This is a genomic window from Kitasatospora sp. NPDC004240 (assembly GCF_053603215.1).
Genome location: NZ_JBSGFD010000046.1, coordinates 1 through 50,553 on the forward strand (window position 1 = coordinate 1; position 50,553 = coordinate 50,553).

The 50,553-nt window shown below is 74.8% G+C and carries 45 protein-coding genes, 1 pseudogene and 2 riboswitches; of the genes and pseudogenes, 23 read left to right on the forward strand and 23 right to left on the reverse strand.

From position 1 onward, the window contains the following. Together ACWEQL_RS14970 and ACWEQL_RS14975 are read left to right on the forward strand one after the other, a co-directional pair. Positions 1 to 758, forward strand: a 758-nt coding sequence (locus tag ACWEQL_RS14970; RefSeq protein WP_452150656.1) for a carboxyl transferase domain-containing protein, incomplete at its 5' end; no start/stop codon positions are given. Positions 759 to 825: 67 nt separating this feature from the next. Continuing rightward, the gene (locus ACWEQL_RS14975) at positions 826 to 1,476 is read left to right on the forward strand and encodes an HAD family hydrolase (RefSeq protein ID WP_452150657.1); all 651 of its coding nucleotides are present in this window, start codon (positions 826 to 828) and stop codon (positions 1,474 to 1,476) included. Positions 1,477 to 1,541: 65 nt separating this feature from the next. Here the strand turns inward: ACWEQL_RS14975 and ACWEQL_RS14980 are convergent, their stop codons facing one another. Together ACWEQL_RS14980 and ACWEQL_RS14985 are read right to left on the reverse strand one after the other, a co-directional pair. After that, complete coding sequence (locus ACWEQL_RS14980) at positions 1,542 to 2,960, reverse strand: HEAT repeat domain-containing protein (RefSeq protein ID WP_452150658.1); 1,419 nt, start codon at positions 2,958 to 2,960, stop codon at positions 1,542 to 1,544. Continuing rightward, positions 2,947 to 3,402: an HD domain-containing protein gene (locus ACWEQL_RS14985; protein ID WP_452150699.1), complete on the reverse strand. Its 456-nt coding sequence runs from the start codon at positions 3,400 to 3,402 to the stop codon at positions 2,947 to 2,949. Before ACWEQL_RS14985 ends, ACWEQL_RS14980 begins: the two co-directional genes overlap by 14 nt. A gap of 118 nt (positions 3,403 to 3,520) precedes the next feature. Between ACWEQL_RS14985 and ACWEQL_RS14990 the strand changes: the two genes are divergently transcribed. Next, the gene (locus ACWEQL_RS14990) at positions 3,521 to 4,585 is read left to right on the forward strand and encodes an AEC family transporter (protein WP_452150659.1); all 1,065 of its coding nucleotides are present in this window, start codon (positions 3,521 to 3,523) and stop codon (positions 4,583 to 4,585) included. 35 nt (positions 4,586 to 4,620) lie between these two features. Here the strand turns inward: ACWEQL_RS14990 and ACWEQL_RS14995 are convergent, their stop codons facing one another. Continuing rightward, positions 4,621 to 5,055, reverse strand: coding sequence for a MarR family transcriptional regulator (locus ACWEQL_RS14995; RefSeq protein ID WP_452150700.1), 435 nt, complete (start codon positions 5,053 to 5,055; stop codon positions 4,621 to 4,623). Between the two features lie 245 nt (positions 5,056 to 5,300). Here ACWEQL_RS14995 and ACWEQL_RS15000 point away from each other — a divergent pair, with 245 nt between their 5' ends. Then, positions 5,301 to 6,170: an alpha/beta fold hydrolase gene (locus ACWEQL_RS15000; protein ID WP_452150660.1), complete on the forward strand. Its 870-nt coding sequence runs from the start codon at positions 5,301 to 5,303 to the stop codon at positions 6,168 to 6,170. Between the two features lie 139 nt (positions 6,171 to 6,309). Here ACWEQL_RS15000 and ACWEQL_RS15005 read toward each other — a convergent pair whose 3' ends face one another. Then, positions 6,310 to 6,573 carry a dsRBD fold-containing protein gene (locus ACWEQL_RS15005; protein ID WP_452150661.1) on the reverse strand — a complete coding sequence of 88 codons (264 nt, stop codon included), beginning with the start codon at positions 6,571 to 6,573 and terminating at the stop codon, positions 6,310 to 6,312. A 385-nt stretch (positions 6,574 to 6,958) separates the two neighbouring features. Here ACWEQL_RS15005 and ACWEQL_RS15010 point away from each other — a divergent pair. Together ACWEQL_RS15010 and ACWEQL_RS15015 are read left to right on the forward strand one after the other, a co-directional pair. Next, positions 6,959 to 7,813: pseudogene (locus tag ACWEQL_RS15010) on the forward strand (DMT family transporter); the annotation flags it as partial. 449 nt (positions 7,814 to 8,262) lie between these two features. Then, positions 8,263 to 8,949 (forward strand): DUF6629 family protein, encoded by a 687-nt coding sequence (locus tag ACWEQL_RS15015; protein WP_452150662.1) that lies wholly within the window; start codon positions 8,263 to 8,265, stop codon positions 8,947 to 8,949. A gap of 16 nt (positions 8,950 to 8,965) precedes the next feature. Here the strand turns inward: ACWEQL_RS15015 and ACWEQL_RS15020 are convergent, their stop codons facing one another. From ACWEQL_RS15020 to ACWEQL_RS15030, 3 genes are all read right to left on the reverse strand, one after another. Continuing rightward, positions 8,966 to 10,354, reverse strand: coding sequence for an MFS transporter (locus tag ACWEQL_RS15020; protein WP_452150663.1), 1,389 nt, complete (start codon positions 10,352 to 10,354; stop codon positions 8,966 to 8,968). Further along, a complete protein-coding gene (locus tag ACWEQL_RS15025; protein ID WP_452150664.1) occupies positions 10,351 to 11,031 on the reverse strand; it encodes an ArsR/SmtB family transcription factor in 681 nt (226 codons plus the stop codon). Before ACWEQL_RS15025 ends, ACWEQL_RS15020 begins: the two co-directional genes overlap by 4 nt. 127 nt (positions 11,032 to 11,158) lie before the next feature. Beyond that, entirely contained in the window at positions 11,159 to 11,758 is a 600-nt protein-coding gene (locus tag ACWEQL_RS15030) for a hypothetical protein (RefSeq protein ID WP_452150665.1), read from the reverse strand. A 658-nt stretch (positions 11,759 to 12,416) separates the two neighbouring features. Here ACWEQL_RS15030 and polX point away from each other — a divergent pair. Next, positions 12,417 to 14,144 carry a DNA polymerase/3'-5' exonuclease PolX gene (gene polX, locus ACWEQL_RS15035; RefSeq protein WP_452150666.1) on the forward strand — a complete coding sequence of 576 codons (1,728 nt, stop codon included), beginning with the start codon at positions 12,417 to 12,419 and terminating at the stop codon, positions 14,142 to 14,144. Positions 14,145 to 14,574: 430 nt separating this feature from the next. Here polX and ACWEQL_RS15040 read toward each other — a convergent pair whose 3' ends face one another. Further along, a complete protein-coding gene (locus tag ACWEQL_RS15040; RefSeq protein WP_452150667.1) occupies positions 14,575 to 15,096 on the reverse strand; it encodes a hypothetical protein in 522 nt (173 codons plus the stop codon). Between the two features lie 143 nt (positions 15,097 to 15,239). On the opposite strand from ACWEQL_RS15040, the gene ACWEQL_RS15045 reads away from it, so the two are divergent. From ACWEQL_RS15045 to ACWEQL_RS15055, 3 genes are all read left to right on the forward strand, one after another. Further along, the gene (locus ACWEQL_RS15045) at positions 15,240 to 15,929 is read left to right on the forward strand and encodes a GNAT family N-acetyltransferase (RefSeq protein WP_452150668.1); all 690 of its coding nucleotides are present in this window, start codon (positions 15,240 to 15,242) and stop codon (positions 15,927 to 15,929) included. Further along, positions 15,926 to 16,696, forward strand: a complete 771-nt coding sequence (locus ACWEQL_RS15050) for a (2Fe-2S)-binding protein (RefSeq protein WP_452150669.1) — start codon at positions 15,926 to 15,928, stop codon at positions 16,694 to 16,696. The genes ACWEQL_RS15045 and ACWEQL_RS15050 overlap by 4 nt, the downstream gene beginning before the upstream one ends. Positions 16,697 to 16,790: 94 nt before the next feature. Further along, entirely contained in the window at positions 16,791 to 17,456 is a 666-nt protein-coding gene (locus ACWEQL_RS15055) for a hypothetical protein (RefSeq protein WP_452150670.1), read from the forward strand. An 18-nt stretch (positions 17,457 to 17,474) separates the two neighbouring features. On the opposite strand, the gene ACWEQL_RS15060 is transcribed toward ACWEQL_RS15055, so the two are convergent. From ACWEQL_RS15060 to ACWEQL_RS15080, 5 genes are all read right to left on the reverse strand, one after another. Then, a complete protein-coding gene (locus ACWEQL_RS15060) occupies positions 17,475 to 18,605 on the reverse strand; it encodes a hypothetical protein (RefSeq protein WP_452150671.1) in 1,131 nt (376 codons plus the stop codon). 135 nt (positions 18,606 to 18,740) lie between these two features. Then, on the reverse strand, positions 18,741 to 20,387 hold the full coding sequence (locus ACWEQL_RS15065; RefSeq protein WP_452150672.1) for an alpha-amylase family glycosyl hydrolase: 1,647 nt from the start codon (positions 20,385 to 20,387) through the stop codon (positions 18,741 to 18,743). A gap of 227 nt (positions 20,388 to 20,614) precedes the next feature. Then, a complete protein-coding gene (locus ACWEQL_RS15070; RefSeq protein ID WP_452150673.1) occupies positions 20,615 to 21,307 on the reverse strand; it encodes a bifunctional 4-hydroxy-2-oxoglutarate aldolase/2-dehydro-3-deoxy-phosphogluconate aldolase in 693 nt (230 codons plus the stop codon). 101 nt (positions 21,308 to 21,408) lie between these two features. After that, on the reverse strand, positions 21,409 to 23,133 hold the full coding sequence (locus tag ACWEQL_RS15075) for an N-acyl-D-amino-acid deacylase family protein (RefSeq protein WP_452150674.1): 1,725 nt from the start codon (positions 23,131 to 23,133) through the stop codon (positions 21,409 to 21,411). After that, on the reverse strand, positions 23,133 to 24,437 hold the full coding sequence (locus ACWEQL_RS15080) for an alanine racemase (protein WP_452150675.1): 1,305 nt from the start codon (positions 24,435 to 24,437) through the stop codon (positions 23,133 to 23,135). The genes ACWEQL_RS15075 and ACWEQL_RS15080 overlap by 1 nt, the downstream gene beginning before the upstream one ends. A 317-nt stretch (positions 24,438 to 24,754) precedes the next feature. On the opposite strand from ACWEQL_RS15080, the gene ACWEQL_RS15085 reads away from it, so the two are divergent. The 4 genes from ACWEQL_RS15085 to ACWEQL_RS15100 all read left to right on the forward strand — a co-directional run bounded on the left by ACWEQL_RS15085 (position 24,755) and on the right by ACWEQL_RS15100 (position 27,955). Then, positions 24,755 to 25,846 (forward strand): sugar kinase, encoded by a 1,092-nt coding sequence (locus tag ACWEQL_RS15085; RefSeq protein WP_452150676.1) that lies wholly within the window; start codon positions 24,755 to 24,757, stop codon positions 25,844 to 25,846. After that, positions 25,843 to 26,595, forward strand: coding sequence for an IclR family transcriptional regulator (locus ACWEQL_RS15090; protein WP_452150677.1), 753 nt, complete (start codon positions 25,843 to 25,845; stop codon positions 26,593 to 26,595). The genes ACWEQL_RS15085 and ACWEQL_RS15090 overlap by 4 nt, the downstream gene beginning before the upstream one ends. 104 nt (positions 26,596 to 26,699) lie before the next feature. Further along, the gene (locus ACWEQL_RS15095) at positions 26,700 to 27,107 is read left to right on the forward strand and encodes a RidA family protein (RefSeq protein ID WP_452150678.1); all 408 of its coding nucleotides are present in this window, start codon (positions 26,700 to 26,702) and stop codon (positions 27,105 to 27,107) included. A gap of 122 nt (positions 27,108 to 27,229) precedes the next feature. After that, complete coding sequence (locus ACWEQL_RS15100; RefSeq protein WP_452150679.1) at positions 27,230 to 27,955, forward strand: DUF2470 domain-containing protein; 726 nt, start codon at positions 27,230 to 27,232, stop codon at positions 27,953 to 27,955. Positions 27,956 to 28,247: 292 nt separating this feature from the next. Here the strand turns inward: ACWEQL_RS15100 and ACWEQL_RS15105 are convergent, their stop codons facing one another. Beyond that, on the reverse strand, positions 28,248 to 29,312 hold the full coding sequence (locus ACWEQL_RS15105; protein WP_452150680.1) for a M23 family metallopeptidase: 1,065 nt from the start codon (positions 29,310 to 29,312) through the stop codon (positions 28,248 to 28,250). Between the two features lie 3 nt (positions 29,313 to 29,315). Further along, a riboswitch (cyclic di-AMP (ydaO/yuaA leader) is annotated at positions 29,316 to 29,475 on the reverse strand. A 310-nt stretch (positions 29,476 to 29,785) separates the two neighbouring features. Here ACWEQL_RS15105 and ACWEQL_RS15110 point away from each other — a divergent pair. Further along, positions 29,786 to 31,324, forward strand: a complete 1,539-nt coding sequence (locus ACWEQL_RS15110; RefSeq protein WP_452150681.1) for an MFS transporter — start codon at positions 29,786 to 29,788, stop codon at positions 31,322 to 31,324. A 7-nt stretch (positions 31,325 to 31,331) separates the two neighbouring features. Here ACWEQL_RS15110 and purB read toward each other — a convergent pair whose 3' ends face one another. The 4 genes from purB to ACWEQL_RS15130 all read right to left on the reverse strand — a co-directional run bounded on the left by purB (position 31,332) and on the right by ACWEQL_RS15130 (position 34,604). Beyond that, a complete protein-coding gene (gene purB / locus ACWEQL_RS15115; RefSeq protein ID WP_452150682.1) occupies positions 31,332 to 32,762 on the reverse strand; it encodes an adenylosuccinate lyase in 1,431 nt (476 codons plus the stop codon). 101 nt (positions 32,763 to 32,863) lie between these two features. Then, positions 32,864 to 33,310: a MarR family winged helix-turn-helix transcriptional regulator gene (locus ACWEQL_RS15120; RefSeq protein ID WP_452150683.1), complete on the reverse strand. Its 447-nt coding sequence runs from the start codon at positions 33,308 to 33,310 to the stop codon at positions 32,864 to 32,866. Between the two features lie 116 nt (positions 33,311 to 33,426). Continuing rightward, positions 33,427 to 33,843 (reverse strand): DUF3037 domain-containing protein, encoded by a 417-nt coding sequence (locus tag ACWEQL_RS15125; RefSeq protein WP_452150684.1) that lies wholly within the window; start codon positions 33,841 to 33,843, stop codon positions 33,427 to 33,429. After that, positions 33,840 to 34,604 (reverse strand): HipA family kinase, encoded by a 765-nt coding sequence (locus tag ACWEQL_RS15130; RefSeq protein WP_452150685.1) that lies wholly within the window; start codon positions 34,602 to 34,604, stop codon positions 33,840 to 33,842. Before ACWEQL_RS15130 ends, ACWEQL_RS15125 begins: the two co-directional genes overlap by 4 nt. Before the next feature lie 232 nt (positions 34,605 to 34,836). Here ACWEQL_RS15130 and ACWEQL_RS15135 point away from each other — a divergent pair, with 232 nt between their 5' ends. After that, a complete protein-coding gene (locus tag ACWEQL_RS15135) occupies positions 34,837 to 36,195 on the forward strand; it encodes an NAD(P)/FAD-dependent oxidoreductase (RefSeq protein WP_452150686.1) in 1,359 nt (452 codons plus the stop codon). A 119-nt stretch (positions 36,196 to 36,314) separates the two neighbouring features. Here the strand turns inward: ACWEQL_RS15135 and ACWEQL_RS15140 are convergent, their stop codons facing one another. Beyond that, on the reverse strand, positions 36,315 to 37,508 hold the full coding sequence (locus tag ACWEQL_RS15140) for a GDSL-type esterase/lipase family protein (RefSeq protein WP_452150687.1): 1,194 nt from the start codon (positions 37,506 to 37,508) through the stop codon (positions 36,315 to 36,317). 156 nt (positions 37,509 to 37,664) lie between these two features. Further along, positions 37,665 to 39,002, reverse strand: coding sequence for an aminotransferase class I/II-fold pyridoxal phosphate-dependent enzyme (locus ACWEQL_RS15145; RefSeq protein WP_452150688.1), 1,338 nt, complete (start codon positions 39,000 to 39,002; stop codon positions 37,665 to 37,667). Between the two features lie 34 nt (positions 39,003 to 39,036). Here ACWEQL_RS15145 and ACWEQL_RS15150 point away from each other — a divergent pair, with 34 nt between their 5' ends. The 4 genes from ACWEQL_RS15150 to ACWEQL_RS15165 all read left to right on the forward strand — a co-directional run bounded on the left by ACWEQL_RS15150 (position 39,037) and on the right by ACWEQL_RS15165 (position 42,414). After that, a complete protein-coding gene (locus ACWEQL_RS15150) occupies positions 39,037 to 39,708 on the forward strand; it encodes a pyridoxamine 5'-phosphate oxidase family protein (protein ID WP_452150689.1) in 672 nt (223 codons plus the stop codon). A gap of 11 nt (positions 39,709 to 39,719) precedes the next feature. Beyond that, positions 39,720 to 40,340: an FMN-binding negative transcriptional regulator gene (locus ACWEQL_RS15155; RefSeq protein ID WP_452150690.1), complete on the forward strand. Its 621-nt coding sequence runs from the start codon at positions 39,720 to 39,722 to the stop codon at positions 40,338 to 40,340. A gap of 182 nt (positions 40,341 to 40,522) precedes the next feature. Continuing rightward, the gene (locus ACWEQL_RS15160) at positions 40,523 to 41,803 is read left to right on the forward strand and encodes an MFS transporter (RefSeq protein WP_452150691.1); all 1,281 of its coding nucleotides are present in this window, start codon (positions 40,523 to 40,525) and stop codon (positions 41,801 to 41,803) included. Positions 41,804 to 41,883: 80 nt separating this feature from the next. Then, positions 41,884 to 42,414: an HAD domain-containing protein gene (locus tag ACWEQL_RS15165; protein WP_452150692.1), complete on the forward strand. Its 531-nt coding sequence runs from the start codon at positions 41,884 to 41,886 to the stop codon at positions 42,412 to 42,414. On the opposite strand, the gene ACWEQL_RS15170 is transcribed toward ACWEQL_RS15165, so the two are convergent. Continuing rightward, positions 42,392 to 43,180 carry a CPBP family intramembrane glutamic endopeptidase gene (locus tag ACWEQL_RS15170; protein WP_452150693.1) on the reverse strand — a complete coding sequence of 263 codons (789 nt, stop codon included), beginning with the start codon at positions 43,178 to 43,180 and terminating at the stop codon, positions 42,392 to 42,394. The genes ACWEQL_RS15165 and ACWEQL_RS15170 overlap by 23 nt on opposite strands. Before the next feature lie 146 nt (positions 43,181 to 43,326). Continuing rightward, entirely contained in the window at positions 43,327 to 44,832 is a 1,506-nt protein-coding gene (locus ACWEQL_RS15175) for a glutamate--cysteine ligase (protein ID WP_452150694.1), read from the reverse strand. A gap of 372 nt (positions 44,833 to 45,204) precedes the next feature. On the opposite strand from ACWEQL_RS15175, the gene ACWEQL_RS15180 reads away from it, so the two are divergent. Then, a complete protein-coding gene (locus ACWEQL_RS15180) occupies positions 45,205 to 45,777 on the forward strand; it encodes a hypothetical protein (protein WP_452150695.1) in 573 nt (190 codons plus the stop codon). Positions 45,778 to 46,257: 480 nt separating this feature from the next. After that, a complete protein-coding gene (locus tag ACWEQL_RS15185; protein ID WP_452150696.1) occupies positions 46,258 to 46,449 on the forward strand; it encodes a DUF5999 family protein in 192 nt (63 codons plus the stop codon). 105 nt (positions 46,450 to 46,554) lie between these two features. Here ACWEQL_RS15185 and gcvP read toward each other — a convergent pair whose 3' ends face one another. After that, a complete protein-coding gene (gene gcvP, locus ACWEQL_RS15190; protein ID WP_452150697.1) occupies positions 46,555 to 49,455 on the reverse strand; it encodes an aminomethyl-transferring glycine dehydrogenase in 2,901 nt (966 codons plus the stop codon). Between the two features lie 237 nt (positions 49,456 to 49,692). Next, positions 49,693 to 49,796, reverse strand: a riboswitch (glycine riboswitch). Positions 49,797 to 50,041: 245 nt separating this feature from the next. Between gcvP and ACWEQL_RS15195 the strand changes: the two genes are divergently transcribed. Then, positions 50,042 to 50,479, forward strand: coding sequence for a PRC-barrel domain-containing protein (locus ACWEQL_RS15195; RefSeq protein ID WP_452150698.1), 438 nt, complete (start codon positions 50,042 to 50,044; stop codon positions 50,477 to 50,479). Positions 50,480 to 50,553: the final 74 nt, after the last annotated feature.

The window sequence follows — 50,553 nt, forward strand, 5'->3', positions numbered from 1 at the left end:
ACGCGGTGCGCCGCTCCCGGCGCCCCGAACGGCCGGGCGCCCGTGGGCTGCTGCGCCGCACCGCCGGGGAGCTGGTGCTGCTGGACGCGCCCGGCGGCCGCTCCGGGGCGCTGGTCCGGGCGCTCGCGGTGCTGAACGGGCGGTCCGTGCTGGTGGTCGGCCAGCAGCGCCGGGGCGAGGACGGGGAGCGGCCGTTCACCGCGGCCGACCTGCGCGCGGTGCGCCGTACCGCCCGGCTGGCCGAGCAGCTGGGCCTGCCGCTGGTCACCGTGGTCGACACGGCCGGCGCCGAACTCTCCGCGCAGGCCGAACTCGACGGTGTCGCCGTGGAGATCGCGCACTGCCTGGCCACGCTGCTCGCCCTGCGCACGCCCGTGCTGGCGGTGCTGCTGGGCCAGGGTTCCGGCGGCGGCGCGCTCGCCCTGCTGCCCGCCGACCGGGTGGTGGCCGCCGAGAACGCCTGGCTGGCACCGCTGCCGCCCGAGGGCGCCTCGGCCATCGTCCACCGCGACGGCGGGCACGCGGCCGAACTGGCCCGGGCCCAGGGCATCGGCGCGTACGACCTGGCGGCGGTCGGCCTGGTGGACACCGTGGTGCCCGAACTGCCGGACGCCGCCGAGGAACCGGAGGCGTTCTGCGAACGGCTCGGCCGCGCGGTCGGCGCCGCCCTCGGCGAGCTGGCCACGCAGCCGGAGGTCGACCGCCTCGCCGCCCGGGCCCGCCGGCACCGGCGGCTGGGGGACCTCGTCGAGGGGTGACGGCCGGGCAGTGCCCCGGCCGCCCGGGGTTATCCGGTACTGACACACCCTCACCTATCCTGCCGGGATGACCGAACCGATCGAACTCGTCATCTTCGACTGCGACGGCGTGCTCGTCGACAGCGAACGCATCGCCGTGCGCGTCAACGTCGCCCTCGGCGCCGAACTCGGCTGGCCGATCACGGCCGAGGAGGTCATCGACCGCTTCATCGGCCGCTCGATCACCGTCCTCTGCGCCGAGGTCGCCGAGCGGCTGGGCCCCGAGGCCGGCGAGCTCTGGGCGAAGCGGTTCGCCGAGCTGCACGCGGAGGCCGTCGACCGCGACCTGCTCCCGGTCGACGGCATCCCCGACGCCCTGGCCGCGCTCACCCTGCCCAGCTGCGTCGCCTCCAGCGGCGACCACGCCAAGATGCGCCACACCCTGGGCCGCACCGGCCTGTACGGACATTTCGAGGGCCGGATCTTCAGCGCCACCGAGGTCGCCCGCGGCAAGCCCGCCCCCGACCTCTTCCTGCACGCCGCCCGGCGGATGGGCGTCGACCCGGCCGCCTGCGTGGTGGTCGAGGACAGCCGCTACGGCGTCCAGGCGGCCCGGGCCGCCGGCATGCGCGCCCTCGGCTACGCCGGCGGGATCACCCCGGCCGAGTGGCTGACCGGCCCGGACACCGTGGTCTTCGAGGACATGCGCCGACTGCCGGAGCTCATCGCCGCGTTGTGAGCACGGGGCGCAGGCTCCGGACGGGGCGGGCTTCCACCGCCCCCGTCCGGAGCCCCGCCCTGACGTCAGGACACCGCGTCCTGGGCCGCCGTGAAGCGCTCGGCAGACCATCGGCAGATCACGTCGTAGCCCTCGAAGCACTCGAACGGCAGGTGCGTCGACTCCGAATCCGAGAGCAACCACCGCATCAACGGTGCGTCCGCGCGCGGGTCGTCGTACCGGCCGAGCCCGTGCGCGGCCGCCCGCGCGACGTCGGGATCGGGGTCGGCGAGGGCGGCGGCCAGGAGCTCCCGGATCTCCGGCGTCCCCGGGGTGACAGCGCCCAGCGCCCGCAGCGCGGACCGCCGGACCCGGGCGGTCCCGTCCGCGCACAGCTCGATGAGGGCCGCCACCGCCTGCTCGTCCCCGGCCCCGACCAGCTGGTTCAGCGCCCCGGCGACCTCGGCCCGGACCGCCGCCTCCGGATGCCGGTGGTGCCGCACGATCTCGGGCAGCGCCCGCCGGTCGAAGTGCTGTCCCAGCCCGTTGAGCAGCAACCCCAGGACCTCCGGCACCGGTTCGTCCCGTGACCGGGCCCGGATCAGGTCGACCGTCCGGCCGTGGAACTCATTGGCCCACTCCTCCGTACCGAGCCCGTAGCGCAGCAGCACCTCGGCCGCGAAGCGCCGGCGCCGCGGGTCGGGGGACACCGACTCCTCGGCGGCCCGGGCGAAGGTCTCCTCGTCCGCACGATCGGCGAGGACCATGACCGCGTACCCGTAGCCGACGTGCCCGGGGTCGCCGAAGTACTCGGGGTCACCGGCGTGCCCGGGGTCGCCGGCGTGCCCGGGGTCGCCGACGTGCCCGGGGTCGCCGGTGCGCCCGGGGTCCGGGCAGGCCAGTGCCCGGTGCAGCAGTTCCTCGTACGGCACCCGTACCGCGAAGACCTGCTCCAGCAGGGTGACGATCGGGCCGTGCCCGGTCTGGAACGCCAGACAGCCCGTGGGTCCGCACACCCTGATCGCCTCGACGCCCTCCAGCCCCTCCTCCCGGGCGGGGACCCGCTCGACGGTGACCGGATCGGCGCCCGCCGTGGCCGTGGCCTCACGGCCCAGCCGCCGCATGGCCTCGACCACCGGATCGTCGGCCTCGAACCACACGCGGGCCAGGTCCAGCGGGCCGCACCCGACGTCGTCGCGCAGCCACAACTGCGGCTGGGCGGCCAGCAGTCTGTTCACCGTGCCCAGCGCCCCGGCGTCGGCGGCCTGCATCAGAGCCGTCCGCCCGCCGGTGGAGGGCTTGTCGACACGAGCCCCGTTCGCCAGCAGGCACTCGACCATCGGGGTGTCCGCCCGGCCGGCGGCCAGGGCCAGCACCGTCATCCCGGCGGCGTCCGCCGTGTCCGGCGGGGCACCGGCCGTCAGCGCGGCCTCGGCCGCGGCCACATCGCCCTGGAGCACGGCGGCGAGCAGGGCCCGACGCCGGGCGGCGTCAGCCGTGCTCACCCGTCTCCTCCGGCAGGCCGAGGAGGGCGCGCATGTGGGCGTACTTGGCGCGGAGGCGGTCGGCGGTGGCCCGGTCCAGCACGGCCAGCCGGGCCGGGTCGGCGTTGTGGGCGAGGTCCGCCTGCTTGACCAGCAGGGCGCCGGGTGTGGCGAGGACGCGGGCCGCGTACCCCTCCGGCCCCTCCCTCGGACGTTTGGTCAGCGCGTCGACGATCGCCTTGGTGCTCTCGGGCAGTGCGGCTGCGGCCAGCCAGTCCCGGGTGAGCGCGTCGTCCTCGATCGCGTCGTGCAGCCACCCGGCCGCGATCTGGTCCTCGCCGCCGCCACGGGCCGCCACCCCGTGGGCCACGGCGGCCAGGTGCTCGGCGTAGGGGTGGCCGTTCTTGTCGGTCTGCCCCTCGTGGGCGCGGCGGGCGATCGACTCCACCTCGGCGAGGCTCAGGTATTCCACACGGCCATGGTAGGGCCCGGCGCCGACGAACCCGGGGCCCGGCCGGAGTGCGTGTTCGAACACCTGGTTGACTGCGCGGGTACGAATCGTCGTGGCCTCAGAGGAACCCATGCTGCTGTCCGGATTCGCCCCCATCTGGGCCCTGACCGGGGTCGGGTACCTGGTCGGGCGCAGCGGGCTGCTGGGACCGCACGGGGAGCGCGTGCTCGGGCGCTTCGTGTTCCACGTGGCGATGCCCGCCGCCCTGTTCACCATGGTCGCGCGCACCCCGCTGGATCGTTTCGCCAACGCCTCCGTGCTCGCCTTCGTCGCGGGTACGGCGGTCGCGATGAGCCTCGGGCTGTTCCTCCTCCGGCTGCTCTCCCGGCGACCGGGCGGCGCCACTACGGGCGGCGAGGGTGACGGCAAGGGCGCCGGCGGGGGTGGGAACGACAGCGAGGGTGAGGACGGCGGCGAGGACGGGGGCGCCCGTCGTCGTACCGGGGAGCGCGCGGTGGGCACGATGGCCGCCGGGTACGTCAACTCGGCCAACCTCGGGATCCCGGTGGCCGTGCAGGTGCTCGGCGACGTCTCGTTCGTCGCACCGGTGGTGCTGTTCCAGATCCTGCTGGTCACCCCGGCGGTGCTGACCGTGCTGGACTCCGGGCGCGGCCGGCCGGCACTGACGGCGGTCCTCACCCTGCCGCTGCGCAACCCGATCCTGCTGGCGACCGGGCTGGGCGCGGTGCTCTCCGCGACCGGGTGGCGCCTGCCCGCCGAACTCGCCCGCTCCTGCGAACTCCTCGGCGGCGCGGGCGTGCCGACCGCACTGGTCGCCCTCGGCATGTCCCTGTACGCCCGGCCGTCCGCGGAGGACGGCGGCGGGCCGGGGCGGCCGTCGGAGCGGCCCGCCGGCGCGGCCGGGCGGTTCGCCGAGGTCGGTGCGGTGGTGGCGGTGAAGACGGTGGTCCAGCCGCTCGCCGCCTGGGCGTTCGGCGCGTACGCGCTCGGGCTGGCACCGGCGCAACTCCTCACCGTGGTGCTGTTCTCCGCCCTGCCGACCGCCCAGAACGTGTACACCTACGCCCGCGAGTACGGCGTCGGCGCCGCGCTCGCCCGGAACGCGGTGCTCTGCTCCACCCTGGTGTCGATGGCCACGCTCTCCCTGGTCGGCCGACTGCCGGGCACGTCCTGACCTGCACCGACCGGCCCCCGACCGACCGGCGGGTCCTACGTCTCGCGCGCGGCGGACACCACCCCCGTCATCGCCTCCAGGAACCGCCGGGCCGTGGCCAGCTCCGCCGCGTCGAAGGCGCCCATCGCCGCCACGAGGTCCCCGATCAGCCCGCCGAAGAAGGACTGCCCGAGCTCCATCGCCCGTTCCTCCACCAGGAGCCGCACCTTCCGGCGGTCCCGGGAGTCGCGCTCGCGGCGGATCAGCCCGAGCCGCTCCATCCGGTCGATCAGGCCGGTGGTGCCGGCCGAGTTGAGCCGCAGCGCCTCGCCCAGGCGTCCGGGCGTCACCACCGTTCCGGCGCGCGCGGCGTCGAGGAGGTGGATCAGGGCGCGCAGGTCGGTCGGGTGCAGGCCTTGGCGCTCGGCGAACTCGGCGCCGAACAGATCCAGTTCGACCGTCAGCCCGCGCAGCAGGTGCACCAGGCCCAGCGGCTCCGTCCGGTCGTCGGCAGCGCCGGTCGCCCGGTCGGCCACGTGACCATCCACCCGGTCGTCCGCCCGGCCGGCCTTCGCTTCGTCGTCCACCCGGCTGTCCCCTTTCCTCTTCCTCGACGGCGGCGCCGCCCGGTAATGTCTCGCTCAGCGAGAGTATCGTTCAGCGAGAGGGAAAGCTCCCCGGCTCGCCGTCCGTCACGCGCCGCACCGCCCGCACGCCCACAACCGGAGCCGCCGCCATGCCCGTACGACCCGAGTCCACGACCGCCGCCCCGGCCTTCCTCGCCGCCTACGATGCCACGCTCGCCCGCTGGCCCGTCCCGTTCGAGACCGTCGACGTGCCCACCGAGCACGGCACCACCCGGGTCACCGTCTGCGGCCCCCTCGACGGGCGCCCGCTCGTCCTGCTGCACGGCGGCGGCGCCACCTCCACCGTCTGGCTCGCCACCGTCGGGGCGCTCGCCGCCACCCACCGCGTGCACGCCGTGGACCTGATCGGCGACCCCGGCCGCAGCGTCCACTCCGGCCGCCCGCTCGACGGCGTCGAGGGACTGACGGGCTGGCTGGACGCGGTCCTCGACCACCTCGGACTCGACGGGACCGACCTGTGCGGCCACTCGTACGGCGGGTGGATCGCCCTCGAGTACGCGCTGCGCCACCGCCGGCGCGTCCGCCGGCTCGCGCTGCTGGACCCCACCCAGTGCTTCGCCGGCTTCCGGCCCGGCTACCTGCTGCGCGCGCTGCCGCTCCTCCTGCCGCGCCGCACGGCCGACCGCGCCCGCTCCTACCTGCGCTGGGAGGCCGGCGGGACCGCCCTGGACGCGGGCTGGGCCGAGGTCTTCGCCCTCGGTCACGCCGGGTTCCCCGCCTCCCGCGTCGTCACGGGCCCGCGCCCGTCCGCCGAGCGCCTACGCGAACTGGCCGCCCCGACGCTGGTCGTGCTCGCCGAGCGGACCCGCACCCATGACCCCCGGCGGGTCGCCGAGGCCGCCGCCCGCGCACTCCCCCACGGCGAGGTGACCACCCTTCCGGGCACCTCGCACCACACGCTCCCGTTCGCCGCCCCGGAGCAACTCAACACCCGGCTCGGTGAGTTCCTGAACCGTTGAGCCTTCCTGAACCCTTGAAGCCCGTTGAACCCTTGAAGCCCGTCGGACCCGGCCGACGACGCACGACGGACCGGGCCGGCCGGGCCCGACCGGTCAGCACGGGGCCGGCCGGCCCGGACGACCGCCGATCAGCAGGACATCAGTAGATCAGGTAGCCGGGACGGTGCCCTTCGTCCTCGATCTCACCGGTGGCCTGGGCCCGCAGCTTGCGGGACAGCTCCTCCAGGGCCCGGGAGGCCGCGACCTCCTCGCCGATGCGGGCGAGCGGCCGGTCGTCCGCGCTCTTGACCGCCTCCCCGTGCGCGCTGAGACCCGGCGCTCTCGCCCCGGTCAGCCGCGCGTCGCACCCCGTGTGCACGCCGTCTTCCTCGAAGCTCAGCTCGACTTCCCACTGGTTGTGCATCCCACACCTCCTGGCGCCGACCCCGTCGCGCCCGTTCAGCCCATTACGGCTGCTCACACCAGCGTGCGCCCGCCCCGCCCACCCCGGCAAGCGCGGCGGCCGCGCGCCCCACGGCCACCGGCAGTGGCCACCGGTGGCGGGGCCCGACGACGGGCCTGCGGGCGTGCCCGACGACGGGCCCGTGACGGGGCTCGCGACAGGGCGGCGGTGCGGCCCCGGCGGTAGGCTGGCGACAGCGCGCCGCGTCGGCCGGCGGACCGGGCGGACATGACGATCCGGACGACCGGACGGCCAGCGCCCGCCGCGCCGACACCGCCGGCCGCCGACACCAACCGTCGACGGCCCACCGACGACGGCGCGGGCGGCGACGTTCGGTGGTCCCTCCGTGGTGGTCTTCCTTCTCGCACTGGGCGCGGCCTGCTGCCTCGGTCTCGGTTTCGTCCTCCAGCAGCACGCCGCGCAACGGGCGCCACGTGCCGACATGCTGCACTGGCGACTGCTGCTCGACCTGCTCCGGATGCGCGAGTGGGTGCTCGGTACCGGGTTCATGATCACCGGCCTGCTCCTGAGCGCGCTGGCCCTCGACCAGGGTGAGGTGTCCCTGGTCGAACCGCTGCTGGCCACCAACCTCGTGTTCGCCATGGCGCTCTCGCGCGTCCTGACCCGCCAGACTCTGGGCCGCTCCGGCTGGCTCGGGGTGCTGCTGCTCGGCTTCGGCGTGACGGTCTTCATCGTGGCCGGCCAACCCACCGGCGGCGGTCCACAGGCCGGTCAGCTGCGCCAGTGGCTGGTGATCGGGGTCGTGGTCGGGCTGACCGTGCTGCTGGTCACCCTGGCCCGCCACCTGCCGCTCTTCGAGGAGGCGACGCTGCTGGCCCTCGCCGCCGGACTCCTCTACGGGCTGCAGGACGCGCTCACCCGGTGGACCGCCGAGGAGCTCGACCACGGCGGGCTGGGCGCGGTGGTGGGCACCTGGCAGCCCTACACCGTACTGGCGGCCGGGGTGGTCGGACTGCTGCTGGTCCAGAGCGCCTTCGAGGCGGCGCCGCTGAGGATGTCCCTGCCCGCGTTGACCGCCGCCCAGCCGATCGCCGGGATCGCCTGCGCGGTCGGCTTCCTCGGCGACCGACTGCGCCTCACCCCGGCCGCGCTGACCTGGGAGGCGATCGGGCTGGTGTGCATCGTGGTCGGGGTGGTGGTGATCGGACGCCACCCCGCCATGCCGGGCAGCACCGACCGGGCCGCCATCGGGGACGGCACCGGGGACGGCGCACCCGGCAGCGCGGACGGCGGCTCCGTCGCCGCGCCCGCGGCAGACCCGGTGGCCGACCCGGACTCGGGCTCCGGCCCGGTCCCCGGTTCCCGGCCCGACCCCGACGCCCCTGCCGGCGCCGGCGCCGATCCCCGGGCCGGCCCGCGCGCCGACCAACGCGCCGGCCCGCGACCTGATCCACGGGCCACGGCCGACGGCCGCACCAACGACCGTACCGACGGCGGAGCCGATACCAGGGGCGGCGACCGGTAACCGGCCCGATCGCCGCCCCACGTTCACCATCCGTCTGACCACCCGCCGGTCTCCGTCCACCACCGCCACCGTTCACCGCTCCACCGAACCACCGCCCCACCGTCCCTCACCACCCCGCCGTCCGTTCCCCGAACGCTCACCGTCCTCGCCCCTCAGGAGGCCCGATGTGCTGGAGCGTGCAGGCGGATCTGGCGGCCGGTGCCGTGGTCTGCGGGGCCGGGCTGATCTGCCTCGCGCGGGCCCGCCGCGCGGAGCGGCGGGGGCGGAGCGGGCTGCTGCCGCTGGCCGCCCTGCCACTGCTGCTGGGTGTGCACCAGCTGCTGGAGGCCGCCGTGTGGCTCGCCGCCGAGGGCCGGTTCGACGGCCCGCCGGCCCAGTGGGCGCGCACCGTCTGGGCACTGATCGCGCTACCGGTGCTGCCCGTCCTGGTCCCGGTCGGGGTGTGGCGTGCCACACGCGCCTCGTCGTCGCCCGGCCGCCGTCGGACGGTGGCGGCCCTCGCCGTCCTCGGCGTGCTGGTCGCCGTACCGCTGGCGCTCGCGGTGGCGACCGGCCCGGTGACCGCCCGCGCGGAGGGTCACACGCTCGCGTACGGCGTCGGCGTGCCGCACCCCGCCCTGCTGCTCACCGGGTACCTGGTGGCCACGGTCGGGTCGCTGCTGGTCAGCGGTGACCGGACGCTGCGACTGCTCGGCCTGCTCGTCGGCACCGGCGCGGTGGTGTGCGCCCTGCTCTGGCAGACCGCCTTCGTCTCCACCTGGTGCGCGCTGGCGGCCCTGGTGAGCGTGGTGCTCATCCGCTGGACGGGCCCGCCGCCTCGGCCGCGCCCGCAGGAGCACCCACCCGCCTGAGCCGCCTCGTCCCCCGCTAGGCGGCCCTGGGCAGGTCCACCGGCTCGGGTATCGCGGTCGGCCGGGTCGCTGCGGTGTCGTCCGGGCCCTGCCCCGCCGCGCCGAGGCCGCGCAGGCGGTCCATCTCGCGCCACTCCGGTCGCAGGCCGGCCAGGGTGGTGACCAGGAAGTACAGGGCACCGGTCGCGAGCAGTACGGGCACCAGCCCGGCGGAGCCGATCACCGCGCCCGCGATCAGACCGCCGAGGGGTATGCCGGCCCAGGCCAGGGAGTCTCCCAGGGCGTTGACCCGGCCGAGCATGTGGCGGGGCACCCGCTCGAAGAGGATCGCGCTGAGGATCGGGTTGATGAAGCCGGCCCCGAAGCCGCTCACCGCGAACACGGCCAGCACCAGCCACATCGGACCGTCCGAGGCCAGGATCAGGAACCGGGGCGCACCGCCGAGCAGGTACCCGACGAAGAACACCGTGCGGCGCGGGAGCCGGTGGGCGATGCCCGCCGCGATCAGGCTGCCGCAGACCGCCGCGACACCCCAGGTGGTGCCCACCAGGCCGATCCCCGCCGGACCGCTGCCGGACTCCTGGGCCCAGACCGGCACCATGACGGTCAGGAATCCGGCGTCCATCAGGTTGGTGAGGCCCACCATCACGATCACGGTGAGCAGCAGCGGCTCGCGGCGCAGGAAGGTGAAGCCCTCACGGAACATCCGCCAGTAGCCGGGCTGCCCACCGGACGCGTCCGGCTCGCCCGCTCCGGCCGTACGCTCCACGGACTCCGTGGCGCTACCCGCCGGATGTGCCGCCCCGCCCATGCCGCGCGGCAGGGCGAGCCCGATCACCACCGAACCGAGGGCGAAGGTCACCGCGTTGACGGTCAGCCCGGCCATCGGGCCGAGCAGCGCGATCAGCGCCCCGCCGACCGCCGGGCCGACGGTGGTGGCCAGTCGCTCGGTGACACCGGAGAGCCCGGTGGCCCGTTCCATGGGTATCCGGGCGCGGTCGGCGGCCTCGGGGACCATCACCTCCTTCGCCAGGTCGCCCGGCCCGCGCGCCCCGCCGATCACCGCGACCAGCACCAGCAGCAGCCAGAACGGCAGCAGACCGAGGCCGTGCAGCAGCGGCACCAGGCCGGCCGCGACCGCGCTCACCGCGTCCGTCGTCCAGGAGACGACGCGGGGGCCGATCCGGTCGATGAGCGGGCCGGCGAACGCCTTCACCAGCACGTACGGGGCCAACTCGACGAAGGCGACCAGCCCCGTCATGGTGGCGCTCCCGGTCGCGGCCAGCACGAACCACGGCAGTGCGATGGCCGAGACGCGCGTGCCGGTGAGCGAGATCGCCATCGCGGCGAGCACCCCGGTCAGCGGCCGGATGCTCCGCGGCGCGGCCACGGTGGTCGTCGTCATGAGCCCTCTTCCCCTCCGTCGTCCGTTCCGGTCCTGGTCCTGTCCTCGTCCTCATCCGCCGTCCCCGTGGTCTCGGGGTCGGGCAGCAGCTGGACGATGAGCGAGACGCGCGCGCTGTTCTCCGGCAGCTCGGCGGTCGCCTCGGGGTCGTCCCGGCGGTACCGGTTGATGACCTCCAGGAGCTCCGCCGAGAGGCCGCGGGCCTCCTCGGGGGTGAGCCGCAGCAGCCAGTCGCTGAGGTCGAAGGCGTGCCGCCAGTCCTGCGGCATGGTCGTGTACGCCCCGAGGGCGCGCTGCGCGGTCTGCGCGTTGGCGGCCACCACCGACTGCCAGAAGGTCAGGGTCGCCTCGGGCTCCTCGTCCGCCAGCGACATGTCGCGCCACCAGGTGGTCCGGTGCGCGGCCTTCCACCAGCGGTCACGCGCGTTGCCGCGCTCCTCGTCCTCGACGACGAAGCCCGCGGCGGCCAGCTGACGCAGGTGGTAGCTGGTCGCGCCGGAGGTCAGCCCCATCCGCTCGGCGAGCCGGGTCGCGGTGGACGGCCCGGTGCGGCGCAGCAGCCCGAGCACCTGCACCCGCACCGGATGGGCCAGCGCCCGCAGGCCCTTGGCGTCCATGACGACATGACTCTCCGGGTCGGGCCCGTGCGGCCACCCGCCTTCGCGTTCCTCACTCATGGCAGCAGAGTAGACCGCAAAGACTTCTTTGCAAACAGTTTTTTGCAAAGAAGTCTTTGCGGTTCCCCTGATCGGAACATCGCCGCAGGTCAGCGGCGCACCGTCCCGGTCGAACGGGTGCCGCGGATCAGTGCGAGGCCACCGCCAGGACCAGCATCAGCGTGAGCCCGCCCCCCGGCGTCGCCTCGGCGGTGAGGCGACCGCCCGCCGCCCGGACCAGCCCGGCCGCCGGCCCGGCCGAGCCCCCCGCGCCTGCCCCGGCGAGCGACCACGGACGGGCCCGCGGGGCCGTGTCGCCGCCCCGGTCGACCACCCGGATCTCCACCCGCGCCCGGCCCCCGCCGCCCGCGCCGCCCCCGGCCCTGCCACCCGACGCCCCGCCGCCCGACGCCTCACGGCCCGGGCCGTCACCACCGCCGGGGCCGCGCCCGCGCCCGGTCACCACATCGGCCCTGAGCAGCACCTTCGCGCCCGCCGGGCTGCGCCGTATCGCGTGGTCGACCAGCCCCGCCAGCGCCGTCTCCAACCGCCGCCCGTCCGCGATCACCACCGGGAGGTCGGCCGGTACCTTGGTCCGGACGGCGGGCGCCCGGCCGCCGCCGCGCAGCACCCGCCGGACCACCTCGGCCACCTGCACGTGCGGCGCCTCCGGGGCGCAGCCCTCGGGCCGGCCGGTCCAGCGGAGCCGTTCGAGCTCGGCCGGGGCGAGCGGACGCGGCCCGGCCATCCCGGCGGCCCCGAGCCGCACGGACCCGGCCGCACCGGGCCGCCCCGAGCCGCCGCCCGGTGGTCCGCCGCCCGGACCGGTCACCCCACGCCCGCCGACCACGCCCGGGCCCCCGGACACCCCGGGCCCGCCACGGCCACCTCTCTCGCCTCTCGACCCCCCGTAGGTCGCGCCCTCGGCGTACGCCCCCGAGGCCCCGTCGCCCCCACGACGTCCGAACACTCCCCGATCACCCGGTCGGCCGAATCCGGCGAATCCCGCGAATCCGCCACGCGCCCAGGTGCCCCTGGCGACCAGACGCCAGAGCTTCCCGCGTGCCATTGCTGCCCCTCGTACTCACCGGCCCGCGCCGACGGATGCGCGGCGCACCGGGGCGGGCCGCGTTCGGCCCCCTGCCGCCAAGCCTGCGCCCGGGCCGGGCCGCTGACAATCCGGCCGGCGGCTGCCCCGACCCCGGCCGACCCCGCCGACCGACGGGCCCCGCGGCCCCCGAACGGCGGGGCGCGCCCGGCCACCGGAGCACACCGCACCCCCTCCGGCAGCCGGTCGCCCCACCCGGACCACACCGCCCCGGCACCGTCCGGACACCACCCCCGCAGCCGACCCCGCCGGCCGTCCCGCACCGCCCCGGCACCGTCCCCGTACCTAGACTGAGCCCATGGTCCGGCTCAACGACCAGGTCCAGGAGCTGCTCCAGGAGTACGCCGACCTGATCTCGATCACCGGTGGCGACGCCTTCCGTGCCCGCGCCTACGAGAAGGCCGCGCGGGCCGTCGGCGGCTTCCCGGAGGACGTCGCGGGGCTCGACGCCAAGGGGCTGCAGCAGATCCCCGGGGTCGGGAAGTCCACCGCCGAGAAGGTCGCGGAGTACCTGCGCACCGGGCGGATGAAGGCCCTGGAGGCGCTGCGCGCCAAGATCCCGGCGGGTGTGCGCGAGGTCATGGCGATCCCCAGTGTCGGCCCCAAACGCGCCCTGGCGCTCTACCGGGACCTGGACATCGCCTCCGTCGACCAGCTCGCCGAGGCCATCCGGGCCGACCGGCTGCGCGAGGTCGCCGGTTTCGGCGAACGCAGCGGCGACAAGATCCTGCACGGCATCGAGCTGATGCGGCAGTCCGGCGGACGGACCCTGCTCGACGCCGCCACCGAGCTGGCCGAGCAGCTCGTCGCCGCCCTCTCCGCCGTCCCCGGCTGCACCCGCTGCGCCTACGCGGGCTCCCTGCGCCGGATGCGCGAGACGGTCGGCGACATCGACGTGCTCGCCACCGCCGAGGACTCCGAGCCCCTGATGACCGCGTTCACCGAACTCCCCCACGTGGCCGAGGTGATCGCACGCGGGCCGACCAAGACCTCGGTGCGCACCACCAAGGGCGTCCAGGTGGACCTGCGGGTGGTGCCGGAGGAGGACTGGGGTGCCGCGCTGCTGTACTTCACGGGCTCCGAGGCCCACACCATCAAGCTGCGCGCGATGGCGGTCCGGGCCGGGCTCAAGCTCTCCGAGTACGGGCTGTTCGACGCCGACAGCGGCGTCGAGGTGGTCTCGTCCTCGGAGGAGGAGGTGTACGAGGCGCTCGGCCTGCCCTGGATCGCGCCACCGCTGCGCGAGGACCGCGGCGAGGTGGAGGCGGCCCTGCGCGGCGAACTGCCGGAGCCGGTCACCCTGGCCGACCTGCGGGGCGACCTGCACACCCACACCGACCTGACCGACGGGCTGGCCACGCTGGAGGAGATGATCGACACCGCGGCGGCGCGCGGCTACGCGTACTACGCCGTCACGGATCACGCCCCCGACCTGGTCATGCAGCGGATGACGGACGAGAAGATGCTCGCCCAGCGCGCCCGGCTGCGCGAACTGGACGGGCGTCACCGGCGGTTGCGCCTGCTGCACGGCACCGAGCTGAACATCGGGCCGGACGGCGGGGTGGACTGGCCGGGCGAGTTCCTGGCCGGGTTCGACGTCTGCGTGGCGTCCGTCCACTCCCACTTCGGCGCCGACCGGGCCACCCAGACCCGCCGGCTGATCCGCGCCTGCGAGAACCCGTACGTGCACGTCATCGGCCATCTCACCACCCGGCGGATCGGGCGGCGCGGGCCGATCGACGTCGACCTGGACGCGGTCTTCGGGGCCGCCGCCCGCACCGGCACCGCGATCGAGATCAACAGCTCGCCGCAGCGCCTCGATCTGCGCGACGAGGACGTACTGCGGGCGAAGCGGCACGGCGTGCGGTTCTCGATCGACAGCGACGCGCACTCCACCACGCACCTCGCCTACCCCCGGTTCGGGGTCGGCACCGCCCAGCGGGCCTGGCTGACCACCGAGGACGTGATCAACACCTGGCCGTGGCAGCGGCTGAAGCGCTTCCTGCGCAAGGACGCGCTCCGGTAGCCCGGCCGGCGATGAAACCGGTGACGAAAACCGGTGCGGGCCGGCCGCGGCCGGGCCGGCCCGCACCTCTCGCCACCCTCGCAAATCATATGAATTGCGGCGGAAAAACCCTGGTGCGGAGGGCACCGGAGGCGCATCATGGAGGTGGACCTGCGAGGTAGCTGAGGGAGTTCGACCGCAGGAGGCAGTGGCGACAGATCGAGACGGATCAGGGTCTGCCGCTGGTACCTCGGTCGACGATCGAACTGTCAGGCCGGAGGACGTGTGTGAGTCCGGAGGCCACCCCCGCCTCGCAGGTTCCGCATGTCCGGGGGCTTCCGCGTGTCCGGGGGCCACTCACCCGGTGGGACGTGCCCACCCGGGGCCCGCCGCCGATCGGCACATCACGGGCCGGCACACCCCGAACCCAAGTCGCCACGGACAGGCCCCGTTACGCCCGGAATCCCTCCCGCTCCTGCGCCGCGCGCAGCAGTCCGGCCAGGAAGGCCGCGATCCCGTCCGCGTAGGGCTCGAACTCGCTGTCGCGCGAGGCGATCCGGGAGCGGTGCACCCGGCCCTCCAGGTCGGCGGCGAACAGCCGGCCGCCGCCGTCGCTCCCGAACACCACCGCGTCGGCCATCGTGCCGTCGCCGTCCACGGTGCCCTCGTACACCAGGTCGGCGAGGACGTAGCGGGCCGGGTGGACGAAGTAGCCGCTCCCGATGTCGGGGAGGTCCACCGCGTCGAGGGCCTCGTACACCGCCGCCAGGTCGGGGGCGACGGCCGGGTTGGCGCGCAGGCGCTCGGCCACCTCCAGGGTGCCCTCGTCGGCCGGCACCGCCCCGTTCTCGCCGGGCGCGTAGCCGTGCGCGGCCTCGAAGGTCTCAAGGAACGGTGCCAGCGTCGCGGCGAGTTCCTCCCGCCACTCGGCGAGGTTCTCGGCGGACAGGGAGGCGGGGGAGGTGTGATTCATCGGTCCAGGGGGTCGGGCACCGCGGGGTGCGCGTACGATCCGGGTGATCACCCCCGCGGCGCCCGGCACGCTGCCGCCCGCGCCCGGCGGTGGTCACCACCGCATCGTACGGACCCGCACCGACATCCGAGGAAGGCCGACCGATGTCCACCGAACACGCGCCCCCGTCCGCCGCCCCCGCCCCGGCCCCCGACCCCGTCCTCGTGCACGGCTGGGCGGCCGGCTGGGCGGTCTCCCGGCGGACCGCGGCCCCCGTGGCCGTGGACGGCGGGCACCGGATCGAGGTCGGCCTGCCCGGCCACGTCCGCCGCTACGTGCTGCCGTCGGCCGAGCCGTCGGTCCTGCGGGTGCTCGCCGGGACGGCCGCCGAACCCGGCGTGTGGCTGAAGGTGTGCGCCGCGCGGGAGCGGGTGGCGCCGCTGCTCGGGCCCGGGTGGCTGCTGAAGGAGCCGGAGTTCCTGATGGCCGCGCCGCTGCGGGCGCGGGCCCGGGCGGTCCCCGCCGGGTACCGGGTGGAGGTCGGGGCCGCGGACGGGGCCGTCGACCTCCGGGTGCTGACGACGGACGGACGGCCCGCGGCCACCGGGCGGGTCGGCCGCGCCGGGACGGACGCGGTGTTCGACCAGATCGTGACCGAGCCGGAGCACCGCCGCCGGGGGCTGGGCAGCATCGTGATGAACGGACTGGTCACCGCCGTCCGGGAGTTGGGAGCCGAGCGGGGGATCCTGGTGGCCACCGCGGACGGGCTCGCCCTGTACCGCACGCTCGGCTGGGAGCTCCACTCGCCGGTCACCGCGGCCGTGTTCGACGGCACCGCCCGCCCCGCCGCATGACCGCCGCCCCTGCCCCCGGCACCCCCGACGGCCCCGGTACCCCCGACCACCGTCGACTCGCCGCCGTCGGACCGTACTTCGCCCTGGAGGTGGCGGCCGCACCCGGAGCCCCGGCCCCCGCGGGCTTCCGTCCGCTGCGCGAGCTGTACGCCACCGGGCCGGACGCGTTGCTGGCCGGGCGGGTCCGCGAGGTGGGCCGCCGACTCGGGACGGCGGAGCCCCGGGTGGCCGCGTCGATCCTCCAACTCGGCCTGGCCGCCCGCTTCTGGTCGGTCGGGCTCGGCGCGGCCATGCTGCTGGGCGCCGTACCCGACCTCGACCCCGACCGGGCACGGGTCCGCGTCCCGGACCAGGGCCCGATCGACCTCTGGCTGCCCCACCCGTGGACACCGCACCCGGCGCCCGGCCCCGCGGAGCTGGCCGAGGAGCTCCACCGCACGGTCGTCCTCGGCCAGTTGACCCCGCTCGCGGCCGCCGTCCGCTCGGCCGCGCCGGTCGCCGAACGCCTGCTGTGGGGCAACGCCGCCTCCGCGCTGGTCGGCGCGCTGCGGGTGCTGCACGACCACGCCGCCGCGAGCGGTCCCGAGGCCGTACGGACGGCCCGTGACCTGGCCGAACGGCTGCTGGAGCGCGAGCCGCTCACCGGCACCCTCCGCGCCGGCGCGGCCGGACGCGGGGTCCGTCGCACCAGTTGCTGCCTGTACTACCGCATCGGCCCGGGTGCCGGGGTGTGCGGGGACTGCTGCTTCGACCGGCCGCCCCGCTGACGCCCCCGAACCCTCGAAGCGGCGACGGCCCCCGACTATGATCATCGCAATCGCCTGAAGATCATCGGGCGGGTCGCGTACGGGGGGACGGACCATGGGCGGAGCGCGTCACACCGAGCAGGACGCACGACGGACGGGCCGGACGAGGAACGCCCGCCGCTGGTCGGCGGCCGCACTGACCCTGCTCGTCGCCGGCACGACACTCGGCTGCTCCGGCGACGACGGGTCCGGCAAGGCCGCTCCCGCCGTCGACCCGGACAGCACCGTCGTACGGACCGACACCGAACCGCTGCAGCGCCGCTTCCTGGCCATCGGCCAGTTCTCCGACCCGCACTGGCTCTTCTACTACCCGCAGTTCCCGAGCGGCCGGGAGCTCATCCCCTCCCCGGACCGGCCGGTCCGTCTGGTCGGCATCGCCCACCTCCCGACGGGCACCGCCGCCGCCATCACCACCGACCCCGCGTACCACTTCGAGCCGGCCCGGCCGCCCGCCACCCCCGCCGCCAGCCCCTCCGGCCACGATCCCGGCGGGGACACACCCGGCCCGCTCCGGCCGCCGCCCCCGCTGGCCGGTTCACTGCCCGGGGACACCCGCTGGCTGACCAGCCCCGAGTACGACCGCAGCGTCACCAAGTCCCAGTACTGGGGCAGGTTCTTCCTGGACCCGGCCACGGACAGCATCTACTTCGACACCATCTCGCCGAAGATCGTGGACGGTAGCGACAAGACCGCCACCCCGTCCACGGAGTCCACCGGCTGAGGCGACCGCCACACCGGCTCAGACCGGGACCGCCTCCTCCATCCCCTCCTCCGAGGCGTCCGAGGCACCCGAGGTCTCCGAGACGCCGGCGCCCGCCCCGGCGGCCGCCACCACCACTGCCCCTACGCCCCGCCGCCGCCGCTCGTACGCGGCCGCGCCAGCCATCAGGGCGCAGCCCGCGGCCAGCCACAGCAGCAGGGTCAGCAGGTGCCCGCCGAGACCGGCGCCGCCGTCGAAGTACAGCAGGCTGCGCGCGCCCTCCAGGAAGCCGGCACCGGTCCAGAAGGAGTGCAGCCCTCCGAAGAAACCGTTCTGCAGCTCGGGGCGGTAGACGCCGCCCGAGGTGGTGAAGTTCAGCATCACGAACAGCACCATCATGGCCAGCGTGGTCCAGCGCCGCAGGAAGGTGTGCAGGCCGATGCCGACGGCGACGACGCCCGCCGCGTAGAGCCAGCCGAGGGCCCAGACCGCCGCCGGGTCGTGGTCCACCACGTGGAAGAGCGGCCCGGCGGTGACGATGCCGATGACGCTGACCGTCAGCGAGACCGCCAGGCCCACCAGGGCGCGCAGCCGCATGCTCAGCGCTCCGCCGGCCGCGCCGATCACGGCGACGCTCCCGTAGGAGCCGATGGAGAGCGCGACCAGCAGGAAGAACAGGCCCTGGCCGGTCGGGTCGCCCGCGCTGGGCGTGGTGAGGTCGGTGACGGCGAGCGGGACGCCCTGCCGGTCGGTGACGTTCTGGAACACCGCCTCGGCGGCCATCGCCGAGGTGTCGGATCCGCCCTTGGCGACGAGCAGTTCGGGGCTCCGGGCGTCCGGCAGGAAGGCCCCGGCCAGCTCGCGGTCCAGCAGCCGCCGCTCGGCGGCCTCCCGGCTGGGCAGCGTGCCGACGTCCAGCGCGGGGCCGGCCTTCGCCTGGAGCGCCAGGGCGAGGCCCCGGGCCTCCTCGTCGGTGCCGACGACGGCGACCTTGAGGTGGTGCGGCTCCGGCCGGTGGAACGCGCCCTGGTAGGCGAGCGCCATCCCGAGGCACATCAGCAGTGGCGTGAGCAGGTGGACGGCGAGGTGCTTGAGCGCGTGCCCCGCGGTCGGCGCCGTGCGCCCCGGGGTGGGTGCCGCGGGGGCTGGGGTGTGGGGTGTACGGCTCATGCGGCTCGCCCGCTCCTCCGATTAGGTTGGTAAATGCAACTTCTATGGATGCAGTTTACAACCAGAACGCGGCGGAACGGGCACGCGGCCCCCGCCCGGCCGTCCCCGGGCGGGGTCCGCACGCCCCGGAACGGCTCAGACCAGCTCGAACACCCCGTACGCGAAGCCCTCCGCCCGCAGCTCCCCGTCCAGCACCCGTACGCCGCTCACGTCCAGCCCGCGCGCCTTCCCGACGTCGAGCCCCGCCCCGCCGGGCCCGTCGCCCGGACCACCGGCGGGCCCGGAGCCGAGCCCCACCTCGCCGAACGGCACCGCCACCGGCTCGCGCCGCGGGTTCACCACGACCAGGTAGCGCCCGTCCCGCAGGTACACCAGCGGGTACCCGGCGTGCCGGACGTCCACCGTGCCGCGGGCGCCCAGGCCCGGGTGGGTGCGGCGCAGCGCGATCAGGCGGCGGACGGTGTGCAGCAGCGAGGTCGGGTCGGCGCGCTGGTCAGCCACGTCGGGGCGGCCGGGATCGGGGTCGACCGGGAGGTAGAGCCGGTCGGCGGGCGCGGTGGAGAACCCGGCGTTGGGGCCGGCCGTCCACTGCATGGGGGTGCGGGAGCCGGCCCGGTTGTAGCGCGGGCCGAGCACGCTGCCCTCGGTGTCGGGCAGGCCCGGGACGTACCGCATGCCGATCTCGTCGCCGTAGTAGATCGCGGGCAGGGTCGGCCAGGTGAGCAGCAGGGCGAAGGCGGCGGCGAGTTGCTCGGCGGTGCGCGGTCCGGTGGCGAGCCGGGAGAAGTCGTGGTTGGCGGTCGGGAGGACGATGTGGCCCGCGCCTTCGGTGAGTTGGGCGGCGGAGCGCCAGGCGTCGAGGAAGGCGGCGGGCGATCCCTCCCCCTCGGCGTCGAAGTAGCACGGCCCCTGCTGCCAGAACTCCTCGACGGTGCCGGCGTCGTTGTTCCACAGCGAGCGCAGCGGCAGGCCCTGGTCGGGGCCGCCGAAGTGGAGGAAGAAGTCGGCGTGGAAGCCGGCCGCGACGGCGGCGGCCGGGTCGCCCCACTCGGCGAACAGGGCGGCCCGCGGATGGGTGCGGTCGAGCCGGTCGCGCAGTTCGGTCCAGAGCTTGGAGGTCTCGGTGAAGCCGGGGTCGTCCTTGACCAGGGACGAGGCCATGTCGACCCGGAACCCGTCGAAGCCGAGTTCCAGCCAGTGCGTCATGACGGCGTGCAGCGCGGCCCGGTTGGCCCGCGGACCCTCGGCGTCGACCGGCTGGCGCCACGGCTCGTCGGAACGGGAGCGCGCGTAGCCGAAGTTGAGCGCGGGCTGGCAGTCGAAGAAGTTCGGCCGGTAGGAGCCGGGGCGGCTGCCGGGCGAGGCGACGAAGCCGTCCACCGGGCGGTCGGACCAGATGTAGCGGTGGTCCCGCGGATCGTCCGCGGCGGCCAGGAACCACGGGTGCCGGTCGGAGGTGTGGGCGGCGACCAGGTCGAGCAGGATCCGGATCCCCTTGCGGCGGGCGGCCTCGGCGAGGGCGGCGAGGTCGTCGGCGGTGCCGTAGCGGGGCGCCGGGGTCAGGTAGTCGCTGACGTCGTAGCCGGCGTCGCGGAACGGCGAGGCGAAGCAGGGGTTGAGCCAGACCGTGTCGACGCCGAGCCAGGCCAGGTGGTCGAGGTGGGCGGTGATACCGGCGAAGTCACCGATCCCGTCGCCGTCGGAGTCCGCGAAGGTCTGCGGGTAGATCTGGTAGAGGACGGCGTCGGTCAGCCAGTCGGGGCCGGGGCGGGTCGAGGTCATGGTGATGGGTCCTCCTGCCGAGAGCCGGGCGTGCCGGGCGGGCGTGCCGGACGTGCCGGGCGGGCGTCCCGGACGTGACCCTGCCCGCCGGGCGCCCCTGGCACGCCGCACGTGCCGGGCGCCGGGGGCCGGGTCGGCCGGGTCTCAGATTCTCGTCCAATCCCGGCCGTCCCGACAGCCCGCCCGGATGCCTCCGGGCGCATCCGCCACCCGGGCCCGCCTCCCCGCTACCCCCGGGCGCACGCCTGCGTGAAGGCCCGCGCACGGCGGGTGATCTCCGCCCAGTCGCCGGCCGCGACGGCCTCGGGCGGCACCACGTCCGTGCCCGCGCAGACGGCGAGCGCGCCGTGGGCGAGGAACTCGGCGGCGTTCCCGGCGTTGACACCGCCGGAGGCGACCAGCGGGACCTCGGGGTAGGGGCCGCGCAGGTCCTTGAAGTAGCCGGGGCCGAAGGCCCGGGCCGGGAAGATCTTCACGGCTGCCGCGCCCAGGTCGACGGCCCGGGCGACCTCGGTGGGCGTGAGCGCGCCGAGCACCACCGGGACCGCGGCGGCATGCGCGGCCCCGGCCACCTCGGGGCGGCAGCCGGGCGTGACCAGGAAGGAGGCGCCGGCGGCGATCCCCCGCTCGGCCTGCTCGGCGCTCAGCACCGTGCCCACCCCGACCCGCCATCCACCGCCGGTCCGCTCGGCCGCGGTGGCCGCGATCGCCAGATGCTCCGTCACATCCGGTGTGGTGTAGGTGAGTTCGGTCCAGGTGATATCGCCCTCGGCGAGTGCGGCGCAGAGCGCGGCGGCATCGGGTATCCGCGGCGCGCGGACCACCGCGATCACCCTCGCGGCGGCCAGCGCCTCCCTCGCGGCGATCAGCGCATCCGTCGCGGCGGACGGCACAGGCGCCGCGAGCACCGACGCGGCCACGGGCGCAGGCTCGGGCGCAGGCGCGGTCACGGGCGCGGGCGCGGGGTCCGGCGACAGCGACGACGTCCCCGTGAAGGTGGACGCTTCGGACGGTACTCGGCTCATGCGGCTCGGGTTCCTCGTTCGGTTCGGCGCAGGGCGCGGCCGGGCAGGGCCCCGGTGACGCGGCCCTGCCGGACGACGGCGGTGCCGTTGACGTAGACGTGCTCGATCCCGGCGGCGGGCTGCCGGGGCCGGTCGAAGGTGGCGGTGTCCCGGATCCGCTCGGGGTCGAGGAGCACCAGGTCGGCGTGGTGGCCGGGGCTGATCAGGCCGCGCCGGTCGAGGTTCAGCCGGCGGGCGGGCCGGCCGGTCATCCGGGCGATCGTCTCCTCCAGCGTGAGGATGCCCAACTCCCGGCTGTAGTGGCCCAGGTAGCGCGGGAAGGTGCCCCAGGCGCGCGGGTGCGGGCGGTCGCCGACCAGCAGGCCGTCGCTGCCGACGGTGTGTGCGGGATGGCGCATGATCGCCCGGACGTTCTCCTCGTGGCCGACGTGCTGGAGGATGGTGGTGGCCAGCCGGTCGCGGGCCAGCAGGTCGAGGAAGACCGCCGTGCCGGTCCGCCCGCCGTCGGCGGCGAGTTCGGCCACCGTACGGCCGACGGTGTCCGCGAGCGCGGGCGAGCCGACGCCCGAGATCTGGATGGTGGCCCAGTCGGTGACCACCCCGTGGCAGCCGTCGCTGCCCTCCTCCTCCACCGCGATCCTGATCCGGTCGCGGACGTCCGGGTCGGCGAGCCGGTCCAGGGTGGCCTCCGGCCCGCCCTCGGTGGCCCAACTCGGCAGCAGGGCGGCCAGGGTGGTGGAGCCGGGGAGGTAGGGGTAGCTGTCCAGGGTGAGGTCCACGCCGTCGGCGAGCGCCGCGTCGACGAGGTCCAGCAGTTCGCCGGCGCGGCCGCGGTTGACCCCGAAGTTCATGGTGGCGTGGGTGAGGTGCAGCGGGCAGCCGGAGCGCCGGGCGATCTCCACCATCTCCGCGTAGCCCTCCAACGCGCCCCGGCCGTAGGAGCGTTGGTGCGGCGCGTGGAAGCCGCCGTACCCGGCGACCACCCGGCACAGCTCGACCAGTTCGTCGGTGTCGGCGTACATCCCGGGGGTGTAGCTGAGCCCGCTGGACATCCCGACCGCGCCCTCGGCCAGCCCGCGCGCCAACTCCTCGCGCATCCGGTCGAGTTCGGAGGCGGTCGGCGGCCGGTCGGCCCAGCCCACGGCGAGCATCCGCAGGGTGCCGTGCGGCACCAGGTAGCAGGCGTTGACCGCGATCCCGGTGCGGTCGAGGCGGTCCAGGTACTGGCCGACCGTGCGCCAGTCCCAGGCGAAGCCGTCCGGGTCGCCGTTCCAGCCGGCGATCTGGCGGCGCAGCGCGGCCAGGGTGGTGTCGTCGACGGGCGCGTACGACAGGCCGTCCTGGCCGAGGACCTCGCAGGTCACGCCCTGGGTGACCTTGGCCGGGTGCTCGGGTTCGACCAGCAGGCGCAGGTCGGAGTGGGCGTGCATGTCGATGAAGCCGGGCGCGAGGACCAGCCCGTCCGCGTCGACCTCCCGTACGGACGACCCTGGTCCGGACGGCCCCGGCCCGGACGGTCCCCGGCCCGGGGTGCGACGCCCACCGCCGCCCGGGTCCGGGTCGATCGCGGTGATCAGCCCGTCGGCGATCCGGACGTCGGCGCGGTACCGCTCGGCACCGCTGCCGTCCACGACCGTGGCGCCCCGGAAGACCGTGGCACCCGGGCGCGAGACCGCGACGCCCCGTCCGGCGGGGGGCCCTTCCTCCGGCACCCCGCCCATCAGAAGTACGTCCTGACCAGGTCGACCACCCGCGGCGCGGCCGCCGAGGAGTCGTCCAGCACCGGGATCATCGTCCACTTGTCGAAGGCGGTGCACGGGTGCGAGATGCCCAGCCGCAGCACCGAGCCGACCGGGGCGAGGTCGCCGGCCCCGCGCAGGAAGGCGTGCTGGTCGTTGAGGGCCCCGATGTACGCGCCGGAACCGATCGGCTCGGCGCCGCCCCGGACCAGCTGCGGCTGCGGCAGCCCCTCGTCGAAGGGCAGGTCGCGCTTGCCGGCGTCGAGCAGGGCGAGGTCCGGCTCGGGGCGGGAGATCACCCGGGCCCAGCCGTGCAGCGCCGCGCGGAACGGCGGGCCGCCGCGCGGGACGCGGGCGAGCGGCGAGACGCCGCGGTAGAAGCCGTCGTCGTGCGCCAGGTAGGCGCCGGAGCGGAGCACCACGAACGCGTCGTCCAGCCCGGACAGTTCCTCGGCCACCAGGTCGAAGTAGGCGCTGCCGCCGGCGCTCACCACCGGCCGCGCCCCCGGCTCGTACCAGGGGCCGAGCCGCCCGTGCAGTTCGGCGAGCCGGCGCAGGTAGCCGCGTACGGCGTCCAGCGCCTCGGCGCCGGCGTCGTGGGCGAACGCGCCCTCGTACCCGCCGACGCCGGCCAGCCGCAGGGTGGGGGCGCGCCGGACGGCCTCGGCGACCTCCCGGGCCTCGTCGACGCCGCGGGCGCCGGTGCGGCCGCCGGGGCCGCCGAGTTCGACGAGCACCTCGACGGGCCGTTCGGCGCCGGCCGCGCGCAGCGCCCCGTCCATCAGCCGGACGCTGTCGACGCCGTCCACCCAGGTGAGGAAGGCGAAGGAGGGGTCGGCGGCCAGTTCGCCGGCGATCCAGGCCAGGCCGGCCGGGTCGAGCGGGGTGTTGGCGAGGAACACCCGCTCGACGCCGAAGGCGCGGGCGACGCGGACCTGCGGGAGGTTGGCGAGGGTGATGCCGTGGCTTCCGGCGTCCAGCTGGGCCTTCCAGAGGGCGGGCGCCATGGTGGTCTTGCCGTGCGGGGCGAGCGCGACGCCCGCGTCGGCGCACCAGGCGGCCATGGTGCGCAGGTTGTGGTCGAGCGCGCCGGCGTCGAGGGTGAGCAGCGGGGTGCCGAGGTCGTCCAGGGTCGGGCCGTCGGCGAGGTACCGGCGCACGGTACGGCCGTGGGCGGCGGGCGGCAGCGCCTTGAACCGCCAGTCCAGGACCTCCTCGGCGAGGGCGGCGACCCGGCCGCCGTCGATCCCGGGCCCGCCGCGGCCGCTCGCGAACGTCTGATCCACCGTCTTCCTCCCTCTCGGCCGTCCGGGGCCCGTACGGCCCGGTGGCGTTGCAACATGCGCAACGAGGGTTGCACATGCTGGCACCCCGGTTCTAGCATCGGCGCCGGACGAAGGTCAACGGCCACCCGGACCGCCCGGCCCGGACCCGGCACGCCGCCGGAGCCCGGCCCGACGCACCACCCGGGACCGCACCGGACGCACCACCCGGCCCGGGACCGACGCCCCGGGCCGAGCCCGACCAACCGCCCGGAGCCAGGCCCGACGGGCGCACCGGCCGCACCCGGCGGCCGACCGCCGGACACGAGGAGCCCCACACGATGGCAGCACAGGAGACCGCCCCCACCGCCGAGGCGGTGTGCGTGGGCGAGTCGATGGCCGTCCTGCTGCCGGACCGGCCGGGCCCCCTGGAGACCGTGGAGAACTTCCGGCTGTCCGTCGGCGGCGCGGAGTCCAACGTGGCGGGCACCCTCGCCGCCCTCGGGGTGCGCAGCGCCTGGATCAGCCGGGTCGGCGAGGACGGCTTCGGCCGCCGGCTGACCGGCGAGCTGGCCGGACGCGGGGTGGACGTCTCGGCCGTCGCGGTGGACCCGCACCGCCCGACCGGCGTCTACCTCAAGGAGGTCGGCGGGCGCACCGGCCACCGCCACGACCTGGGCCACGGCCGCAGCCGGCTGCACTACCACCGCCGCGGTTCGGCGGCCTCGGCCCTCTCCCCCGCGCTGCTGGACGACCCGGCTGCGGCCCGGCTGCTGGACGGCGCCCGGCTGCTGCACCTGTCCGGGATCACGGCCGCGCTCTCCGAGGACTGCCTGGCGCTGCTGCGCACCCTGCTCGACCCGGGGCGCCGCCGCCCCGGCCGCCTGGTCAGCTTCGACCTGAACTGGCGTCCCGCGCTCTGGCACGGGCGGGACCCGGAGGTGCTGCCGCCGCTGCTGGACGCCTGCGACCTGCTGCTGCTGGGCGCGGACGAGGCGGAGGCCGCCTTCGGCGCCGGTGACCCGCGGGAACTGCGCCGGCTCTTCCCGTCCCCGGCGACCCTGGTGGTCAAGGACGCCGACCGGGTGGTCACCGCGCTGGAGCGGGACGGCACGGCGGTGTCGGAACCGGCGCTGTCCGTCGAGGTGGTGGAGGCGACCGGCGCCGGCGACGCCTTCGCCGCCGGCTACCTGGCGGGCACCCTGCGCGGACTGGACCAGCGCCGCCGCCTGCGGCTGGGCCACCTCAGCGCGGCCTGCGCGCTGACCGCCCCCACCGACCAGGGCGAGCCGCCGCCCGAGCCGGTGGTCGCGGCCCTGCTCGGCGCCTCCGCCCGGGACTGGTCGGCGACCAGGGTCTCGGCGGATGGCATCGTGTCCCCCGTCCTGCCCGCGCCGGGCCCTCGACCGGCCGCGTCCCTTGGAGCACGATGAGCCAGACCGTCACCCGCGCCCTGCGCATCCTCGCCGAGCTCGGCGAGGGCGAACGCTCCCTCGACCAGCTGGCCGAGGTGCTGGGGGTGCACAAGACCACCGTGCTGCGCCTGCTGCAGAGCCTCGAAGAGGAACGTTTCGTCTACCGCGACCCCGCCTACCGCTACCACCTGGGCGCCGGTCTGTTCGCCCTGTCGGGTCTGGCGCTGGAGCAGCGCGGGGTGCGCCGGATCGCCGCACCGCACCTCGCCGAGCTGAACGCGGCCACCGGACAGACCGTCCACCTGGCCGCGTACGAGGGCGGCGAGGTCGTCTACATCGACAAGTACGACTCCCGGCACCCGGTGCGGATGTACTCCCGGATCGGCCTGCGGGCGGCCCTGCACAGCGCGGCGGTCTCCAAGGTACTGCTGGCCGACCTGCCGGTGGCCGAGCGGCGCCGGGTGGTGGCGGGGATCGACTTCGTCCCGCACACCGCCCGCACCCTGACCACGCCCGAGGCCCTGCTCGCCGAGCTGGAGAAGGTCGCCGCGCAGGGCTGGGCGCAGGACCACGCCGAGCACGAGGCGTTCATCAACTGCGTGGCCGCCCCGATCCGCGACGCCACCGGCCGGGTGGTCGCGGCGGCCTCCATCTCGGTGCCCGACGTGGTCCTCCCGTACGAGCAGGTGCTGGAGCTGCTGCCGCAGCTGCTCGCCACCACCCGGGCGGTCTCCGCCGACTGCGGCCAGCACCCCCGCACCGGCTGAGCGCCGGGCCCGCACCCCGCGGCGCCGGGCCCGCACCGCTCAACACCAAGCCCGCCCCCCAAGCACCGGGACACCCCGGCCGTCCGGAACCAACGAGGAAGCGCATGAGCGAGAAGACCGAGATCCGCACCACCGGCGCCCCCGCCCCGGCCTGGATGTTCTCCCAGGGCGTCCGCAAGGGCCCGATCCTCCAGGTCTCCGGCCAGGGCCCGCAGGACCCGGCGACCGGCGAGTACCTGTACCACGGCGACGTGAAGGCGCAGACCCGCCGCACGCTGGAGAACGTGAAGGCGATCGTCGAGGCGGGCGGCGCGAGCATCGAGGACGTGGTGATGTTCCGCGTCTACCTGACCGAGCGCGCACACTTCCCGCTGATGAACGAGGTCTACGCCGAGTTCATCGCGGAGAACATCGCACCCGGCGGGGTGAAGCCCTGCCGCACCACGATCTTCGTCGAACTGCCGCAGGAGCCGATGCTGGTGGAGATCGACGCCCAGGCGGTCATCGGCTGACCGGCCGCACCGGGGCCCGGTCCACCACCGGGCCCACCGGGCCCACCCGCACCTCCGGCGGGCTTGCCGCCACCCCTCCGATTCATTAGGTTAGGCTCACCTAACCAATCGGAGGTCCCGCCATGAGCCCGTTCGCCGACGACGAGGTGACCGAGGTGCCCGAACCCACGGCCGCCGAGCGGGTCCACAGCCTGCTCACCGCCACCACCTCCCTGGTGATCCGGGCCTGCGGCGAGCACCACGCACTGGACACCCCCGTCTCGGCGCACGGCTCCCGACTGCGCCTGGGCGCGCCGATCGACGCGCCGCTCACCATCGCCGCCGCCCGCGAGAGCGAAGGCCTCGCCGTCGTCCTGGACCTCACCGACGTCGCCCCCGTCGCCGTCCGCGACCGGGTGCGCGGCCGGCTCACCCTCGCCGGCCGGCTGCGCCCGGCCCACCTCACCGACGACGGCCTCGGCGTCCACCTCTTCCTGGACGTCGCGCACGCCGTGCTCTCCACCCCGTACGGCACCACCGCGATGACCGGCGCCGATCTGGCCCTGGCCGCGCCGGACCCGCTGGCCCGGTACGAGGCCCCGCTGCTCACCCACCTCGCCGACGACCACCCGGACGCCCTCGCCACGCTCACCCGGCTGATCGACCCGAACCTGCTCGCCGAGCGGCCCGAGGTGCGCCCGCTCGCCCTCGACCGGTACGGCCTGGTGCTGCGCCTGGACCACCCGCACGGGCACCGCGACGTCCGCCTGGTGTTCCCCGAACCCGCCCGGAACACCGAGGAGTTCGGCCACCGGGTGCACGATCTGCTGACCGCCGCCCAGCGCGCGCTGCCCGCCCACCACTGGTGAACGGCCGCGGCCCCCACCGGCGAACGGCCCCGCCTGATGAACCGGCCCCGGCGCTTCGGCACGGGGCGGAACGGCGGCACCCGGGGGCCGGAAAAACGGGCGACCGGGCCGGAACCACGAGGAGGAGATCCTCGCGATTCCGACCCGGTCGAAGGGGGCGTTCCCCAGGGCGTGTCCCCCACGCCCTACGCCCGTGGATCCACTGGGGCGGCGATCACCCGGTCGGGCGGTCACCCGACATGACCATCCCGGATGGTCGTTCGCCCCGCACCCAGCGGTGGTCCGGGAAGGGTCAGAGCGCCACGCCGTGCGCGCGCAGGTAGGCGATCGGGTCGATGTCCGAGCCGTACTCCGAGCCGGTGCGGATCTCGAAGTGCAGGTGCGGGCCGGTCACGTTGCCGGTCGCGCCCGACAGGCCGATCTGCTGGCCGACGGTGACGGTCTGACCGATCTTGACGCCGATCACGGACAGGTGCGCGTAGTGGGCGTACTTGCCGTCGGCGAGCTTGATCTCGACCTCGTTGCCGTAGGCGCCGCCGTTGCCGGCCTTGACCACGGTGCCGGCGCCGACCGCCTTCAGCGGGGTGCCGGTGGCGGCGGAGAAGTCGACACCGGTGTGGTGGCCGGAGGACCACATGGAGCCGGCGACGCCGTAGGCGGTGCCGATGCGCGGGTTGGCCAGCGGGGCGGTGAAGCCGGAGGCGGCGGCCGCGACCGGGGTGGCCACCTGGGTGGCGGCCGGGGCGGCGGGCTTGGCGGCCTGGACCGGCTTCGGCGCGACGGACGGGGCGGCGGGCTTCGCGGCCGGAGCGGCCGGCTTGGTGGCCGGGGCGGCGGGCTTCGCGGCGGGAGCGGCGGGCTTCGCGGCGGGAGCCGCGGGCTTCGGGGCCGGAGCGGCCGGCTTGGCCGAGTCCGCGGAGGTCTGCGGCTTGGGGGCCTCGGCCGGCGCGGCGGCCTTGGCGCCCAGGGCGAGCTGCTGGCCCGGGAAGATCAGGTTCGGGTTGGAGCCGACGACCGAGCGGTTGTGCTCGTACAGCGCCTGCCAGCCGCCCTCGACGTGCTTGGCGGCGGCGATCTTCGACAGGGAGTCCCCGCCGGCGACCTTGTAGCTCTCCTCGGCGGCCGGCTTCTCGGCCGGCTTCTCCGCCGGCTTCTCGGCCACCACGACGGCGTCGTGGCTGGTGGCACCGGTCCAGGTGGCGGCCTGTACGGGCTGGGCCTGGGCGGCCGGCGCGGTGTGGGCCTGGGCGGTGACCGCGGTCACGAGGGGAAGGGCGAACGCGGCGCCGGTGACGGCGGTGGCGATGCCGATGCGGACGGCGCGGGGCAGGGCGGAACGACGGGCGTGAGCGGCCATGGCAGATTTCCTCTCCGACGCCTGCGAGGTGAGCTGTCGGGTTCGGGCTGGAGTTGCCCGGCCGCAAGCGCGGCTTCACCCCAAGCCGGACCGTGAATTCAGGTCCGGCGACTTACCTGTGGTTCCCCCGCTCCTGCCGTACAGAGTTCAGTTCGTACCACCGGGCAGCGGCAGGACTAGGCGTTCCACCCGGTGGCCACCCGGGCCATCGCCGGGCGGTCGCTGAACTAAAACCCATCCGTCCGGGCGAAGCAATGTCGATCTCCCGAATCCGGGGAAATCGGTCGGAATGCCGTGACACTCCGGATGATCCGCTGCACAGTACGTGCACGATTCGATTACCCCGCGCGCTGGATCACTGCCGCTGCGCCGATTTCGGCGGCAGTGCGCACACGATCACCTACGGACCGCCATCCCCCGACACACCACCGGTGACCCTTGTCACGTGGGCCCCCGGGGCGCACCATCGGGCCGTGGCTACTGACGAGGCCGGCACCCTGCGCCTGGGCACCGCGCGGGGCCGCTGGGTACTGCTGGCGACGGTGCTCGGCTCCAGCATGGCGATGCTCGACGGCACGGTGGTGAACGTCGCGCTGCCCCGGATCGGCGCCGATCTCGGGGCCCCGCTGGCCGCCCTCCAATGGACCCTCAACGCCTATCTGCTGACGCTGGCGGGGCTGATCCTGCTGGGCGGCGCGCTCGGCGACCGCTACGGCCGGCGCCGGATCTTCCTGCTCGGCGTCGCCTGGTTCGCCGCCGCCTCGGCGGCCTGCGCCGCCGCGCCCACCATCGAGGTGCTGGTCGCCGCCCGCGCCCTGCAGGGCATCGGCGGGGCGCTGCTGACCCCGGGTTCGCTGGCGATGCTCCAGGCCGTGTTCCATCCGGAGGACCGCTCCCGCGCGGTCGGCCTCTGGTCGGGCCTGGGCGGGGTGTCGGCGGCGGTCGGCCCGTTCCTCGGCGGCTGGCTGGTGGACGGCCCCGGCTGGCGGTGGATCTTCCTGCTGAACGTCCCGCTCGCCGTCGTGGTGATCGTGGTGGCCGCCCGACACGTCCCGGAGAGCCGCGACGAACGCGCCACCGGCCGCTTCGACGTGGCCGGCGCGGTGCTCGCCGCCCTCGCCCTCGGCTCCCTCACCTACGCGCTGACCGCCGCCGGCGAGGGCCTGGGCCCGCGGGTGTGGCTGAGCGGCGCGGCCGGACTGCTGCTCGGCACGGCCTTCGTCCTGGTCGAGCGCCGCCGGGCGGAGCCGATGCTGCCGCCGGAGCTGTTCGCCTCCCGGCTGTTCACCTCCGTGAACCTGGTCACCCTCTGCGTGTACGCGGCGTTCAGCGGGATCTTCTTCCTGCTGATGGTGCAGCTGCAGATCGTCTCCGGCTTCGCCCCGCTCACCGCCGGGCTGGCGCTGCTGCCGACCACCCTGCTGATGCTGACGCTCTCCGCCCGGGCCGGCGAGCTCGGCAAGCGGATCGGCCCCCGGCTGCCGCTCACCGTGGGCCCGCTGCTCTGCGCGGCCGGGACGCTGCTGATGCTGCGGATCGGGCCCGGCGCCTCCTACTGGACGGACGTGCTGCCGGCCGTCACCGTGCTGGGCTGCGGGATGGTGCTGCTGGTGGCGCCGCTCACCGCGACGGTGCTGGCCGCGGTGGAGGTGCGCCGGGCGGGCATCGCCAGCGGGGTCAACAACGCCGCCGCCCGCGCCGCCGGACTGCTCGCGGTGGCCGCGCTCCCGGCGCTGGCCGGGCTGAGCGGCGAGGACTACCGGGTGCCCGCCGAGGTGGACGCGGCCTTCCGGACGGCGATGCTGATCTGCGCCGGGCTGCTGGTCACCGGCGGGCTGCTCGCCCTGACGACCGTACGCGGCAACGTGCTCGCGCCCGAGGACCGCCCGGTGGCGGAGCCGGACTGCCAGTGGTCCTGCGGCGCCGGCGCCCCGCCGCTGGACCCGGGGCACCCGGGGCGCAAGCGCGAGGGCCCCGCCACCGGTCCGGCGGCGGGGCCCTCGGAGGGCTGACGGATCGTCAGAGGATGTCGCCCGGAGCGTACTTGGCGGCCTCCGGGTAGGCGGCCGCGACGGCCTCGATCCGGCGGACCACCTCGGCGACCTGGGCGCCGGCCGCACCGGTGAAGGACAGCTTGTCCGCGAGCAGCGCGTCCAGGGCGGCCCGGTCCAGCGGGATCCGCCCGTCGTTCGCCAGACGGTCCAGCAGCTCGTTCTCACGGGCGCCGGCGCGCATGGCCAGCGCGGAGGCGACGGCGTGCTCCTTGATGACCTCGTGCCCGGTCTCCCGGCCGACGCCCGCGCGCACCGCGCCCATCAGCACCTTGGTGGTGGCCAGGAACGGCAGGTAGCGGTCCAGCTCGGTCTCGATCACGGCGGGGAAGGCGCCGAACTCGTCGAGGACGGTCAGGAAGGTCTCCAGCAGGCCGTCGAAGGCGAAGAAGGCGTCCGGCAGCGCGACCCGGCGCACCACCGAGCAGGAGACGTCGCCCTCGTTCCACTGGTCGCCGCCCAGCTCGGCGGTCATCGAGGCGTACCCGCGCAGGATGACGGCCAGGCCGTTCACGCGCTCGCAGGAGCGGGTGTTCATCTTGTGCGGCATCGCGGAGGAGCCGACCTGGCCCTCCTTGAAGCCCTCGGTGACCAGCTCGTGGCCGGCCATCAGGCGGATGGTCTTGGCCAGGCTGGACGGCGCGGCGGCCAGCTGGACCAGCGCGGTCAGCACCTCGAAGTCCAGCGAGCGCGGGTAGACCTGGCCGACGCTGGTGAGCACGTTCTCGAAGCCGAGGTGGCCGGCGACCCGGCGCTCCAGCTCGGCGAGCTTGTCGGTGTCGCCGCCGAGCAGGTCCAGCATGTCCTGGGCGGTGCCGACCGGGCCCTTGATCCCGCGCAGCGGGTAGCGGGCGATCAGCTCCTCCAGACGGCGGAAGGCGACCAGCAGCTCGTCGGCGACGGTCGCGAAGCGCTTGCCGAGGGTGGTCGCCTGGGCGGCGACGTTGTGCGAGCGGCCGGCCATGACCAGCTCGGAGTGCTGGGCGGAGAGCCGGCCCAGGCGCACCAGGACGGCGACCGTGCGGTCCCGCACGTGCTCCAGGGACTGCCGGATCTGCAGCTGCTCGACGTTCTCGGTCAGGTCCCGGGAGGTCATCCCCTTGTGGATCTGCTCGTGGCCGGCGAGCTCGCTGAACTCCTCGATCCGGGCCTTCACGTCGTGGCGGGTGATCCGCTCACGGGCGGCGATCGAGTCGAGGTCGACCTGGTCGAGGACCCGCTCGTAGTCGGCGACGGCGTCGGCCGGGACCTCGACACCGAGGTCCTGCTGGGCCTTCAGGACGGCGAGCCACAGGTGGCGCTCAAGGACCACCTTGTGCTCGGGGGACCAGAGCTGGGCCAGGGTCGCCGAGGCGTACCGGGAGGCCAGGACATTGGGGATCTGGGGCTTCGCGCTCACGCTTCGCAAGCCTAACAGCCGAGGTCAGCCGAGACTGCGGCGGAACCCGTCCGACGCCCCCGGCCCCCGACCATCACGCCCCGCACCGCCTCCCGAACGCCTCAGCCCGCGCGGCCGCTGAGCACCGGCAGCACCTGGGAGCAGATCGAGTGCAGCGCGACCTTCTGCTCGTCGCTCATCGTGGCGAGCGCCTGGTGGGTGCGGGCCATCTCGTCGCGGATCAGGCCCAGGATCGCCCGGCCCCGCTCGGTGATCACCACGATCTTCACCCGGCGGTCGCCGGCCGCCGCCTCGCGGTTGGCCAGCCCCAGCGACTCCAGCCGGTCGACGATCCCGGTGACGTTGGAGGCGTCACAGCCGAGCCGTCCCGCCAGCGCCCGCATCGGCACCGGCTCGCGGACCGCGCCCAGCGCCTTGGCCTGCGAGGAGGAGAGCCCGTGTCGGGCGGCGGCGGCGGCGAAGTCCTGGAAATAGGCGGCGCCGACCGCCGCCAGCGACTCCATCAGCTCGCCTTCGGTCGGTACGGTCGTCGTCGATCTCGAACCCATGGGGCCAGGGTACGTCCGAATGCTTCAGCAACTCAAGCTTTGACCACAGCAAAGGTCCCGCCGCCAACCGACGGCACCCCGCCCGGCCGCTGTCCCGGCCGCCGCCGCGGCGTCCGCTACAACACCAACTGGTCGAAGAGCCGCCGGAGTTCCGTCTCCGGGTCACCGGTCAGACCGGTGTGCACCGGCCCCGGCTGGACGATCGCGCTGCGCGGCGCCGTCAGCCAGCGGAACCGCTGCCCCGGGTTGTCCACCGCGGCCGGACCGGCGGCCGGCCCGCCCGCGCACACCGCCTCGATGCCGTGCAGCGCCCGGCGCACCCCGGCCACGTCGGCCACCGGGTCCAGCGCCAGCAGCCGCGCCTGGTCCAGGTGCGTCCGGGCGGCCAGGTGCGCGCTCTGCCGGCAGTACAGCAGCACCCCGACGTTGACGCACTCCCCGCGCTCCACCCGGGGCACCGCCCGGATCACCGCGTACTCGTAGTCGTACAGCTCGACGGTGGCCGGCAGCGCGGCCGGCACCGGCCCGGTCATGCGGACACCTCCGGAAGCTCCGGCAGCCAGTCACGCGGACCGGCCAGCCGTTCGGTCAACTGGGCCCGGTACGCGGCGCGTACCGCCTCGGGCGAGTCGAATCCGGGCTCGTCCACCAGCCAGACGTCCGGGATCCGCGCCACCGCCTCGCCGATCGCCGCCTCCGCGAGCGGGGCGAGCACCTTGTCGGCGGCCGCGAGGTCCGGCTCGGCGCGCAGCAGGGCGTGGTCCGAGGCGTCGTACCCGCGGCGGGTCCAGGCGGCCGCGCCGGCCCAGTTGTGATGGAAGATCAGGCTGGCGCCGTGGTCGATCAGCCGCAGCCCGCCGGTGGCGACCAGCAGGTTGGGGTTGCGCCAGGAGCGGTCGACGTTGCCGATCAGCGCGTCGAACCAGAGCACCTGACCCGCCAGCACCGGATCGACGTCGAAGCAGAGCGGGTCGAAGTTGAGCGCCCCGCTGACGAAGGCCATGCCGAGGTTGGTGCCCCCGCTGGCCCGCATCTGGTCCTGGATCTGCGGATCGGGCTCGCTGCGGGCGAGCACCGGGTCGAGGTCGACGGTCACCAGCTCCGGTACGGGCAGGCCCAGTCGGCGGCCCAGTTCACCGGCGAGCACCTCCGCGACCAGCGCCTTGCGGCCCTGCGCGGCACCGACCCACTTCAGCGCGTACAGCCGCCGGTCGTCGGCCTCGACCAGGCCCGGCATCGAGCCGCCCTCCCGCAGTGGCGTCACGTACCGGATCGCCGTCACCTCTGGTAGCACGCCCGACAGCCTAACCGCCCCGCGCACCCCGGGCTCCCCCACGCCCTCACCCGGCCCGCAGCGCCACCACCCCGCCCCGACCCCCGACACCCCACCACCACCCCGCCCTGCCCCCACCTCTCCCCACCCGCGCGACCCGCCCCGGTGGCAGCCCCCGCTGCTCCGTGCGAGTGTGGCGGACAGTAGTGACCCCGGACCCTGCACGCAGGACCCGCACTGTAAGGGATGAGCGATGGAACGACCTCGGATCCTGATCGTGGGCGGCGGCTTCGCCGGACTGGAGTGCGCTCGCCGCCTCGAACGCAAGCTCGCGCCCTCGGAGGCGGAGATCTCGCTGGTCACGCCGTTCGGCTACCAGCTCTACCTTCCCCTGCTCCCCCATGTCGCGGCCGGCGTCCTGACCCCGCAGTCCGTCGCGGTCTCCCTGCGCCGTACGCTGCGCCGCACCCACATAGTCCCCGGCGGGGCGATCGGCGTCGATCCCCGCTCCAAGGTCTGCGTGGTCCGCAAGATCACCGACGAGGTGGTCGCCCAGCGCTACGACTACCTGGTGCTCGCGCCCGGCAGCGTGACCCGCACCTTCGACATCCCGGGCCTGACCGACTACGCCCGCGGTATGAAGACCCTCGCCGAGGCCACCTACGTCCGCGACCACGTGATCTCCCAACTCGACCTGGCCTCGGCCACCCTGGACCAGCACGAGCGCGAGTCCCGGCTGCAGTTCGTGGTGGTCGGCGGCGGCTACGCGGGCACCGAGACGGCCGCCTGTCTGCAGCGGCTGACCACCGCCGCCGCCCGCCGCTACCCGCGGCTGGACGCCCGGCAGATCAAGTGGCACCTGATCGACATCGCCCCGAAGCTGATGCCCGAACTCGGCGACGCCCTGGGCACCACCGCGCTCCAGGTGCTGCGCGGCCGCGGCATCGAGGTGTCGCTGGGCGTCTCGGTGGCCGAGGTCGGCGCCGAGTCGGTCAAGTTCACGGACGGCAGGGTGCTCCCCTGCCGGACCCTGATCTGGACGGCCGGCGTGACGGCGAGCCCGCTGATCGGCACGCTGGACGCGGAGACGGTCCGCGGCCGGATCGCGGTGACGGCGGAGATGCGGGTGCCCCAGTTCGAGGGCGTGTTCGCGCTCGGTGACGCCGCCGCGGTGCCGGACCTCGCCAAGGGTGACGGCGCGGTCTGCCCGCCGACCGCCCAGCACTCCGCCCGGCAGGGCCGCGCGGTGGCGCACAACGTGATCGCGGCGCTGCGCAACCAGCCGCTGGAGCCGTACTACCACAAGGACCTCGGCCTGGTCGTCGACCTCGGCGGCAAGGACGCGGTGTCCAAGCCGGTGGGTGTGGAGCTGAAGGGCGTGCCGGCCCAGGTGGTGGCCCGCGGGTACCACCTGATGGCGATGCGCACCAATGCCGCCAAGTTCCGGGTGGGCGCCAACTGGCTGCTGAACGCGACCGCCGGCGACGACTTCGTGCGCACCGGGTTCCTGGCCCGCCAGCCCGCCCGGCTGCGCGACTTCGAGTACACCGACGCCTATCTGACGAAGGATCAGGTGCGGGCGCACGCCCAGGCGCTGCTCGCCAAGGGCTGACCGGCCCACCCGGGGAGCCCCCTCGCCGTGTCGGCGAGGGGGCTCCCCGCTGCGCTCGCACCCGGCCCTGAGCGCAGTTCGCGCCCGCCCCGAGCACGGCTCCCCGGGCGCGGCACCCGCTACCGGGCGAGCAGGTACATCCCGCTCGCGTCCCGGCCCGCCGTGTTGCGGCAGGACCAGTTGCCGCTCGGCTTGCCGTACATCAGCGTCAGGCAGCCGCCGAGGGCGGCCTGCCCGTAGTAGTTAGGGTGCATGGACTCCTGGACGGTGCCCTGGGAGGCGCTGAGTCCGGCGTCGACGAAGCGCGCCCACTCGCTGGTGGTGGCCGAGGGCGGTGTGGTCGAGGTGGCCTGCCGGGTCGCCGTGGAGCACACCTCGCGGCCCTGCATCATGTCGGCCAGGTCCATGAACTGCACGCCCTTCGCGGCGGCGACGGCGGCGAGTTCACGCGAGATCTGCGGCACCATCGAGTCGCGCGCCCAGTCGGCGTCCGCGTTCCAGAAGGGGCAGCCACCGGTGTCGCCGCGGCTCCAGCCGCTCTCGGGGTAGCGCATCTCCGAGCTGCGCGGGATCGGTGAGGGGTAGGACTGCAGCACGATCCGGTAGTCGCCGGCCGTGTAGCCGGCGCCGGACATCACCGCGCGGATCTCGTCGATCGCCTTGCGGACCCCGGCCATCGCGGCGGGCATCCGCTGGTCGATCGCCGACTGCTGGTCGTCGTGGCAGTAGGACCACCAGATCAGGTAGTCCTTGGCGCAGGTCTCGATGACGTCCGCGAAGCCCAGGTCGTTGCCGCCGATGGACAGGGTGACCAGCTTGACGTTGTTGGCCGCCGCGACGGCGGCGAGCTGGTCGGCCTGCGGGGCCTCGCCCTTGAAGGACTGGCCCCCGTTGGCGGCGCGGAACACGTTGGCGGTGACGGCGCCCGAGCAGGCCAGGTTGATCTGGGTCTGCGTGACGGTCGGGGCGCTGCGCACCTCGGCCACGTCCGAGCGGTCGCACCCGCTCGCGTACGTGGCGCCGTAGACCCGGGCGGGGTCGTAGGCGCTGCCGGTCCAGGCGCGGTCGGTACCGGCCCGGCTGCCGCCGGTGGCCAGGGAGTTGCCCTTCCAGCGACCGGCCTCGCCGGAGATGTAGCTGTCGCCGAGGGTGACGCTGGCGGTCGGGCCGGCGGGCACGGCGGCCCGGGCCGGGGTCGCCGCCCCGAGCAGGCCGGCGGCGCCGAGCGGCAGGGACAGGGCGGCGGCGATGAGTCGCCGGGTGAAGCGGGCGGTTCTGCTGGTGCGGGTACGGCCTGGAGAGCTTTCGGGCACGGCGGAACTCCTGCGGTCGGTCTCGCCCGATGTGTGGGGACGGGGAGACACGGGTGTGAGGGTGTGCCGCCGGCCGGTGGCGCGATGAAGATGACATGCCCGCGCTTGTTACCGCTAGGTATCTGCACGAGGTTTCTCGCTGCGCCACCGGACCGTTCAGATGAGTCGCGAACCGCCCTCCCCCGCCCCCAGTACGGCCGCGACGTCCTCGGCCAGCCGCCGGGCGTCCGCCGGGTCCAGCGTCGCCGTGGTCAGCCGCAGCCCCGGCGGGGACTGCAGCCGGTAGCGGGCGCCCGGCGCCGCGACCCAGCCGCGCTGCACCAGCGCGGCCAGCGCGGTGGTCTCGTCCGCCACGGGCACCCAGACGTTCAGCCCGCTGGCGCCGTACGCGGCGACGCCCCGCGCGGCCAGTTCGCCGAGCAGCGCGTCCCGCCGGCGCCGGTACGCGGCGGCCACCTCGGCCGCGGGGGCCGCGTCGGCGCGCCACAGCTCCGCGACGGTGCGCTGCAGCAGGTGGCTGACCCAGCCGGCGCCCAGCCGCTGGCGGCCCAGCACCCGGCCCATGGTGTCGGCGTCGCCCACCGCGACCGACAGCCGCAGGTCCGGCCCGTACGCCTTGGCGGACGAGCGCACCACCGCCCAGTGGGCGTGTCCGGCCCCGGCCAGCGCGTGGTACGCCTGGTCGACGATGCCGTGGCCGTGGTCGTCCTCGATCACCAGCGCGCCGGGGTGGCCGGCCAGCACGGCCCGCAGCTCGCCGGCCCGGTCGGCGGTCAGCGCGGCGCCGGTGGGGTTCTGCGCCCGGCTGGTGACGATCACCGCGCGGGCGCCGGCCGCCAGCGCCTCGGCGAGCTCCGCGGGCAGCGGGCCCTCGTCGTCCAGCCGGACCGGCAGCAGGCGCAGGCCCAGCGCGGGCAGCAGGTCGAGCAGGCTGCCCCAGCCCGGGTCCTCGACGGCGACGGCGTCCCCGGGGCGCAGCCGGGCGGCGAGGATGCGCTCGATGGTGTCCAGCGCCCCCGAGGCGATGGCGAGCGCCCCGTCCGGGATCCCGTCGGCCCGGAAGGCGGCGCGGGCGAGGGCGAGCAGTTCGGGGTCGGCGGCGGGACGGCCGTACAGCACGGGTGCGCGCCGGGCGTCCTCGGCGGCCGCGGTGAGTGCGGCGGTCAGGTCGGGCAGCAGGGCCGGGTCGGGGTTGCCGTCGGAGAGGTCGCGGGCGTGCGGGGGGACGGGCAGGCGGATCTGGTCGCGCGGGGTGAGCGCGGGCCGGGGCCGGATCCGGCTGCCCTTGCGGCCGGCGGTCTCGATGACGCCGCGGTCGCGCAGCAGGCGGTAGGCGGCGGCGACGGTGTTGGGGTTGACGCCCAGCTCGGCGGCGAGGTCGCGCAGCGGGGGCAGCGCGGTGCCCGGGGCGAGCCGGCCGTCGCTGACGCCCTGTTCGATGCCGGCCGCGATATCGCTGGCGCGCCGACCCTTGATCGGATAGTCTCCTAGCACAAAACCGATTATGCACTAGTACATAGAGGTTGTCATGCCGGACGCGACACCGACCCCCGCCTCCTACGCCCGTACCCCGGGCACCACGCCGACCCGCTACCGGGACCGGGCCACCTGGGAGAAGGAGAGCATCCACGCCATCCTCGACGCCGGCTACCTCTGCCACCTCGGATTCATCGCCGACGGCGCGCCCGTGGTGCTGCCCACCATCTACGCCCGGGTCGGCGAGCGCCTCTACATCCACGGCTCCACCGGCAGCCGCCCGCTGCGCGGCGCCTCCGGCGGGCAGGGCCTCGCGGTCTGCGTGACCGTCACCCACGTCGACGCCCTGGTGCTGACCAAGTCGGCCTTCAACCACTCCGTCAACTTCCGCTCGGTGGTGGCGCACGGCACGGCCCATCAGGTCACCGACCCCGAGGAACTGCGGATCGCGCTGGACGCGCTGGTCGACCAGACCGTGCCCGGCCGCTCCGCCGAGGTCCGGCCCGCCAACGCCAAGGAGCTGGCCGCCACCGCCGTGATCCGCCTCGACCTGGACGAGGTGTCCGCCAAGACCCGCGACGACGGCGCCGACGACGACCCGGCCGACCTCGACCTCCCCCACTGGGCCGGCGTCGTACCGGTCACCGGCGGCCACGGCACGCCCGTGCCGGCCGACCACACCACCGTCCCGCTGCCCGCGCACCTGCGCGCGTTCACCGCCTGAGGGGCCGTCCGATGCTGATCCGCTCCTGGGACCGCGGCGACGAGGCCGAGTGGCGGGCCTGGCTCGCCCAGGGCCGCGACTTCGGCCTGCTCGCCGCGAACGGCCCGGCCGGCGAGGGGCCCGTCCTGGTCCCCACCCACTTCCTGCTGGACGCCGACCGCGGCGAGATCCTGCTCCACCTCGCCGCCCCCAACCCGCTGCTCACCGCCGTCCGCGCCGACCCCCAGGTCACCCTCGCGGTCACCGACGACTACGCCTACGCCCCCGGCCACTGGCGCGGCGAGCCCGGCACCCCGACCAGCTACTACGCCTCGGTGCACTTCCACTGCACCGCGGAGGTCGTCGCCGACCCGGCCGGCAAGGCCGAGATCCTCAACCGCCAGCTCGCGCACTTCCAGCCGGAGACCCCGCAGGTGCGGGTGACCCCGGGCGAGGGCGAGTTCTCGCGCCTGCTCCCGGGCCTGCGCGGGCTGCGGCTGACGGTCCGCGAGGTGCGCGCCAAGTTCAAGTACGACGACAAGAAGCCGGTCGCCGACCAGTACGCGATCGCCGGCCGCCTCACCGACCGCGGCCTGCCCGGCGACGCCGGCGTCCGCGGCCAGCTGCTGCGCCGCAACGCCCGCCGCTCCTGACCGGCCGCACCCCCGCCGGCGCACCACCCGGGCCGCGCGCCGGAGGAGATGGGCTGAGCCCCGCCGCCGTCCGTCGCCCGGGGCCGCGCCCTCGGCTTCCTCCACGGCCACCTGGCCTGATGTGATCGGTCAGCACCGTAAATCGACTGGACAGCTGTCCGCACCCCCCGCATAGTCACGGAATGCGAAGCCATCCCTCCCCCCGATCCCGCTTCGCCTGGGCCGGGCGCAACTACCGCATCCAGACCGCCGCCACCGTGATCAGCGGCCTCGGCAACGCGGGCGCCCCGATCGCGACGGCCTTCGCGGTCCTGGAGAGCGGCGGCTCGACCACCGAGGTCGGGTACGTCACCGCGGCCCGCCTGGTCCCGGTCGTCCTGCTGCTGATGGTCGGCGGCGCGCTCGCCGACCGGCTGCCGCGCCACCTGGTGATGGTGGCGGCCAACCTGTTCAACGCCGCCTCCCAGGCCCTGCTGGCCGTCCTGGTGCTCAGCGGTGACGTCCGGCTGTGGCAGCTGATCGTGCTCTCCGCGGCCGGCGGGGCGGGCCACGCCTTCTACGCGCCCGCCTCCGAGGGCATGATCATGCAGAGCGTGGCGCCCGAGCACGCCACCCGCGCGTTCTCGGTGTTCCGGATGGCGCTCAACTCCGCGCAGATCGGCGGCATGGCGGCCGGCGGCGCGCTGACCGCCGCCGTCGGGCCCGGCTGGGTGCTGGCGCTGGACGCCGGCTGCTTCCTGGCCGCCGCCGGTCTGCGGTTCTTCATGGAGAACGAGCAGGCCCCGGCCGCCGCCGGCGGCGGCATGCTGCGCGACCTGCGCGAGGGCTGGGACGAGTTCACCTCCCGCCGCTGGCTCTGGGTGATCGTGCTGCAGTTCGCCGTCCTGATGGCCTGCATCACGGCCGTCGAGGCCGTGTACGGGCCGATCGTGGCGAAGGAGCGGCTGGGCGGGGCCCGGGCCTGGGGGCTGGCGCTGGCCGCCCACGGGGTCGGCCTGGTGGCGACCGGGGTGCTCATGGTCCGCTGGCAGCCGCGCCGCCTCCTGCTGGCCGGCAACTGGGGCGTCTTCCTGTTCGGGGTGCCCGCGGTCGCCCTGGCGCTGGCGGCCCCGCTGCCGGTGCTGGTGGTCGCGATGTTCCTGTCCGGCGCCGGGGTGACGGTCTTCGGCGTCAACTGGATGATCGCCCTCCAGCAGGAGATCCCGGCCGAGATGTTCTCCCGGGTCGCCGCGTACGACCACCTGGGTTCGCTCTCGCTGTCACCGGTCGGCACCGCGCTGGCCGGCCCGGCGGCGACCGCGCTCGGCCTCTCGGGGGCGCTCTGGGCCTGCGCCGCGCTCTGCCTGCTGCTGAGCGCCGTGGTGCTGCTCGAACCCCAGGTCCGCCGGCTCTCCCGCCGGACCCCGACCGACGGCCCCACCCCGACCCCCACCCCCGCCGAGCCCGCCCCGGCCACCCCCTGAATGCCCTCCGCCCGGCAACCACCGCCGCACCCCGCTCGTCCGACCAGGTGACACCACCGTCGTACGAGGGGGACGCCCGGGTGCCGAAACCACTGCTGTTCCTGGACGTCGACGGGGTCCTCAACCCGGTCCGCCCCGAACCCGGGGACGGATTCGACGCCCACACCCTGCTCGGCCACACCGTCCTGCTCTCCCCGCACCACGGCGCCTGGCTGCGCGAGCTGTCCGGCACGTACGAGCTGGTCTGGGCCACCGCCTGGGAGGGGCACGCCAACGAGCACATCGGCCCGGCGATCGGCCTGCCCGAGCTGCCGGTGGTCCGTTTCAGGGGCTACGTCCCGCGACCCGGTGACCCCCGGGTGCCGCTGATGGAGCTGTTCTCCGCCCACAAGTGGGCACCGCTGCTGCGCCACGCCGAGGGCCGCCCGTTCGCCTGGATCGACGACGTCATCCCGGGCCGGCTGGTCCGCGGCTCGCTCTGGCGCCGCGACCGGCTGCTGCTCCGGACCGACCCCGGCCTGGGGCTGGAACGCCACCACGTGGACCGGCTGCTCGCCCGCCCGCCGCGCGCCCGCGCCCTGGCGGCGCTCAGCCGGTGGGCAGCCAGCTGACGTGTCCGGCGAGCAGGGCGTAGCCGACGAAGGCCACGGTGTCGATCAGCGCGTGCGCCACCACCAACGGCATCACCCGGCCCCAGCGCTTGTACAGCAGGCAGAACACCGCGCCCATGACCATGTTGCCGACCAGTCCGCCGACCCCCTGGTACAGGTGGTAGGAGCCGCGCAGCACCGAGCTGGTCACCACGACGGCCGGCCAGGACCACCCCAACTGCCCCAGCCTGCGCACCAGGTAGCCGAGGACGACCACCTCCTCCAGGATGGCGTTCTGCCACGCGGAGGCGAGCAGCACCGGGATCCGCCACCAGACGTCCGGCAGCCCGGAGGGCGCCACGGTCAGGTTGTAGCCGGCCGCCTGGGAGGCCAGGTAGAGCGCCAGACCGGAGCCGCCGATCGCGGCGGCGACCGCGGCGCCCCGGCCGAGGTCCCGTAGCTTCTGGCCGAGGTCGAAGCCCAGCACCCGCAGCGAGGTGCCCTCACGGACCAGCAGGTAGCCGACCAGCACCACCGGCATCAGCCCGCGGGCGACGTAGTACAGCTGCCAGGCGAGGTCCAGCCAGGGCCGGCCGGGGGCGCGCGAGGTGTTGAGGGTGGCGACCTGCTGGCCGAGCTTCAGCTCCTCGGTCAGCGATCCGGTGAAGCTGATCAGCGCGCCGATGCCGCTGGCCCCGAGCGAGAGCCCGAGGACGATCAGCAGCTCCACGCCGAGCAGCCGGCGCGAGGGCCGGGCGTTCCCCGGTTCGGTCGAGGCGGTGGTCACGGGACGCTCCAGCAATCCGGCTCCGCTCCGGCCGTCGGCCGACCGCCGGAGCGGTCATCCTTCCACACCGCCCCGACGCGCCGACGCCGCGCACCGTGCCCGCCCCGGCACCGGCCGCCGTACCGCGGGACGGCCCCCGGAACGGCTCAGCCGACCGGCCAGGTGTGCACCGGCTCCCCTGACCGCATGTACTCCATGTAGCGCCGGGTCATCGCCGCGAGCGCCGCCGCGCGGTCCATCCCGAACCGCTCGCGCAGCCGGTGGAAGGTGGCGCTCTGCCAGGCGGCCCCGTTGGTGCGCCGCAGGCAGCGCTGCTCGATGATGCCCAGGTAGCGGTCCCGGTCGGCCGGCTCCACGCCCCACTCGTCCAGGCCCTGGTACGCCATCGGCAGCAGCTCGTTCAGCACCAGGTCCATCGCGGGCACGGTGGTCAGCCCGCCGCCGCGTCCGGCCCGGCCGGCCCGCGGCCACTGGAACACCGCGTCGACGCCGTACCGGCAGGCCTGCTGGAAGTTGGCGTCGGCCTGTGCGAACGGCAGCCTGGTCCAGATCGGCCGGGGCTGCTCGGCGAGCACCCGGACCAGCCCGTAGTAGAAGGCGGCGTTGGCGAGCGTGTCGGCGACCGTCGGCCCGGCCGGCAGCGCCCGGTTCTCCACCCGCAGGTGCGGCACCCCGTCGCTGACGTCGTACACCGGGCGGTTCCACCGGTAGATGGTCCCGTTGTGCAGCCGCATCTCGGCCAGCCGGGGCACGCCGCCGGAGGCCAGCACCTTGGCCGGGTCCTCGTCGTCGCAGATCGGCAGCAGCGCCGGGAAGTACCGCAGGTTCTCCTCGAAGAGGTCGTACGCGGAGTCCACCCAGCGCTCGCCGAACCAGGTGATCGGGCGCACGCCCTGCGCCTTGAGCTCCGCCGAACGGGTGTCGCACGCCTGTTGGAAGAGCACCGGCCGGGTCTCCCGCCACAGCTCCCGGCCGAACAGGAAGGGCGAGTTGGCGCCGAGCGCGAGCTGCGGCCCGCAGATCGCCTGGGCCGCGTTCCACACCGAGGAGAAGCGGTCGGGGGTGACCTGCAGGTGGAGCTGGAGGGAGGTCGCGGCGGCCTCGGCGACCATGGTGATCGACTCCAGCTGGAGGCGCTCGACGCCCTCGATGTCCAGCGTGATGTCCTCGCCCCGGGCGGCCAGGATCTGGTCGCTGAGCAGGCTGTACCGCTGGTTGTGGGACATCGAGTCCAGACCGGTGTGGTCGTTCTCCAGTGTCGGCAGGATGCCCACCATCACGATCCGCGCGCCGACCTCGGCGGCCTTGCGGTCGGCGTAGCGCAGCCCGGTGTCGATCTCCTCGCGCAGCTCCTCGAACACGTGGCCGCAGAGCCGGTGCGGGGTGATGTTGACCTCGATGTTGAACTGGCCGAGCTCGGTCTGGAAGTCGCTGGAGGCGATCGCGGTCAGCACCTGGGCGTTGCGCATCACCGGCAGGCCCTGGTCGTCGGCCAGGTTGAGCTCGATCTCCAGGCCCATCACTCCCCGGGGCCGGTCGAAGCGCTGCTCGCGCAGCATCCGCCCCAGGGCGTCGAGACAGGACTGCAGCTTGCGGCGGTACAGCTGCCGGTCCGACAGGTCCGCGCGCGTCGCCACGACCTTCTCGCCCATGCTGCCCCCTCATCCGGGGCCGGCCGTCCCGGCCGACCGTGCATCCATCATGCCCACCCCGAAGATCGATACCCGATGGCTTCTAACGGCTTGCAATGCAAGGAAACTGATGGAGTTTCAGCACAACTGCCGACTTGCTCGACGACACCGCCTGTGATAAACAGGTCACCCTGTGCACCTGTTCGATTGAATTCGCACTGCGCCCCGCCACGGCCCGCCGCTGCCGCGACACCCTCGCCCGCGGCGGCGGCCGAGCCCCGCTCCGCGATCCTGCACAACCGGACACGGCCAGGTCCCGTCACCGAAGACACACCGCGCCACGCCGGTATGCCGCACTCGCACGCCGATCTCGCACGGAGAGGCGACCCCGCCATGACTCTGCAGACCCCCCAGCCCCCGCCCAGTGCCCTGCGCGCGGTGCTCGCCGCGCTCGACTCGGAGACCGCCCTTCGCCAGCCCGCCGCCGCGGCGCTGCGCCATCCGGTCGGTTCGCTGCTGCCCGCACACCCGCTCGCCGTCCACGTGCTGGAGGGTCCGCGCCCCTCGCTCGCGGCCGCCCGGCGGACCGGCTGGCGCTTCCTCATCAAGGACGGCGCCGACGTCGCCGCCGCCGCCGAGGTGGTGCAGGGCGGGGAGGGCCACACCTTCTCGCACTTCACCGCCGGTCCCTACCTGGACTCCACCGTCCGGGCGCTGCGCCAGGCCTGGCAGCTCGCCCAGACCTCGCGGGCCCGCCAGCAGCCGAGGCTGCTCACCGTCCCCGGCCAGTACGCCACGGCGCTGTGGCTGCACTGCCCGGACTCCGGCCCGGACGCCGACCTCCTGATCCCGCTGGCACCGGCGCCGCTCGGGATCACCGCGCACCGCGCCTACCCGGCCGCCGACCTGCTCGCGCTGCTGGCCCGCCCGGCGCTCGCCAAGCCGGCGCTGCTCGGCTTCTCCTGAGCCCGGCCGGCGCCCGCGCCGCACCCCTCTCCGTCGCCGTCGACCCCGGTCGCGCCGTGCACAGCGGTCGCACCGGTCGCACCGAGGCCGTGCGCACCGCGCACCGATCGGACCGTACCCACCGTTCACCCGTTCGCCGAGTGACCCCACAGTGGCCCGACCATCCGGACGGGCCATCCGCCATGACCCGTCCGGGCCAGTCGGCGGATGGCCCGTTCGGTGGATTAAACCTGCCCTGGGCCATCTGAACGGGTGATCTATGCGAGGGACTTGTGGCGCATGTCACCAAACCGCTGCGCGAGCGTCCCCGGATGCCGACACTGGGAACCAGCGTGGAAGGACCACCTGTCCTACCCACTTGAGGGTCGGCCCACACCTGGGGTCGGCCGGGCAGGATCCGACCACCGCGGCGGCTCCGACGGCGAAACCGACGGCGGCCGCACCACGGGGAGGATCGCGAAGCGAAGCGAGGGTACGCGTATGTGCCAGCACCGTCCTGAATGCCCGTCGGCCGAGTCCGAGGACCGCGAGGCGGCCGTACCGGTGGCCTGCCACCCGGAGCAGGGCTGGAGCCTGCTCTGCAACGGCGTCCTGCTCTTCGAGGACACCGGCGAACTGCTGCCCGACGGGCGGGTGATCGCACCGCGCCGCCCCGCCGCCTTCGCGGCCTGAGCGCCACGACGACGGGGGCAGCCGTCCGCACCACGGGAACGGGCAGAGCCCCGGCGGAAGCGTCCGCCGGGGCTCTGTCGTGCGCGGGCGCGGCCCGCGGAGGCGTCAGACGCCGTACTCGTCCAGCGGCGGGCAGGAGCAGACCAGGTTGCGGTCGCCGTACGCGCCGTCGATGCGGCTGACCGGGGGCCAGTACTTGTCCGCCGGGTTGACGCCGGCCGGGAAGACCGCCTCCTGGCGCGAGTAGCCGTGCGCCCAGTCGCCGGCCAGCGAGGCGGCGGTGTGCGGGGCGTTGCGCAGCGGGTTGTCGTCCGCCGCCCACTCGCCGGAGCCGACCTTCTCGATCTCCGCGCGGATCTCGATCATCGCGTCGCAGAAGCGGTCGATCTCGTACAGGTCCTCGGACTCGGTCGGCTCGATCATCAGCGTGCCGGCCACCGGGAACGACATCGTCGGCGCGTGGAAGCCGTAGTCGATCAGGCGCTTGGCGATGTCGTCGACCGAGACGCCGGTCTCCTTGGTGAGCGGGCGCAGGTCGATGATGCACTCGTGCGCGACCAGGCCGCCGGGGCCGGTGTAGAGCACCGGGAAGTGCGGGGCCAGGCGCTTGGCGATGTAGTTGGCGTTGAGCACCGCCACCTGGGTGGCGCGCTTGAGGCCCTCGCCGCCCATCAGGCGCACGTACGCCCAGGAGATCGGCAGGATCGCCGCCGAGCCCCACGGCGCGGCCGAGATCGGGCCGACGCCGGTGGCCGGGCCGGCCTCCTCCTGCAGCGGGTGGTTGGGCAGGTACGGCGCGAGGTGCGCGCGCACCGCGACCGGGCCGACGCCCGGGCCGCCGCCGCCGTGCGGGATGCAGAAGGTCTTGTGCAGGTTCAGGTGCGAGACGTCCGCGCCGAACTTGCCCGGCTTGGCGAGGCCGACCAGGGCGTTCAGGTTGGCGCCGTCCACGTACACCTGGCCGCCGGCCTCGTGCACGGCCGCGCAGATGTCGGTGATCTCGGTCTCGTACACGCCGTGGGTGGACGGGTAGGTGACCATCAGCACCGAGAGCTGGTCGCGGTACTGCTCGATCTTGGCCTTGAGGTCGGCCACGTCGACGTCACCGTCGACCAGGGTCTTGACCACGACGACCCGCATGCCGGCCATCACGGCGGAGGCCGCGTTGGTGCCGTGCGCGGAGGACGGGATCAGGCAGACGTCACGCTGGGTGTCGCCGTTGGCCAGGTGGTAGGCGCGGACGGCCAGCAGGCCGGCCAGCTCGCCCTGGGAGCCGGCGTTCGGCTGGATGGAGACCGCGTCGTAGCCGGTCACCTCGACCAGCTGCCGCTCCAGCTGACGGATCAGGGTGAGGAAGCCCGCGGCCTGGTCGACCGGCGCGAACGGGTGCAGCTGGCCGAACTCGGGCCAGGTCACCGGCTCCATCTCGGTGGTCGCGTTGAGCTTCATGGTGCAGGAGCCCAGCGGGATCATGCCGCGGTCCAGCGCGTAGTCGCGGTCCGACAGGCGGCGCAGGTAGCGCAGCATGGCGGTCTCGGAGCGGTGGCTGTGAAAGACCGGGTGGGTGAGGTACTCGTCCTCGCGCAGCAGCGCGGCGGGCAGCGCGTCGGCGCCCTCCGCGACCTCGACGCCCTCGACGCCGAACGCGGCCCACACGCCCGCCAGGTGCTCGCGGGTGGTGGTCTCGTCGGTGGAGACCGAGATCCGGTCCTCGCCGTCCTGGTACACGTTGATGCCGTGCGCGCGGGCGGCCTCGGCGATCGCGGCGGCGCGGCCGGGGACGACGGCGGTGACGGTGTCGAAGAACTCGCCGTGCAGCAGCTCGACGCCGCCGGCCCGCAGGCCCTCGGCGAGGGCGGCGGCGTAGCGGTGGGTGCGGCGGGCGATGTCGGCCAGGCCGTCCGGGCCGTGGTAGACCGCGTACATCGAGGCCATCACGGCGAGCAGGACCTGCGCGGTGCAGATGTTGCTGGTGGCCTTCTCGCGGCGGATGTGCTGCTCGCGGGTCTGCAGGGCCAGGCGGTAGGCGCGGTTGCCGTCGGTGTCGACGGAGACGCCGACCAGGCGGCCGGGCAGCGAGCGGGCGTACTCGGCGCGCACCGAGAGGTAGCCGGCGTGCGGGCCGCCGAAGCCCATCGGGACGCCGAAGCGCTGCGAGGTGCCGCAGGCGATGTCGGCGCCGAGCGCGCCCGGGGACTTCAGCAGGGTGAGCGCCAGCAGGTCGGCGGCGACCGCGACGATCGCGCCGAGGCCGTGCGCCTGCTCGATGACCGGGGTCAGGTCGCGGACCACACCGGTGGCGCCCGGGTACTGCAGCAGCACGCCGAAGACGCCGCGCTCGACGATCTCGGCCGGGATGCCCTCGGAGAGGTCGGCGACGACGACCTCGACACCGGTCGGCACGGCGCGGGTGTTGATCACCGCGACGGTCTGCGGCAGGGTCTCGGCGTCGACCAGGAACACGCCGCCCTTGACCTTGGTGACCCGGCGGGCCAGGGCCATCGCCTCGGCGGCGGCGGTGCCCTCGTCCAGCAGCGAGGAGCCGGAGGTCGGCAGGCCGGTCAGGTCGGAGACCAGGGTCTGGAAGTTGAGCAGCGCCTCCAGGCGGCCCTGCGAGATCTCCGGCTGGTACGGCGTGTACGCGGTGTACCAGGCCGGGTTCTCCAGGACGTTGCGCAGGATCACCGGCGGGGTGAAGGTGCCGTAGTAGCCCAGGCCGATCATCGGCTGGAGGACCTTGTTGCTGCCGGCCAGCTCGCGCAGCTCGGCGAGGACCTGGGCCTCGCTGCGGCCGGCGGGCAGGTCCAGGGCGGTGATGGAGCGGATCGCCTCGGGAACGGCGGTCGCGGCGAGCTCGTCCAGCGAGCCGAAGCCGACCTGGGCCAGCATCTTCGCCTGCGCGGCGGCGTCGGGGCCGATGTGGCGGTTCTCGAAGGGGCTGGCCTGCTCGAGCTCGGTGAGAGTCGCGGGGGCGGTGGGGTGTCCCGCGTTCGGCTGGGCGTTCATGGTGGTCGAGGCCTCCTGGTCACGGACCGGCGGGGGTACGCACGCCGGCCGGCCTTCGCCGCTGCGGCAGCGGTTCGGCCCGGGCGAACGAACCCGACAGGCCTCCCCCTCTGTCATCGGGACCTGAGAGCTTCGCCCGCGCGGCGCGCGATGAGCGCACCGCCGGCTTGCACCGTCGGTGAGGGTGGTGGCCGTCGGCTCCCTCGCCGGCGGTCCTGCCCTGCTTTCCAGAGTGACCTATCCCACACGGTACGGATGCCTGAGAGATTCCGGGGAGGGTTTGCTCCTTCGGCGCCCCTACCAGCGGATTCCACTGCCGGGGACTCTCCCGAGTGGGCTCGGCGGTCGCGCCCAGGGTACCAGCGAGACCGCTCCGGATCACGGGTGCGCCAGGTCACTCGGTCGCCGCGCCCGCGCCGCGGGCCCGACCGGCGGGTGACCCGGACGGCCCAGCGCGCGGCCCGGACGGCCCCGCCCGGCTCGCGGGCGTCCGGTTCATGGCATTTGGTGTGAAGTGGCGGATGGGAAGGGCCCTCCAGCCGTCAGTCTGCGGGAGTTCCGCAGGAGCAGCGCACCGGAGGCAAGAGTGCAGACCGACATCGATCCCCGGGACCTCATCGGCCACAAGGCGGTCGACCGCAACGGGGACAAGATCGGCACCGTCGACGAGGTGTACCTGGACGACGCCACCGGCCAGCCGGAGTGGGCCGCCGTCCGCACCGGCATCTTCGGCCGGGACGCCTTCGTCCCGCTGACCACCAGCGAGTTCTCCGGCGAGGAGCTGCGGGTGCCGTACGACAAGTCGCTCGTGAAGGAGTCCCCCGACTTCGGCGTGGGCCAGCACCTGTCACCGACCCAGGAGCTCCAGCTGTACCGCTACTACGGCCTGGACACCCCGGCGGACGGCCGTCCGGCGACGGGGGACGACTCCGGCTCCCGGCCCGCCGACCTCGACTTCGGCACGGACCGCCCGGCGAACGCGCCGGCCGGCACGGCAGCGGCGGCGGGTACGGCGGCGATCTGATCATGATGGACAGCGGAATCGGGCCGCGCCCGCACCTCGTGACGAGCGTCACACATGTTTGCGGTTTGAGAACG

What these genes read in the sequence shown, in the direction of transcription:
- ACWEQL_RS14975 (WP_452150657.1), top strand. Translation starts at nt 826, where the DNA reads ATGACCGAACCGATCGAACTCGTCATCTTCGACTGCGACGGCGTGCTC.
- ACWEQL_RS14990 (WP_452150659.1), top strand. Translation starts at nt 3,521, where the DNA reads ATGCTGCTGTCCGGATTCGCCCCCATCTGGGCCCTGACCGGGGTCGGG.
- ACWEQL_RS15000 (WP_452150660.1), top strand. Translation starts at nt 5,301, where the DNA reads ATGCCCGTACGACCCGAGTCCACGACCGCCGCCCCGGCCTTCCTCGCC.
- ACWEQL_RS15005 (WP_452150661.1), bottom strand. Translation starts at nt 6,573, where the DNA reads ATGCACAACCAGTGGGAAGTCGAGCTGAGCTTCGAGGAAGACGGCGTG.
- ACWEQL_RS15015 (WP_452150662.1), top strand. Translation starts at nt 8,263, where the DNA reads ATGTGCTGGAGCGTGCAGGCGGATCTGGCGGCCGGTGCCGTGGTCTGC.
- ACWEQL_RS15020 (WP_452150663.1), bottom strand. Translation starts at nt 10,354, where the DNA reads ATGACGACGACCACCGTGGCCGCGCCGCGGAGCATCCGGCCGCTGACC.
- ACWEQL_RS15025 (WP_452150664.1), bottom strand. Translation starts at nt 11,031, where the DNA reads ATGAGTGAGGAACGCGAAGGCGGGTGGCCGCACGGGCCCGACCCGGAG.
- ACWEQL_RS15030 (WP_452150665.1), bottom strand. Translation starts at nt 11,758, where the DNA reads ATGGCCGGGCCGCGTCCGCTCGCCCCGGCCGAGCTCGAACGGCTCCGC.
- polX (WP_452150666.1), top strand. Translation starts at nt 12,417, where the DNA reads ATGGTCCGGCTCAACGACCAGGTCCAGGAGCTGCTCCAGGAGTACGCC.
- ACWEQL_RS15040 (WP_452150667.1), bottom strand. Translation starts at nt 15,096, where the DNA reads ATGAATCACACCTCCCCCGCCTCCCTGTCCGCCGAGAACCTCGCCGAG.
- ACWEQL_RS15045 (WP_452150668.1), top strand. Translation starts at nt 15,240, where the DNA reads ATGTCCACCGAACACGCGCCCCCGTCCGCCGCCCCCGCCCCGGCCCCC.
- ACWEQL_RS15050 (WP_452150669.1), top strand. Translation starts at nt 15,926, where the DNA reads ATGACCGCCGCCCCTGCCCCCGGCACCCCCGACGGCCCCGGTACCCCC.
- ACWEQL_RS15055 (WP_452150670.1), top strand. Translation starts at nt 16,791, where the DNA reads ATGGGCGGAGCGCGTCACACCGAGCAGGACGCACGACGGACGGGCCGG.
- ACWEQL_RS15060 (WP_452150671.1), bottom strand. Translation starts at nt 18,605, where the DNA reads ATGAGCCGTACACCCCACACCCCAGCCCCCGCGGCACCCACCCCGGGG.
- ACWEQL_RS15065 (WP_452150672.1), bottom strand. Translation starts at nt 20,387, where the DNA reads ATGACCTCGACCCGCCCCGGCCCCGACTGGCTGACCGACGCCGTCCTC.
- ACWEQL_RS15075 (WP_452150674.1), bottom strand. Translation starts at nt 23,133, where the DNA reads ATGGGCGGGGTGCCGGAGGAAGGGCCCCCCGCCGGACGGGGCGTCGCG.
- ACWEQL_RS15085 (WP_452150676.1), top strand. Translation starts at nt 24,755, where the DNA reads ATGGCAGCACAGGAGACCGCCCCCACCGCCGAGGCGGTGTGCGTGGGC.
- ACWEQL_RS15090 (WP_452150677.1), top strand. Translation starts at nt 25,843, where the DNA reads ATGAGCCAGACCGTCACCCGCGCCCTGCGCATCCTCGCCGAGCTCGGC.
- ACWEQL_RS15095 (WP_452150678.1), top strand. Translation starts at nt 26,700, where the DNA reads ATGAGCGAGAAGACCGAGATCCGCACCACCGGCGCCCCCGCCCCGGCC.
- ACWEQL_RS15100 (WP_452150679.1), top strand. Translation starts at nt 27,230, where the DNA reads ATGAGCCCGTTCGCCGACGACGAGGTGACCGAGGTGCCCGAACCCACG.
- ACWEQL_RS15105 (WP_452150680.1), bottom strand. Translation starts at nt 29,312, where the DNA reads ATGGCCGCTCACGCCCGTCGTTCCGCCCTGCCCCGCGCCGTCCGCATC.
- ACWEQL_RS15120 (WP_452150683.1), bottom strand. Translation starts at nt 33,310, where the DNA reads ATGGGTTCGAGATCGACGACGACCGTACCGACCGAAGGCGAGCTGATG.
- ACWEQL_RS15125 (WP_452150684.1), bottom strand. Translation starts at nt 33,843, where the DNA reads ATGACCGGGCCGGTGCCGGCCGCGCTGCCGGCCACCGTCGAGCTGTAC.
- ACWEQL_RS15135 (WP_452150686.1), top strand. Translation starts at nt 34,837, where the DNA reads ATGGAACGACCTCGGATCCTGATCGTGGGCGGCGGCTTCGCCGGACTG.
- ACWEQL_RS15150 (WP_452150689.1), top strand. Translation starts at nt 39,037, where the DNA reads ATGCCGGACGCGACACCGACCCCCGCCTCCTACGCCCGTACCCCGGGC.
- ACWEQL_RS15155 (WP_452150690.1), top strand. Translation starts at nt 39,720, where the DNA reads ATGCTGATCCGCTCCTGGGACCGCGGCGACGAGGCCGAGTGGCGGGCC.
- ACWEQL_RS15160 (WP_452150691.1), top strand. Translation starts at nt 40,523, where the DNA reads ATGCGAAGCCATCCCTCCCCCCGATCCCGCTTCGCCTGGGCCGGGCGC.
- ACWEQL_RS15175 (WP_452150694.1), bottom strand. Translation starts at nt 44,832, where the DNA reads ATGGGCGAGAAGGTCGTGGCGACGCGCGCGGACCTGTCGGACCGGCAG.
- ACWEQL_RS15180 (WP_452150695.1), top strand. Translation starts at nt 45,205, where the DNA reads ATGACTCTGCAGACCCCCCAGCCCCCGCCCAGTGCCCTGCGCGCGGTG.
- ACWEQL_RS15185 (WP_452150696.1), top strand. Translation starts at nt 46,258, where the DNA reads ATGTGCCAGCACCGTCCTGAATGCCCGTCGGCCGAGTCCGAGGACCGC.
- gcvP (WP_452150697.1), bottom strand. Translation starts at nt 49,455, where the DNA reads ATGAACGCCCAGCCGAACGCGGGACACCCCACCGCCCCCGCGACTCTC.